General features: G+C 41.3%; 40 protein-coding genes and 1 pseudogene (2 of these 41 cut by a window edge). All 41 read right to left on the minus strand.

All coding sequences use genetic code 11. From position 1 onward, the window contains the following. A protein-coding gene (locus tag VY86_RS15900; protein ID WP_046975686.1) for a YwqJ-related putative deaminase crosses the window boundary here: on the minus strand, nt 1–655 show its 5' portion. The gene continues 287 nt to the left of window position 1, outside the view; only the first 655 of its 942 coding nucleotides appear in the window; its start codon is at nt 653–655; the stop codon falls past the left edge of the window. A 94-nt stretch (nt 656–749) separates the two neighbouring features. Continuing rightward, complete coding sequence (locus VY86_RS15905) at nt 750–1,550, minus strand: cycle-inhibiting factor (RefSeq protein ID WP_071881038.1); 801 nt, start codon at nt 1,548–1,550, stop codon at nt 750–752. A 327-nt stretch (nt 1,551–1,877) separates the two neighbouring features. Beyond that, nucleotides 1,878–2,615 (minus strand): hypothetical protein, encoded by a 738-nt coding sequence (locus tag VY86_RS15910; protein WP_046975687.1) that lies wholly within the window; start codon nt 2,613–2,615, stop codon nt 1,878–1,880. A 263-nt stretch (nt 2,616–2,878) separates the two neighbouring features. After that, on the minus strand, nt 2,879–3,790 hold the full coding sequence (locus VY86_RS15915) for a hypothetical protein (protein ID WP_046975688.1): 912 nt from the start codon (nt 3,788–3,790) through the stop codon (nt 2,879–2,881). 190 nt (nt 3,791–3,980) lie between these two features. Then, nucleotides 3,981–4,991 carry a cytotoxic necrotizing factor Rho-activating domain-containing protein gene (locus VY86_RS15920; protein WP_046975689.1) on the minus strand — a complete coding sequence of 337 codons (1,011 nt, stop codon included), beginning with the start codon at nt 4,989–4,991 and terminating at the stop codon, nt 3,981–3,983. Between the two features lie 229 nt (nt 4,992–5,220). Beyond that, complete coding sequence (locus VY86_RS15925; protein ID WP_046975690.1) at nt 5,221–6,123, minus strand: Pvc16 family protein; 903 nt, start codon at nt 6,121–6,123, stop codon at nt 5,221–5,223. A gap of 24 nt (nt 6,124–6,147) precedes the next feature. After that, nucleotides 6,148–8,229: an ATP-binding protein gene (locus tag VY86_RS15930; protein WP_046975691.1), complete on the minus strand. Its 2,082-nt coding sequence runs from the start codon at nt 8,227–8,229 to the stop codon at nt 6,148–6,150. Nucleotides 8,230–8,238: 9 nt separating this feature from the next. Continuing rightward, nucleotides 8,239–10,143 (minus strand): contractile injection system tape measure protein, encoded by a 1,905-nt coding sequence (locus tag VY86_RS15935; RefSeq protein ID WP_046975692.1) that lies wholly within the window; start codon nt 10,141–10,143, stop codon nt 8,239–8,241. Between the two features lie 81 nt (nt 10,144–10,224). Next, nucleotides 10,225–11,463 carry a hypothetical protein gene (locus tag VY86_RS22665; RefSeq protein WP_052760858.1) on the minus strand — a complete coding sequence of 413 codons (1,239 nt, stop codon included), beginning with the start codon at nt 11,461–11,463 and terminating at the stop codon, nt 10,225–10,227. A 165-nt stretch (nt 11,464–11,628) separates the two neighbouring features. Then, the gene (locus VY86_RS15945; RefSeq protein WP_046975693.1) at nt 11,629–14,514 is read right to left on the minus strand and encodes a hypothetical protein; all 2,886 of its coding nucleotides are present in this window, start codon (nt 14,512–14,514) and stop codon (nt 11,629–11,631) included. Next, nucleotides 14,507–17,209 (minus strand): baseplate J/gp47 family protein, encoded by a 2,703-nt coding sequence (locus VY86_RS15950; RefSeq protein WP_046975694.1) that lies wholly within the window; start codon nt 17,207–17,209, stop codon nt 14,507–14,509. The genes VY86_RS15945 and VY86_RS15950 overlap by 8 nt, the downstream gene beginning before the upstream one ends. A gap of 43 nt (nt 17,210–17,252) precedes the next feature. Next, the gene (locus VY86_RS15955) at nt 17,253–17,669 is read right to left on the minus strand and encodes a hypothetical protein (protein ID WP_046975695.1); all 417 of its coding nucleotides are present in this window, start codon (nt 17,667–17,669) and stop codon (nt 17,253–17,255) included. Next, the gene (locus VY86_RS15960) at nt 17,666–18,112 is read right to left on the minus strand and encodes a GPW/gp25 family protein (RefSeq protein ID WP_046975696.1); all 447 of its coding nucleotides are present in this window, start codon (nt 18,110–18,112) and stop codon (nt 17,666–17,668) included. The genes VY86_RS15955 and VY86_RS15960 overlap by 4 nt, the downstream gene beginning before the upstream one ends. A gap of 12 nt (nt 18,113–18,124) precedes the next feature. Then, nucleotides 18,125–19,726 (minus strand): phage baseplate assembly protein V, encoded by a 1,602-nt coding sequence (locus VY86_RS15965; protein WP_046975697.1) that lies wholly within the window; start codon nt 19,724–19,726, stop codon nt 18,125–18,127. Then, nucleotides 19,723–20,406 carry a CIS tube protein gene (locus VY86_RS15970; protein ID WP_046975698.1) on the minus strand — a complete coding sequence of 228 codons (684 nt, stop codon included), beginning with the start codon at nt 20,404–20,406 and terminating at the stop codon, nt 19,723–19,725. The genes VY86_RS15965 and VY86_RS15970 overlap by 4 nt, the downstream gene beginning before the upstream one ends. Further along, entirely contained in the window at nt 20,393–20,572 is a 180-nt protein-coding gene (locus VY86_RS15975) for a DUF5908 family protein (RefSeq protein ID WP_046975699.1), read from the minus strand. The genes VY86_RS15970 and VY86_RS15975 overlap by 14 nt, the downstream gene beginning before the upstream one ends. Next, a complete protein-coding gene (locus VY86_RS15980; RefSeq protein ID WP_046975700.1) occupies nt 20,569–21,027 on the minus strand; it encodes a phage tail protein in 459 nt (152 codons plus the stop codon). Before VY86_RS15980 ends, VY86_RS15975 begins: the two co-directional genes overlap by 4 nt. A gap of 18 nt (nt 21,028–21,045) precedes the next feature. Continuing rightward, a complete protein-coding gene (locus tag VY86_RS15985) occupies nt 21,046–22,221 on the minus strand; it encodes a phage tail sheath family protein (protein WP_046975701.1) in 1,176 nt (391 codons plus the stop codon). 55 nt (nt 22,222–22,276) lie between these two features. Next, a complete protein-coding gene (locus VY86_RS15990; protein WP_046975702.1) occupies nt 22,277–23,671 on the minus strand; it encodes a phage tail sheath family protein in 1,395 nt (464 codons plus the stop codon). Between the two features lie 11 nt (nt 23,672–23,682). Continuing rightward, on the minus strand, nt 23,683–24,765 hold the full coding sequence (locus tag VY86_RS15995) for a phage tail sheath family protein (RefSeq protein WP_046976920.1): 1,083 nt from the start codon (nt 24,763–24,765) through the stop codon (nt 23,683–23,685). Between the two features lie 174 nt (nt 24,766–24,939). Continuing rightward, the gene (locus VY86_RS16000; RefSeq protein ID WP_046975703.1) at nt 24,940–25,389 is read right to left on the minus strand and encodes a phage tail protein; all 450 of its coding nucleotides are present in this window, start codon (nt 25,387–25,389) and stop codon (nt 24,940–24,942) included. Between the two features lie 764 nt (nt 25,390–26,153). After that, the gene (locus VY86_RS16005) at nt 26,154–27,056 is read right to left on the minus strand and encodes a hypothetical protein (RefSeq protein WP_046975704.1); all 903 of its coding nucleotides are present in this window, start codon (nt 27,054–27,056) and stop codon (nt 26,154–26,156) included. A 665-nt stretch (nt 27,057–27,721) separates the two neighbouring features. Next, on the minus strand, nt 27,722–35,746 hold the full coding sequence (locus VY86_RS16010; RefSeq protein ID WP_046975705.1) for a cytotoxic necrotizing factor Rho-activating domain-containing protein: 8,025 nt from the start codon (nt 35,744–35,746) through the stop codon (nt 27,722–27,724). 416 nt (nt 35,747–36,162) lie between these two features. After that, nucleotides 36,163–36,883 (minus strand): annotated as a pseudogene (locus VY86_RS16015) (Pvc16 family protein); the annotation flags it as partial. A 24-nt stretch (nt 36,884–36,907) separates the two neighbouring features. Further along, nucleotides 36,908–38,980 (minus strand): ATP-binding protein, encoded by a 2,073-nt coding sequence (locus VY86_RS16020; protein ID WP_046975706.1) that lies wholly within the window; start codon nt 38,978–38,980, stop codon nt 36,908–36,910. Nucleotides 38,981–38,989: 9 nt separating this feature from the next. Further along, complete coding sequence (locus tag VY86_RS16025) at nt 38,990–40,639, minus strand: contractile injection system tape measure protein (protein WP_046975707.1); 1,650 nt, start codon at nt 40,637–40,639, stop codon at nt 38,990–38,992. A gap of 52 nt (nt 40,640–40,691) precedes the next feature. Further along, nucleotides 40,692–41,906: a tail fiber protein gene (locus VY86_RS16030; RefSeq protein ID WP_046975708.1), complete on the minus strand. Its 1,215-nt coding sequence runs from the start codon at nt 41,904–41,906 to the stop codon at nt 40,692–40,694. A 143-nt stretch (nt 41,907–42,049) separates the two neighbouring features. Continuing rightward, a complete protein-coding gene (locus VY86_RS16035) occupies nt 42,050–44,989 on the minus strand; it encodes a hypothetical protein (protein WP_046975709.1) in 2,940 nt (979 codons plus the stop codon). After that, nucleotides 44,982–46,838, minus strand: coding sequence for a hypothetical protein (locus VY86_RS16040; RefSeq protein ID WP_046975710.1), 1,857 nt, complete (start codon nt 46,836–46,838; stop codon nt 44,982–44,984). Before VY86_RS16040 ends, VY86_RS16035 begins: the two co-directional genes overlap by 8 nt. 83 nt (nt 46,839–46,921) lie before the next feature. Then, a complete protein-coding gene (locus VY86_RS16045) occupies nt 46,922–47,338 on the minus strand; it encodes a hypothetical protein (protein WP_046975711.1) in 417 nt (138 codons plus the stop codon). Then, on the minus strand, nt 47,335–47,781 hold the full coding sequence (locus VY86_RS16050) for a GPW/gp25 family protein (protein ID WP_046975712.1): 447 nt from the start codon (nt 47,779–47,781) through the stop codon (nt 47,335–47,337). Before VY86_RS16050 ends, VY86_RS16045 begins: the two co-directional genes overlap by 4 nt. 12 nt (nt 47,782–47,793) lie before the next feature. Then, the gene (locus VY86_RS16055) at nt 47,794–49,395 is read right to left on the minus strand and encodes a phage baseplate assembly protein V (RefSeq protein WP_046975713.1); all 1,602 of its coding nucleotides are present in this window, start codon (nt 49,393–49,395) and stop codon (nt 47,794–47,796) included. Continuing rightward, nucleotides 49,392–50,075 carry a CIS tube protein gene (locus VY86_RS16060; protein ID WP_046975714.1) on the minus strand — a complete coding sequence of 228 codons (684 nt, stop codon included), beginning with the start codon at nt 50,073–50,075 and terminating at the stop codon, nt 49,392–49,394. Before VY86_RS16060 ends, VY86_RS16055 begins: the two co-directional genes overlap by 4 nt. After that, entirely contained in the window at nt 50,062–50,241 is a 180-nt protein-coding gene (locus tag VY86_RS16065) for a DUF5908 family protein (RefSeq protein ID WP_046975715.1), read from the minus strand. The genes VY86_RS16060 and VY86_RS16065 overlap by 14 nt, the downstream gene beginning before the upstream one ends. Continuing rightward, on the minus strand, nt 50,238–50,696 hold the full coding sequence (locus tag VY86_RS16070; RefSeq protein ID WP_046975716.1) for a phage tail protein: 459 nt from the start codon (nt 50,694–50,696) through the stop codon (nt 50,238–50,240). Before VY86_RS16070 ends, VY86_RS16065 begins: the two co-directional genes overlap by 4 nt. 18 nt (nt 50,697–50,714) lie before the next feature. Beyond that, nucleotides 50,715–51,923 carry a phage tail sheath C-terminal domain-containing protein gene (locus VY86_RS16075; protein WP_046975717.1) on the minus strand — a complete coding sequence of 403 codons (1,209 nt, stop codon included), beginning with the start codon at nt 51,921–51,923 and terminating at the stop codon, nt 50,715–50,717. 54 nt (nt 51,924–51,977) lie between these two features. After that, nucleotides 51,978–53,360, minus strand: a complete 1,383-nt coding sequence (locus tag VY86_RS16080; RefSeq protein ID WP_046975718.1) for a phage tail sheath family protein — start codon at nt 53,358–53,360, stop codon at nt 51,978–51,980. A gap of 11 nt (nt 53,361–53,371) precedes the next feature. Beyond that, entirely contained in the window at nt 53,372–54,472 is a 1,101-nt protein-coding gene (locus VY86_RS16085; protein WP_046975719.1) for a phage tail sheath family protein, read from the minus strand. Between the two features lie 62 nt (nt 54,473–54,534). Then, nucleotides 54,535–54,984 (minus strand): phage tail protein, encoded by a 450-nt coding sequence (locus VY86_RS16090; protein ID WP_021326045.1) that lies wholly within the window; start codon nt 54,982–54,984, stop codon nt 54,535–54,537. A 566-nt stretch (nt 54,985–55,550) separates the two neighbouring features. Next, nucleotides 55,551–56,525 carry an Rpn family recombination-promoting nuclease/putative transposase gene (locus VY86_RS16095; protein WP_046975720.1) on the minus strand — a complete coding sequence of 325 codons (975 nt, stop codon included), beginning with the start codon at nt 56,523–56,525 and terminating at the stop codon, nt 55,551–55,553. 233 nt (nt 56,526–56,758) lie between these two features. After that, nucleotides 56,759–57,671, minus strand: the 3' portion of a protein-coding gene (locus VY86_RS16100; RefSeq protein WP_046975721.1) for an Rpn family recombination-promoting nuclease/putative transposase. The gene runs 14 nt beyond the window's last position; only the last 913 of its 927 coding nucleotides appear in the window; the start codon falls outside the window, past its right edge — the gene reads right to left on this strand; its stop codon occupies nt 56,759–56,761.

A 57,671-nucleotide genomic window follows, 5' to 3' on the forward strand; every position in this document is an offset into this window, starting at 1 on the left:
CATGCAAACCAGCAATACCAGCCATCGTGGGTAATACACCTGCATTATTAATCATGTGCTCTTTAATTAAGGATTCAGTTATTGGATGTAAAGGATTTCCTGCCTTCTCATACATATCCTTTATCCCTGAAATAAAGGATGTAGAGTCAGTGATTATATAAGATATAGATTCATCTGTTGGTTGAATTTCCGTTTTTTCTTGTCCATTTTTTTTTATTAATTCTTTATGGTGTTTAACCAAGTCAATACCGGGAAATAGTTTTCCTTTAGCTAAATTTCTATCATTATCCTTAAAATTGACAAATTCATCATCGTAATCACTATCATGCACATATCCTGCATGAGCCGCGAAATTATCTAAAGATTTTTTTGAATAAATAAAATTTCCATCAGGAGCACCATTCGCTTTTAAACCAGATACAGAAAAATTACGTTGCTTTGTTGCAGATCTTTGCTGACCAAATTGTCTTGAAGAGTCGAGGATTAATTGTGTCTTTGCACTAAAATCAGATAATTTAGGTGTTTTTTTCTTATAAGCAGACATGACTGCTCTAGAATCAGGAATATCCAGATGTAATGCATCTAATAACGTTTCATTTGAAGTTTTGTTTTCGCAAGATTCGCGTATTTTTTTACAAATATCATTTTTGTACATTTAGAAGTTCTCTATAATGGTTGAACTTGTTACATTTAAAATCATCATTACGATGATTTAACATTTGAATGGAGAGTGGGTTATTCAATTGAAATCAAATGTCAAGTTTGTCTTTTAATATTTCAATGTTTTCAAAGAAATTATTTGTATCATATTCTTTTAGATAAATATCTACATTTTTATCTTTTTTGACCTTATTTAGCTTTACGCAGGAAATATTTTTATTTATCTCAAGCAATTCAGCAATTAATTCCTTTTGTTCACTTTCAGATAATCTATTAAATTCATTACTTAATAATTGACTTAATTTATCAGTATTAATGGGTTCCTTTGTTCTGGAATTTAACCAATCTGCTATTTTAAGTGCAGGTAATACACCATTGCCTAAATCTGATTGATAAATATATCCTACAATATCTTGGTCTGTTGATGGAATATCAATTAGAAACATATGCCCAAATCGATGATCATTAACTAATGCAACATAGCTACTTGAGCTGTTGAGTTGATCAAGTTTTTCGGAAAATTCATCGCCATTTATTTTTTCTTTTTTAAGTTGCTCTACGGGATTAACAGCCTGTTCTCCTTCGGTCATTAATTTAAATATATTTTGTGCAGACAAACCGCAAACGGGTTCGGTAGGATCGTAAGGATTTACTCCGACAATATCTTTATATGCTTCAAGCCCTCCGAATTGAGAAACATTTTCATCAATCATTTTAAGTATAATGTCTAGATCTCTATCGATGATTTTATCTTCCCAATTGTCATGCCAAAGTAGTTTGTTACCCTTAGAATTATTATGTAATTTTATAATATCATCCATTAGTTTTGCAGAGTTTAAATTATAGTTTTCAGGGATTAACTTATCTTCTTGATTGTATTTATGCATCATATTATTTCCTATTGATTATTTGGTAAAGAGTCTACGTAAATAGATAATATATAGGTTAGATTAACAAGGATATTCCAATTTTTCTTAATATTATTAAGAGTGATTTGACGGTTAGGGTTAAAATTATATTCTGCTGCGGGTAGTTAAGAGAGGGGTAGGAAAAGGGCACTGCATAATGTATTTAAGTCAGATAGATAAGTATCCCTACGTTATGAGGGATAGAATTTAATGTTTTGAAATTGTAGAGAGTGCGCCACGAATGGCGCAATATATATTTGGTCCGATATTGTACGGTTATTGTTGGCCACTTCTGCGTCCTTCTTTTAGTTAATTATCAATATAACTTTTTACTGGATTTGTATTGGTATAAAAGCGCAAAGCTTGATCATTACGGCTAAAACAATAGCCTAAAATAACATGATAATCTGGAGAATTAATAATTTCTTCCATCTCCTGATAGGTAGTTTTTCTGACATCTTTGATATGTATTGGTTCACTCCTATCATATTCACCTTTTCTGTCATCTCTGTCTTCGTTAAAAAATAGCTTTTCACGCAAGTCCTTTCTTCTAACTCCATTTGTATTAGCATCCCAATTAAACCCAAAAGCATCACCGTGAGATCCCGTTAGGATTAAAATTGGCTTACCGTCATAATCAGGATTGGACGTAATCATTCTTATCGGGTGATTTAAATCATAAGCTGTTATTGCAGTATCTGAGCCATAAATTTCTTTACCATTAAATAATATAGAATGCCAATTTTTTCCACTGGTATTTCTTCTTTTGAGTTGTTGTTTAGTTAAAATACTTATTTTAGGATCATGCAAATGTTGAAACTCATTAGGTATATTCGGTTGCTTACTAAAAGCGGGACCTCTCATATTGCTACTGCATAAATTATCAGTCTCTGATACAGCCTCAGTTTTTCCAGTCATATGGAATTTAGAATTAAAAAGTGAATCGGTGGGAATTTCTCCTTGATGGTCTGTTTTGGCTGCTTCGTGTTTCATTGGATTTGCTTTTTTACTTGAGTGGCTATCTTTTCTATTGAATATGGAAAACATATTATCACCTAAATTTCTGATAAAGGATATAAATAACATTTCATAATTTTGCTACACATGGCCTTCTTCAACCCATTGTTATATATAGAATTATGAGTAGTATAAGATGTAGCGCTATTTTGGAATCTTATTTATTAGGGGTAAGCAAAATATAAATTAAATTGTCATTGGTATTTTACTTTCATCTAAGAGATGATGAGATCAACTCTAAATATATTAATAAAAGTGGTGATTATATATCTACCCATTTTTCTTTCCTCCTTTTAGATGATAGGAAGTGTGGGGGCCTTATCTCGGGTGAATATAATCTGGTGTTTAAAGTTAAATTTTTCCCTCATTTTATTTAAATGTTCCTGCATAGGATTAATACTTAGGTGAGCATCGCCTATGGAGACAACAAATGTATGATTTTCCTTTTCAGCGGCGTGTTTTGCAATTTTCTCTGCTAACGTTGGATTGATGTATTCATCGCGCCATGTACCCGAAGTAAAACGGAGCATTTCTGGCGCAACGTTTTCCAGTTCCCCTTTACTGCCGGCTTTCGCCATAATTTCATTCAATTCATTACCTAGTTTTTTGAAATTAGGTAAAAAACTCTGGATAGCAGTCATATAGAATTCATAAAATGAAGAAATACCTTTTTCTGTTAACTTCGTTGGTTCACTTATTGATGTCATCGATAGATCAAACATCTCCTTCATGGCATTGGATAACGCTGAATCCTCCCATCCAACAATTTCAGCCCGCCTATTTTTATTCATAAACAGTCCTGGTTTTGCCATAAATTCTTTTGGTATATATTCTGCTTTATTTTCATTTATCTGTTCATCTGTTGCCTCAATATAAAGTTGAAGTGTGCCAGCATCAAAACTACTATTAACATCAGGTATATTTTTTGCGTATTGAAATGGTGGTTTATTATGACCATCACCAGCAATAATAATTTTAGGTTGTTTATTTGATAATATTTCTTTCATTCTTTCTGTAGTCAGTTCCACCTCTTTATCACCTTCATAAGTAAACCATTTTTTATGATGATCGGCAGGTGTGACGGAGTTGGAATTTTTCTCCAGTTCTAATTCCAATGGATTACTATCATGATGAGTTGCGTTATTTGACTGTAATTGGCGTCTTTTTTGCTTTTGCTGTTCTTTTTCGCTATATTTGTGTTCCATATTATCACCCGTTAGGTTGATGTAAGAAATATATTGAAGAGGGTGGATTAACATAATAACTGGTAATATTTTTTATCCTAAATTATGATGCATTGGGTAAGGACTTTTCAGCCTTGCCAAACGTCCTGTCATATATTTTTAAAATTATCAATTGGCGGAAAATAGATTAGATAAGAATAACCTCTGATGGTTATAACAACCGTTTTTTGAGTGAATTGATAACTTTAATGGCATTGCCTTTCTTGTTTGATGGAACAATAGCATCTTCCGACAACACCTTGACGTTCACTTTTCCTTTATCGTTAGCCAGTAGCGCATAGCTGTAGCCAACCCTGCCAAGATAGGGTTCTGTAGGCTTGCTTGCGTCATAGTTAAAAACGCTGACATTTTCTGCTTCTGCTGGATTGTTAATTTCAACTCCTCGTTTTCCCATATAGGTAATAACACTCTGATCATATGTTGCAAAAATATTTATTAAATCGTTGTTATGTTCGCTAACCGTAATGGGTTCGCTGTTCGGCAAAAGGGCCCTATGGCTTTGATTGGTAGCGGTAACGCCTTGCCGACCTGTTTTCCATTCATCATCACCGGGTTTTTGCCCTGTATGATAGGCAAAGAAATAATTACCCTTTACGGCATATACCATGGTACAACCGCTCAACGCGCCGGATGTGACAATGACCGGATATCCGGGCTGAATATCTTTTAAATCAATTCTTATTCCTACGGTTCCCGATGCGCCATTAGCTACATTAATACCGGTAATATTGGGATCCAACGTGTTTTTTCCCCAATGTATTCCTATTGTTCCCGAGCCCGATTCTGAAGATGTCACTTGGTCCCCATGGAATCCTGTAATCACATCATGAAAAGAGTTTTCCTCATTTCTTAAGGAAACCGCATGTGCAAGCTCCTGGTTGCTGTCATAACGATGAGCTGTAACTTTTACGTTGATAGGTGTATTACCGCTACCTACTAATAACCCTTTATTCTCCAGCGGGGAAATATGCCCTTTGTTAATTTTTTTATCCGCAAGAAGTTGTTTTAATCCTTTCATTTGCCTGTCTGGATGGCCTTTTTTATCTTGCTGGAGAGTAAGGGATTCATTTGGTAGTTGGCTGTCCTTATCTGAATCATCTTTTTGCCATCTATTCTTGTTAGTTTTACTGATGTTTTCTTGGTCTTTATATAATATAGGCATAATCGCTCCTTAATATATTAATGAAAATCAGATCCCAAGTTTAGCTTTTAAGTTTTCAATATTTTTAAAGAAATTATTTTTATCATATTCTCTAATTGGCTCTTTTTCTCTGGAATTTAACCAGTTTTATAACATGGAGAGCTGAAATAAACATATTAAAAATTATTAATTTTAATAAATAATTATTTGTTAGGTGAGTGATTGTTTTTATTTTAGTATAAAAATAATTTTAAATCCCAATTAACTTATCAACATTTTCTTTAGAAACAACAATGCCAACACTGTTTATCTTAACAATAGCCGCTTGGCTGTTTTTCCATTTTTCAAGTGTATCTTTTATTTGTGGTAAATACGTTGCACTCGTCATACCGGAAACTTCAACAATAACGCTTTCATCTTCTTGATTTTGATTATTTTCTGTATCAGGCTCGGTTGTCAGATTCACTTTAGCAAGGGCAAGACGTACATCTTCTGTGCCGCCTAATTCCACGCATAATTTATCTATTAAAGCCTGGTTTATTTGTGAATTATCCAGACTGGGTTTTTGGTCCACCGAAGCGGAGATTTTTCTGATTGGTATTATACTGTCTTCAATATTTTGCAATTTCATCGGTACAGTAATGGAATATAATAGAGAGAGGCGAGGGCGATTACCAAGTGCCTGCCAAAAGTTGCCTAAGCTATTTAAATTCTCCTGTTGGGGAATAACCCGGGTATAGGCACCAGGAATGCCGGTTAATTGACGATTATTAATCAATGCATTCATAACGCGGGTCATCACTTGTGCCGCTTGATTATCCGGCTGACTGTCCGGGCTAGAGCTGTCGCTGGACGGTTTATTGGCATCCCAGTAAGTAATTAAATAGTTACAATTGATGTTGAACCATCCCGGTAATAATGTGTTAGTTGCTGGGTTATAACGTCTTGATTCGGCAGATCGTAATTGCAGATCTTCATGTATATCATAAAGAAATATACTGACTGTCGGTTCTGATTGAATAGAGTTAATTTCGGGTAGATCAAAGCGGATATCAATATTCTGACCAGGAATGTTTAAATATTTAATTAGCATGTCATTTAATGCTTTATTAATCTCGATAATCGCATTGTCAGAAGAAATTATAGTTGTCATGTTGACTCCAATTATGCTTAATTTTTAAAATGCTAATCGGCCGGTTTTATTTAATTCAAGTATCACGGCCCGTTCTATATGTTTATTTTCAACTTGTCCAATATTATCATTTGTGGCTAATATGGATGATAATAAAGCTATATTTCTAATGTTTGCTCCGGTTAAATCAGACCGTTTAGCCAGATGTTCAAAATCAATTTCGTCGGATAATATCAGCTGTTCAGGCCAGATTTTCTGCCACATTTTGTTGCGTAATGCTTCATCTGGATAAGTAAAACGGGTAATAAAGGTAAAGCGACGGTTAAACGCGCTGTCCAAATGACTGCGGTTATTGGTGGCTAAAATGACTAATCCCGGATAATTTTCCAGCCGTTGTAATAAATAAGAAACTTCAATATTAGCATGTCTGTCTTGGGCATCTTTGGTTTCACTGCGTTTACCAAATAAAGCATCCGCTTCATCGAAAAATAGCACGCCGGAATCCGCTTCGGCCAGATCGAAAATACGAGAGATATTTTTTTCCGTCTCACCGATATATTTATTTACCACGGTAGAGAGGTCCACTTTAATTAAATCAACCCCAAGATGACCGGCAATCACCTCAGCGGCCATTGTTTTACCGGTACCCGATTCTCCGTAAAATAACGCGCTAATGCCGGTACCGTAGCTGATTTTTTCCTGAAATCCAGCGCTTAGAATTTGGTCACGGTAATGAATGGCCGCAATGATTTCTTTTAACTGTTGCGCCAATGTATCTGAAACCACTAAATCATTAAAATTGCGTTTTGGGGTGATTCGTTGGGCTAATTTACCGAAATTCTGTTGAGCGCGAAAACTTAATGCTTTACGCAGATCTGTTTCTTTTATTTGATCTTCTGGTTGTCGAATCATTTGATATTGATGCGCTTCTTCAAGAATGAGCGGTAATGTTTCCGCGGTAAAGGAGAAACGTTGACAGAGCTGAGTAATATTGATTTCCTGAGCGATATTCTCCGGTAAACTTGCTTTTAGCATTGTTTTTCTCTCTGCTAAAGTTGCTACTGGCATATCAATTTGCACTATTGGTAAATGTTTAAGCCAGACTAATGTATCTCCCGGTTCTGTCAGGCAAATTATTTTTAATTTCGGCTGGTTCAGTAAAACAGATAATTCATGATGTAATCTTCTCTTTTCCTCTGTAAGTAAAGAAAAATTACGGATGAGTAAACAAGCATCGTGTAACCGAATTTCCCGTATTGCGCCCGTAAGTATGGATATTGTGACACTATTTTCTTCGTCGAGCAGATGGGCTAAATCCAGGACTAAGGTATGAATACCATGAGATGCCATAATATTGTTGACCGCTAACTCTCTGGCGCTGTCCTGTTTTCCTCTGAGTATGACTAATGGGTGTATTTCATCGGTGTCATTCAATAATATCTTTTCAAGAGAAGAATAAAGAGTTTGCGGATACCAATTATGTGAGGCTGGAATACGCCAGTTAGCACAGATTATTAATGGCGGTAGGATAACTCGTTGTCCCGATAGAAAGTGCCATACTGCGTTGTGAGTTAAGAATTGTGTCTGTAGCCAAATAGATTCTTCTTGGTTATTGAGCCGTAATAGTTGGTTACTAATTAACGGTGTTTGTGGCAGAAAACTATTTTGCAGTAATTGTCGATCACTTTGACATTGGTTGAATAATTCAATCGCTAAAGCAAAACTGGGCCACTGTTTTTTACTGTTACCATTTAGAGCGGCAAATAACGCATGATAACGGCTGTCAAAATGGGGTAATAAACCTAACAGTAAAACATCACGTTCAAATTCAGTTAGTTCAAAACGTTCGACTAATAATGATAATGCATCAAGGTCAGGGCTTTTCTCGATTTCTGGGTAGCGAATAGGATTATTTACTTTAGTTAGCCAATGAGGAATACCCTGTGGTGATATTAAACACTGTTCTACTTCATCTTCGGTCAGTAAAAAACTTTCCGGTAATAAATCGTACTGGTCTCCCTTTTGATAATAGTATTGCTGTAATAGCAGATCGATACGTTCCAAATGGGGATAAATCCAGTGTAATTCTGTCACGCTACAGGGGTTATTTGTCAGTAGGTAGTCCATATAAACCTTCTAAATATTTTTCCAATTAATCTTTAAAGGGCGATCCAGCCAGGGAAGCTTAGCGATATTTAATGGCCACGGCCAATCGGTTAATAGCACATCAAACGGCTGATGCTCTACCATGATTTTGATTTCCTGTTCATTTATCAGCAATTCACCCGGTCGTTGTAAAAACAACTGACGAGCGTCATTGCGGGTTAACTTTTTCCAGCCGGGAAGTTGGCTAATAATGGCATTTAGCCATTGATCTATTATCAACTGTTTTTCTGGTTCAACAGGCGCTAATTCAATAGGTTTGTTAACCATTAATCCGCACAGAACGTTATTCAATATATTTTGCTCTGTCTGTATTTCTTCGTTTCCCCAAATTAGATAGTTAAGGAAGTTAATTGCGCTAAATTGGGCTTGACGATGAATAAATTTTTGCTCTTCAAGTAAGCCCAGTTGATTAAATAATGCGGGTAGCATCGGCCATAAAATCAATATTCCGGCGTTATTCACCTGATATAAAAGAATTTGTCTGGATAATAAAGTTGATTCAGGAGGTACTTTTCTGATAGTTCGGAATTGGCTACATTTATTATCTTTAACAGATAGATTATTTGATGCTGGTGATATTTTATGGTTTTTTGATATTAATTCTTGATTTGTTGAATGTTGATATTTATGAATATTTTGAATGTCAACGTGAGTAAAGGCTAATTTCTTACTAGATTTATTTTTATCTGCATGGTCTGAAATAAAATGTTCAGGTAAATATTGCTCTTCCTGAATATTGATGCTGTCATGATTGGTAATAATTGATTTTTTACCAAGTATATCTTTATCCGTATGATTTGAAAAATAATGCTCAAGTAAATATTGATCTTCCTGAGTATTAATGTTGTCATGATTAGTAATAATTGATTTCTTACCGAGTATATCTTTATCCGTATGATTAGTGACAATTAATTTTTCACTGAGTATATCTTTATTCATATGATTTGAAATAAAATGCTCAGATAAATATTGATATTCTTTAGCTGATAGATATTTTTTACTGAATCTTGCAACAGTAATAGTTTGCCATAACTGTTTTAACCAATTATTTAATGGAATATTGTGAGTGATAATCTGACGAAATAACCTAATAACAGATGTTGCATTAAGTGTACCATTATCTAATTCAGTGGTGAGATGTGATAGCACTTTCGCATCCAGTTTAGGTATCTCCTGTGTATGATTTAGCTGTATATATTGCAACGCATTGAGTATTAGTTGTCCGGGGGAGGCAGGCTCCCCCAAATATTGTGATCTGTTTATCCTTTCGGATAGTTTGTGGTTAATAGCGCTTAATAAAGTGGGTTGCTTGAGCGCTAATAACCGTTGTAGACTTGGTTCAGATAAACAGCTTTTTGCTAAAAATAAAGCTAATTTATCTTCTATTCCAGCTAATTGATTAACTAATTCTTGGATATTGATGTCAATATTTTGATGATGAGTTTTCATCTCTATTGAATTCAATGCGGAATTCTTTTGATTTAAATAATGAATGAAATCTTCAACATTAATTGAATTTTTGACATATAATAAAGAAGGTTTGTTGGTTATTTTTTGCGATTTTGATTCTATTAGGGGTGTTTTTTTCTCCTGATGATTAATTTGATAATGGCTTAATGCTTTATTTAGTGCAGTATTAAGCTTTACAGGGAATAGTGAATTAAAATTATGTAAACTTATTTCGCCAAGATCCAGAGTTAATGTTTCTAAATAGATATCCTGATTGATGGGATATTGAGTAAAGAATGTATTAAATAATTTATTGATATCAACTTGATTAAGCTGGGAGCCATGTAATACTTTTTTAGCTATCTGTTGATTATTAGCGTCAATAGTAATAATAATTCTGTTTAACAGATTTGGTTCCCAAGGCATATTTAATATCTCATTGTTAATTGATAGATATGGAAATATAAGCAGGTTTATATAGGAATAATATTATCCTGATTAATCGGTCTATTTTTTCATAATATATCTCATATAATGTACATTTGTTGTAAGACCTTTATCTACACCTAATGTATAGATATTAAAAAGTCTTCCATCCCATCCTGAAATTAAATTAAGAGGAGCACTAGTTGTATTTAATCTAGGTGTTCCATTATCCCCATCACACCATGCCCAGCCATTAGGTAAACCACCATCACTATAAAACGGCACAATTGTTCCAGGTGGGATAATTAGGTCTGAGAGTGCTGATGCAATTGATTGTATATCAATGCTTACGCCATCACTGTCTACTTTAATACCACTACCAGGCTTAGCTTTTACAGAGACGCCATTACTATCAACGTGAATACCATTGCTGGCCTTAACATCTAATCCTCCTCCAACTGTTACCCCCCAACCAAGATTCACAGAGATTCCTGTGGGATCAACTCTAATTGTGTTATCTTTGGATTTTACAGAGACACCATTCCAATCAGCAGTAATACCATTGCCGGCCTTAACATCTAATCCATCACCTATTTTTATTCCCCAACCAAGTCTTACAGATATCCCTGTAGATTCGACGTTTATTGTATTATCTTTGGCTTTTACAGCGACACCATTACTATCAACATTAATACCGTTACCTGCTTTAACTTTTACACCTTCGTTAACTATTTCAATCCCGTCATGATTATCCACTTCAAGTTTATCGTTATTAATCCACAACCCCCTGCCGGTATTTACCGCTAATCCACCAGCGTCAGTCAGTAGGCTTTTATCTTTGATTTTTACAGCGACACCACTACCATCAACATTAATGCCATTATTTGCCTTAATTTTTACACCGTCTGAACCCAGGCTTAATCCACTTACACCACTCCAACCATTACCGGTATTACCCCCTGCTAATTTTAAATAAAGACCAGAACCGTCAGTGACTGTAATACCACCGTTCGGCCAACATTTAACAGCTATACCGCTCGAATCAACGGAAATACCGCCGGTAGGGTTAGTTTTCACTGATAATCCATGATTATTATCCAGTTCCAGTCCTGAATTTGGATTGTCCGTCTGATCCGGTGCTTTACCTACTGCCCGGCGACCGATATCAGCAATATCAATCAGGTCTGAATAATCGGTTTGTAGGGGAATACTGCCTTCTTTAAAACGATTTTTTAGTTCATCTGCTGAAGGTCCTATTGATTTAGGATTGGTATTTTCTGTATTGGATTGCGAAGTAGACAGATTATGTTTTTTTTCCATTTTAATGACCTTGTATATAATATTGAATTATTCTGTTTTAAATATCCTGTCAACATTGCCGTATAATGAAATGGCAATCAGGGAGAATATTTTATTTAACTCTGAAATCGATATTATTCAACTAATCTATTTTTGCTATTATGTTTACTCAAATGCAGTATTAATTTAAATTTTTGGTACATATAGTAACTGATTATCTTCTATTACCTTTTCGTTCCATTCAGTTCCAGAGTCGCCAATAACCTCTTTACGCTGCTGTTCGGTGGCAATGCGCATATTACCTGTACCCGTTGCCGTTGAAGGTAGACGTCCTAACGTTAAGGTTTCTAAAATATTATAGGCTTCATCACCCAAGGGAGCGCCATTGTTCTGCCAACGCTTATAAGTACTGGCAAAATTTTTGAAATGTTCTGGTGATAGCCAGTGGAAAATCATGGAAAGATGAGCGGGAAATTCAGCTAAGATCTCTGTTTTTACCCATGCCTCTAGTTTATAGGGATCGACCTTATCATTCTCAATAAGTTGACGATTAATCACTACACTGACTATAAATGAAAAACGATCAGCCAACGCGTATTTTTCATTGGAAAAATACCAACGATAGCGCCATGCATCTTCTGGTTTCGGGAAATCATATTGTTGGCCGGATATTTTTTTAAGTAATATTCGGCCTTGAATACTATCGAACTTCACTACCTGTGCTTTAAGTTCATAACCGGCGGGAGAATCACTGTTAGCTAATATTGTTGTCGGCGGCCTATCGGGGGTAATGACATATTTCAGGGTGATTTCATCATGTTCTTCGATCATGGCAGGGAAGGGACTTTGGGTGCTGGAGGTGATCCAGCGTTCATCTTCTGTTCCCGTTTGATATGTCTCACTGGCATAAACCAGTTGATAATCCATATCTTCCATCCAGACCGGGCTATTACACCAGCGTAAATTATCTTGTTCAAACGCGGTTTTCACACGGTCTAAATTACGCTCTAGATCAGTGCTATTACGGGTGTCAAGCGAGAAGGCGTCTCCTGTAATATCGGTGATCATTTGGCCCCGTAATGTGAATTTTCTGTCGCCCTCAATAATAATCAGATTAATCACTTGACCATGCAATAATTGGCCTGCCGTTCCTTTCTGGGTAATGACTAATTGATGATTTTTAGCATTGGTTTCACTGTTTATTGCCAGATTATCGGGCTTTTGCTCACTATCGAATTTTTTGTCAGGCTTTATCGGTAATAGCTGACGATGTTCAATCAGATAGAAAGGCAAATTAGCCAAGTTGGGGTTGTCTTTAAAACACTCTCCACCTAAGCCAATACGGGCGGCAATCCGTTTTTGCAGCGCTGACACTTTATCAATACGAATATTATTACGCTGGTAGGTCAATTCAGGTTGTTGCGCCAAATAACCGCGCTGAGTAGAGAGAAAATCTAATGAATCCAGAGTGAGTGGTCTGGCCGCGCGATGGGTACCAAAATATTCCAATAAGTCATTCAGGATTGATAATTCTTTTGCATAATTTTGTGGATGGATACCGTTACCATTATTAATAATAATTTGGGAGTCATCATTTAGTTGTTTGATTAAATCAGGCATGATTTCCTGATGGACTTTCTGACCGACAGTATTGGCTTTAAAAGGCCATTGTATACCGTATACCGCATTTCCCCGTTGTTTAAAGGCTAGTAATTTCGGTAAAAGGTCGAGTTCGGCGCAGCCGTTAGCCAGCATCTGTTCAAACGGCAACATAAATTGGTGCAAGTGTACTTGCTGTTGAGTCTCGGCGTAGGTCTGTAATCCATAGCAGGCGGGTAATTTATTGCTGACTGGATAGTAATCCAAAACTTTACGATGTTTGCCCCAGTTTAATAATTCAGCCTGTGTCTCAATCAATGGCTCAGCAATAATTTTGCTCGCTATATCTTGTTTAGAAACAGCGACTTTTACTCCACCTTTGGCGGTAATAATGAGTGGGCTTGACGGTGAGGAAATTAAGCCTAAGGGATCGTTACCCCATAGCCTGGGATAATATCCCTGAGTGATTGTCCAGGACCAATTATCGTCCGCCAGCGGAGAAATGTTTTCATCGTGTTGGCCTAATGCTAATCGGGTAATACTTTGTATCCCTGGGATAGCCAATAAACGATTAGCCAAATGGCTGAGCTTTAATTCTGTCGGCTTGGTGTAATCTTTGGCTGCCGGTAATGCGGGTATCCAGCCGTGATGTAAATAAGGTCCCGCGAATATTTCTTCATTGCTGTAGCCTGATTCTTTCATGGCTTGAGTGGTATAACGTAACGGTGTTGCCAGTACCGTCTGTGCGGTTGTCATATAGACTTTGGCGAAGATGTCAGCAATATCTCTCACATCATCATCCAGCTCAATATTAAGCTGCAACAGGAAATCCGTGGGTTGTAGCCAGATAATTTTACTGACGGATTCCCCTAGATTACGGTTGTTTTTTAAGAAAGCCGTCAGACTTTGCTGCGTCAATGTCTTATTGATCTCAGTTTCCCGACTAGGAAGTAGATAAAGCCAGTAATTGCCTCTCAGCGTTAACTGTTGACTATCTGGCGTCTGAATGAAACTGTATTCACGTTTTTCTTTGTTATACCAGTACTGATAGCGTTCATTTTCAGGTTCACGAACTAGCTGTACATCGTTAAAGAAAAAATAATCTGCATTGTTGTCGTTATTGTTATCGCTACTATGCAAATCCAGTAAGGCGCGGCGATAATCTTCTGCGGTAATCGGGCCACAGGTCAGCATTTGTTGCGGGCCGAATTCCTGTGGAAAAATGCCATCGTCCGGTGTCTGTTCTTGTTTTTCCGGGGTAAGCAGATCACGCAGGGGCAGCGAATGGCGATAGGCCAGATCAGATGCACCGTAACAACAAGCTTCTAATAAGGTAATACCGGGATCATTTTCTGCTGTATTGCTCCAGAGTTGCCCGGACTGTTGCTCAACTACCGTCTTGGCTTGAGTGAGTAAGGTCTCAAAGGCGATATCGTCTTTAACGATGGAAAACAGGGCATCTTGATTATTCACTGTCTGCTCCTTTATTAGCGAAACTCTTTTCTGACCAAACTAAAATCAGTATTTCATTATCAGCGGCCTCTACGCTGTCACCGACTGCGCCTGCGGTTTGGGACGATTTTTTCAACGTTAAATTGGTGACTCGTTCAACTAAAGGTGACTGCTGAATCGTAGCTAATAACGGATAGTAATCGATGCGGTTGCCGGTTGTTACGCCGATAGCGCTATCTTCTGCCCACGGCATATATTTTCGGCTGAGTTCCTGCTGTAACTGATGACGGCCGTAGTCGGGATTAACCCCTGTGACAAACACCAGTTGATAGCTGATCAGCACGTCAACGTAGGTGGGGTTGTCGATTTTGAGGGTGGTCCACGGACTGCTGAGTTGACTTATCCAGTGGACCATTTCCGCCAGTCGGGCCGGGTTCAGGATCGGGCGCAGTGCATCATCGTTGTCTTTGTAACGACTGTCAGGGATTACAATCAGTTGTTGCGTTTCTGGGGCCGGGATTTTGGTTAATTCATTGGCGGAAGGGTATTTGACATCAAATATACTCGTAAAATTCTCTTTCAGTAGCGTGACAATGTTATTCCAACTTAAAGCACGGTTACGATGGGACAACCGAGGTGGAATTCGCGTGAGAAACGCGGGTTCTGTTTCTTTCGGACGCCCATTCCAGGAAGCCCAAGGTTGCGTCACACGGCTAATGGCGGCGGATGTGCTGACTGTCTGCTTAATACTGTCGGCAACCAAGCCATTGATAAAGTGATCATTTTCAATGCTTTCTGGGTTGATTAATGTGGCGGTGGTGGCGTTGTATAGTATGCCTTGCATTCTTGGGTAATCTTGAGGGGCGGTCTGCTGAGTTATCTCTGTTTTCAGCCAGTATCGTCCTGCCGGCATCAAGGCTGCTTGATTTGACGCATCCTGTGGCAATAATGTACTCCATATCCCCCGGTCAAACAGATTATGAGTTTGATCATGAACCAGTTGATTTAATGGCTGCCAGGTGTTTTGTTGATTCAGATAAGACCAAGATAACGTGAGTTCTTGAGTACCGACCAATTGCCAGTATAGGGATAAGGTTTGTCCCGGTAACACGTTGGTGAAGCCCAAATAGAGTGTGTCATTGGCGAATGAAGGGAGTTCTGCGTTTGGGTTTCCCCAACCAAAAGGCGTCAGGGGATAAACGGTGTATTGCTCAGTTTTTACTTTAGCGTTGAATATGATTTGCAACGCACTGATTTGTGGGGTGTAGGGTAAATTTTTACCGGTCGGATCTTGCCAGTATTGGGTGTGCATAAAATCTTGTTCAGTCAATTCTATGCGCACTGACGCAGGCCAGTCATTGGGTGATGGGCTATCAGTAACGGAATAGTCCATTGCCGGTAAGGTAAAACTCAGGCTTTGCCCTTGAGGTGCATCGGTTCCGCCAAATAATGATGGGGTGCCAATGAGCTGCTTTCTTTCCTGAGATGTGACTAAATAGCCTTGGACTTTAAACGCGCTATTATCAGGTTCAGGGCTGTACCCTTTATACCACGCTTTAAAACTCTTGGTGGGCAGGCCAACCCATTGCGGCGTCAGGGTAAGCGTCGCGTTTTCAGAACCGTACCATTCAGGGGCGATCAGATTAAAGCCGGAACCCAACGAGGGAAATTGGCCGAAGGGGAAACTGGTTTTATCTGTTTGTTCAGTTCCGCCATCGGAAGCATAGCGCACACTGCGGTTACCGTTAATCTTGATTTCAACGCCGGTAATTTTGGGCAGTGTGGGTTGCTGAGTTGTGCCTAATGTTAATACTGGCACGTCGAATGTCATGCCATCAAGGTTATCTGGCGGGCTGATAGGATCAGCCGTGGATGATAATCCCAGTTCAATATTCTTTTTGTCGATAAGTTTTACCGACAACGATAACCAGTGATCTTCTGCACTGATTTTAGCGGTGAGATGTTCAGCTTGACCTGCCCAATCGTTTTCCAGCGTCAATGTGATGTGACGTTCTCCAGCGGACATAGCAAATAAAGATGAAGTAATCAGATAACCGGATAGCACCGCCACATCATTGGCTGTTGGGCTAAAAAGTTGAATGCCGTTTTCGGGTAATGCCATGTTATCCGAAAGGCTAAAGGGGATTGCCGATTGCCAGCCATCCTTATCTTTTCGGTACCAACACAGGTCGGTCAGTGCCCCTTGATTCGCCAATAAATCCGCGTCTGACGCATACTGTAACGAATTACCGGCGCTATCTTGCCCGGCATCAAACAGCGTGCCTTGTGCTACCAGAAATTCTGCGTTATCCGTATTCAGGGTAACGCTGATGGCAACGCTATCCGCTTGGGCGTTTTTGGGGTTTAGTCCCAGTAATTCTCGATAATAAAGATCACGGTGTCGCGCTGGGAAAGTGTTTAATAAGCGTTTGGTTGTTTCCAGTAGTTTTAAAAAAGCCAATATAAACGCCTGATGTGGCGGTAAAAGGCCATTGGCTTGATTAACATTTCGGTAAATATCAGCTAATTGCTGAGGATTATTTGCCTGAATAAAGTAAAAACTGTCCCAGAACTGTTTTTTATCTTGATCGAAAGGAATGATGGCGGCGTATTTTTTAAGCCAGTTTAAAATATCCAGCGTACTTCTTTCATCAAGTTTAAAAGCAGTATTTGGCACGATAGCGGAGAGTTTATTATCTAACTCGGCTTGTCCCATATTTATATCACCTGTTATTTAAAAATAAGGTTGAAAAGGTTATTTATCCGACATTGACGATATATTGGCTGGCAATAAAACGACCTTTTCCCATACTCGGCGTTGCCACATCCGGGCCACTCGATGGATTATTTGCCGGTTGTGTCGGGGTAAAACGGGCAGTAAATTGCTGACCGACAATTATCACCGTGGCGGGGCTGCGGCAAAAGTTTGCCTGTTGGCTGGCATCCAATTGAGCAATGGTGACCATTCCCATACCGGGTATTGGGTGGCTCGGAGTAATATATTGCGCTTGAAATTGGACCTTTTTTTCGTCACCCACAATGGCGATCTTTTTGCCTTGGATCTGGGCGTGCCCACTGCCTCTAATGGTTGCCGGTCCCAGAAGGGTGACTTGCCGGTTGCCGAATAACGGTTCAAATAGCAGATTGTCGCCATCCACCACACATTGTTTACTCATAGGTTCACCCACACCTGGCCTTCGCTGACCTCAAGGATGCCATCAATTTGTTGGTTGATTTCGCTGCCTCTCAGGGCGTAAGTCACCTGAACATGCAGGGTATTGGGTAAGTCTGTTCTTTGATTTACCTGAATCATCGTGATTTGCGTGCGCGGTTCATAGCGCAGTACCCGTTCTTCAATTCGAGTTTGGATTTCTGCTATCAGTGCATCATTAATATTGGCAAACAGATAATCATTCAGGCCACAACCGTAATCTTCACGCATAATGCGTTCACCGGGTTCAGTGAGAAAAAGAATTTTCATGCTTTGGCGAACATTCTCTGCACCTGATGCCATTTGGACTCCGGTAGGTATTTCTGGATGCGTATTATCTTTAATAAAAAACTGTGGTGGAAAAGCCCAACCCCGGCCATAAATATCGGCTAATATGTTGTCTGTCATTTTGCTGTCCTATTATTGTGTTAAGTTAATTTTCGCACCTTTAATATCGACGCCGGACTTTCCAGTGGCTGACAGGGATTTTTCAGCCTGTAGGTTAATTTCCTGGGCTTTGGTGATAATATTCTTCGCTGAATTTATCGTAATATCTTTATCCTGTTGCAGTGATAACGCATGTTTTCCGCTATTAAGGGCGGCGATTTTATCTTGATGATTGAACACTAATGCTTGCTGATTATCCCCTTGTTTAATGACCAGGGTTTTTATTGGATTTTTTTCACTGGGTTCTATTGGTGTTTTATTTTTCGGGTTGTGCATAGCGCCTAATATCACCGGGAAGCGGGGATCGCATTCAAAGAAACCGATAATCACCTCATCCCCCGGTTCCGGGTAGAAACAGAACCCGCTTTCATGACTGGCATAAGGTTTACCCAGTCGGGCAAAAAGCACGCTGTTGGTTAAGTTTAACGCCGGTATCCTGACCGGAATTCTGTCCAGTGACTGCTTGTCTTGTTGGTATTTTTCCACAATCCCCACGTGCAGCTCTTTAACCTGTGGGACCGCCGGTTCTGTCTCCGGCAACAGGCCCAGAGTTAACCGGGTGCGCCAGCCTTGTCGCTGATTGATGGTCTGACTGACGCCGGTGATAACGCTTTTACCATCCATTGCCTGACCAAAGCCGCTTAACATCAGAACATCCCCCGGTTGATAGCGGCTATTCCCTGCAACTTCAACATTGCCGGAGACGTTATGACTGCGTAGGTTATTCATCATGCCTTGAGCAAGGTATTTGGCTTGTTCATTATCTTGCGGATAGCTAAAAACCCATTGCCATGTCTGATCAGTTAAGGTTGCCAGACTGTCTGGCGCGAGTTGACCACTGCCAAGCCGACTGTTTTTTGCCTGAGTGGCTTGAGACAGTTTTTGTTGTGCGATATCCCAGGATTGTATGCTCACCGTTTTGGGGCTGTGCCGGTTATCCCATTGCAGATCTGCCTCAAACAGCACAGTGTCTTGATCGCTGGCACGTTGTTTAATGGTGTGCACGGTTGATTGATTAAGTGATTCTGGCGTCGTCAGCGTGACCGTCTCGTTACCGGGTAATAACCAGATATTGGTAGCGGCCAGCCGGTTTTTTAAGAATTTCCAGTCATGGCAGCGAAACTGGACCATCTGCTCATGTTCAGTTTTAAGCTGAGGTGCCTGTTTTATCGTGACCGGTATACCCGCCTGACTGAATAGTTTTCTGATAATGGCTTCGTCACTTTGTTGGCTGAATAGCTGTGAATGGAAATGGTCAGTGAGTTTTTGCAGTGGATGTTTCGCTGTTAGGGTAACCAGACTGTCCTGACCTTTGAACTTAAGCGCCTGCCGAACAATGATCCCCTTAAACAACACGGTTTTTTGCAGTTGCACGATCAGTTCTTGATTGGGCCGACAGCTTGTGAGTTCAGCTTGCGCTTTAGCGGCAAAAATCGCGTTGGCGTCACCGGCTACGCTAAGCGTGATATTGGCTGTGGGGATACCGTTGATTTGGTGGTTTACGGTCAGACTAATGACAGAAAATTGGCTGAGGGTTTTTCCCGCTATTTTAACCTCTATCGCCGGTATCTTCATGCGTCCCCCTGTGCCTGTAGCGTTTGCCCCGGGGTGAAATCATCAAGATTATCCAGATTGTTTTGCCAGGCGAGGGTGAGGTAATCAATGCCGCCAGCCAGAGAAGCCCCGGCGCCTAAGGCGATTAACGGCAGAGAGAGCATATCGGTCACGCTGACTGCGGTGATCGGCGGTGATTTTAACTGCTGTTCCGTGGCTTGAATAACAAAGCTTTCGTCTGCGATCAGCGATAAAGTCGCGCTGGCTCGCAGCGGGGTGGCGTCCCGATCAAACAGGGTGTAATTGATGGTGAGATCACTGGCCCGGCAAGCGAAATAACCTTTGTTTTCCCAACGCATTTTGCCCCATTTGATTTTGAGGAAGTGGGGCACGTTGGTGCTGGCATCCACCGTACACAGGGCTTTCAGGGTTGCGAGTTGGGTTTCTACCGGGATAGTGTTGCCCGGCATAGTGGCGTCAAATAGCAGGACTAACGTCAAACCGGCGGGTTGTGATAGCACATAGCGGCTGCTTTGGCTGGTATTGTTAACGCTTGCATCCTGTTGGTAGCGGGTTTGATAATCGAGCTGAATCCCATCAGGGTTATACATCGCCTGTAAGCTGCCTACGGAGATTTTCCCCTCCCGGTCTTTAAAGGCGGTCAGGGTGAGTTTGGACAGGCTGCGTTCAATTAAGCTCATGATAGCCTCCTGTTTCACGCAACGCCTCTAACACTTCCCGTTTGACTATCTCGATCAGGCGGGCGTTATCCAGCGTCTCTTGGGCTAATGTCTGTGATGTGATGGGATTACTCTCGGAATCAGTCACTTTAGCTCGAATAATCAGCTCCTTAATTTCGACGGTCATATTTTCACTCCTAACCAGCGCATATCTTGATAACGCAACTCAAGTGAATTCACCAAAACGGCGTTGCTATTGGCGTCAAAGTCGCCGGTGGACCAGCGCACCGGTAGCGCGTTGCTTAATGTCCAACTTGCCACGGGTAATGAATTTTCATTCAGTAACATAATCACGACATCGGCATAGACCGCTTTTTCGCCACGCAGGACACGATCAAACACCAGTGTGAGGGGTGTCACTGTCATCACGCCACGCTCTAACATCAGACTGCCATGTTGGATTTTTTCGGCCAGCCAGGTATTTCTGGCGTTTTCCCCGCCCTGGCTGTGTTGGCTAGTTTGCAACTCACGGCTCAGGCCCGATATCCGTTGAAAGGCGATATCCAGCGGGCTGGGAATGTTGTTAAAAAGAAAACTGGCGATAAAACGGTGCGACACTGCCGGGGTGTAGAGGTTGTTCATATTTTGCCTCTGTTTAACTTAGCGGGTGATACCGATATAGGTATCGAATGTCAGGTTTAGCTCAATAAATTCTGCTGGAATTAAGACCGCAAGGCTGATTTTTATGATCATTTTTCCGGCCTGTATATCGGCTTCACTCATTGATTCACCCACACCCAATAACACCTTGAACGCTTGATCTTCTTGAGTTCCTCGTAGCCCGCCGTTTAACCATAACTGGCGCAGCCAGTTATGGGCTTGCCCTTTAAACTTCATCCAGGTGATGGCGTTATTGGGTTCAAAAACGAAAGCCCGGCCGAGTTGAGTCATATGGGCTTCGATATAAGAAACCAGACGACGGATCTGGATATAACGCCAGAGGGAACCGGGGGTATTGTCCAAGGTTCGGCATCCCCAGATCCTGATGCCTTTGCCGGGAAAGCTGCGGATCAGATTCAACGAGGCACCATCCGGGTTAAAGAATGCATTCGCTTCAATATAAGAGCGTACCGGGCTAATCACTTTGGCTAACGCGATGTTGGCCGGCGCGGTCCATACGCCTTGTTGATTATCGTTACGCTGGATGACGGCAGCCACTGCGGCGGTCGGTGAAAGTACGATAGGATTTTGCGCATTATCCTGATAGGCGCTTTTTAGTTGCGGCCAGTATACGGCACCCCATTGTCGATCAGCGGAAGAAAACTGTTTTAAACACTCTGCGGCTAATGTTGGATTGTCCGGGGCATCCAATAACCCCATGATACCGCGTCGGCTCTTGCAAAGATTGAGCACCGATTGCCAAAATTGTAACCAAAGATCTCTTTGAGTATAGGAAATATCTGTCTGATTAAAGCGGATAACATCCGGGGTGATAATCAGGGTAATGTCGTTTTCTGCGGAAATCGTTTGTGTTAGCCACGCTTGTTGCAGAGCGGTGATCAATGACGGAAAATCGCTCAATTGTTTCTCGGTACCCAGTGACAGCACATAAGCTTGTTGACCGCCGTTTTCAAAGAAATGGCGCACGGAATAGTACATTAATCCTGACTCAGGAAATGACTGGGCAAAATCGGCCAGACTGTTAAGTTTGATAGCCGTTTTATTGACCAGCGACGAGGTATAACCAATAAAAACCGGTATACCGATAAACGTGTCATCTTGCTTTGGGGATATCAGGTTTTCTGTGACGGTGACGCTCGGCTGTGTTATCTCCATTTATTGTCTCCTTAGCGACTGAATAGACGCGGTGTTTAACCGCGTCTCAGTACGATTACTGGGCTACATGTTGTGAAAACTGAAGGATAATAAATTCAGCCGGACGTACCGCGGCCATGCCCACTTTGACAATCATTTTCCCTTGTTTAATGTCGTCGTCAGACATGGTGATACCTTGACCAATCTGAACAAAATAGGCTTCTTGGGGCTTATTTCCCGCTAATGCCCCTTGTTGCCATAAGGAATAGAGATAGTTGTCAATGGCTGACTTCACTCGTTCCCAGGTGGGTTGACTATTGGGTTCAAAGACGGCGGATTGCATGGCTTGTTTGATATCCCGCTCTGCGCTGTTAAAGAGACGCCGTACCGGAATGTAGCGCCAGTTGTCATCATTTTGCAGAGTACGTGCGCCCCATACTACAAATCCCCGATGGTTGAAGTAGCGGATGGCATTGATGCCCTGTTGATTCATGGTGCCTTGTTCATCGTCATTGAGTCGTTCAGTGACATCACTAATTCCGCTTAACACGACATTCGCCGGGGCTTTCCAGACACCACGGCTGGCGTCAGTGGCGCAGTAGACGCCAGCCATAACTGCGCTGGCAGGAATAGTATTGCCGTTGGTGGCTATTTTGTCCTGTATTGCTTTAGCTGCTTGCTGGTAGACAGTGAGGTTTTTCTGTTTAAGTTGCGCCAGATTTTTGATTGCATCGGGTTTTGTTTCTGCATCTTCATAACCTGAAACTGCAATTAGGCTATCTTCCACAGGAATAAGTTGTGAGACTTTCACCGCCGGATAGTAAGTTGCGGTTTGCGATTGCACATTAACGCCCGGTATGCTGGCTTTAGTTTGGCTGTCAGCGATAAGGAAATAGCCGGCATTCAATAATGCGGGTGTTAAGCTGTTGTATATTGCGCTCTGGTAAGCAGAATCCTGTTCAGGGCAGACGATTAAAGTAATCTCCAGAGCTTGCTCAATTAATTCGGGGATTAATGCCGAAGTGGCAGTATCTTGGGGATTCGCAACCGGCAGGATATAACAAGGTCCACCGCCATTTTGAAAATAAAGTTTTACCGCATCACTACTTGTTGTGTAGGTACCGACAGCTACAGTGTAATTGTAACCGGAGCTTGTATCACCCGCGTTAAGAGCGATATTGGTTGTAGCAACAACTGTTGTATCGCCCGCAACTTTCCCGGAAGGCGGAGTGGGAGGCGGTGGCGTTGGTTTGGTCGATGTGATGGCGATTGACGTAATACAACCGACATTAAACAGATTGGTAAAATCCAGCCAGCTACTAACACGTATCGCTTTTGGTGTTGCGCTGGTTTTTTTAGGCTGGAAGCGGCCAATAAAAACAGGTATTGCGGTGTTCCCGTGGCTGATAGAGAGCGATAGTGACGCATCTTCTTCAATATAAACGCCGGGATAGGTCGGTGTTGTTGGCATGTTGCCTCCGATTATTGTGCGATATTCTGTGTGAACTGCAAGATAATGAATTCGGCTGGGCGAACAGCGGCCATGCCGATTTTGACGATCATTTTGCCCTGCTTGATATCGTCATCAGTCATGGTGACGCCTTTACCGATTTGAACAAAATAAGCCTGTTCAGCTTTGCTGCCCATCAATCCACCTTGCTGCCAGAGGGAATGGAGATAGTTATCAATCGCCCGGCGCACCGCTTCCCAGGTTGGTTGGCTGTTAGGCTCAAATACCGCGAAACTCATGGCATTTTTAATGTCCCGTTCCGCACTGTTAAACAGGCGGCGAACCGGGATATAACGCCAGTTATCGCTGTCCTCAAGGGTTCTGGCTCCCCAGACCAGCGTACCGCTCTTAGGAAAGGTACGGATCATATTCAGCGCCTTACCTTGGTTATATTTTCCTTGCAGGTCGTCAGTCATCGGATATTTAGGTTGTAATCCGCCTTGAACAGGAACATTGGCGGGAGCTTGCCAGACGCCCCGACTGTTATCGACACTGGCATAAATACCGGCCATGACGGCACTCGGTGGAATATCAACCAAGGCTCTTTTTTCTCCCCATTCAGCGGTCAGCCAGGGGTAGTAAACCGCGCCATATTGGGTTGCTGAATAAGATTTAACAACATCGTCTGGTTGTAGACTTGAAGTTATTTGAGTTGTTGGGCCATCAAAAATGGCGAATAATCCTTTGCCTAATTGACAAAGTATCCCGACGGCGGTGGTGATCTCTTCTCCGGCGGCAACCAATAGCGTGACATCATCAAGTACCGGAACTTGCTTTTCTAAATCTTGCGTTTTGACGAGATAAGCATATCCACCGCCGTTAATAAAATAGGCGCGCAGTGCGATATCCAGTTTATCGGAAGGATTAAATTGTCCACCTTTTAGTGTCAAATACTCCAGCCAGTTACTGACGCGAATATAGGGCTTAGCTGATATTAATGCATTATTATTTGCGACGGCAAAAACAGGCACTGCCGTTGCACCCGCACGAACTGAGAGTGCGGGTGAAGCGTCCTCTTCAATATAAACGCCGGGATAAGTTGGGGTGATTGGCATATTGCCTCCAAGTTCTTGTGCGATATTTTGCGCAAACAGTAGGATGATGAATTCGGTTGAACTAATGGGCCATGCCAATGTTGATCATCATGTGTTAGCGCATGGATAATTGGCGATGTCAGGCGATTATTTTCTTTAATATAAACACCGGGATAGATCGTTATTGTCGATCTATTAAGGTGCTTGAATGGTGACCCGATCCGCGACCAGTGCGATTTCTTGAACGGCAATATCATTGCTGGTGGCATCAAAAGAAGGGGAGGTGAATGACGTTGGGAAGGCATTTGTCACATTCCAGGTCATTAGAATCTCGGTGCCGGCTTCGTTGGTCAGGCTAATGGCGATATCTTTTTTCTCAACTTGATTAAGTTGAATAGAATTAATCCAGTCAAAAAGCTTAGTGTCGCCAGGGAATACCCCTTTACGCAGGGTGATATTGATTGATTGGCGTTGGCCCGGCATTTTGTAGTAATTACCGGTGCCATCTTTATATTCAATGACTTCATGAGAAATATCTAGCCCGGAAACGTTGTTAAAGGGGATTTGTTCGTCACCAATCGAGACAACAAACCGGTAAGTAGGAATGGGATAGTCAACCGCGATTTGTTCTGGAGTTGTAGCCATGGTTTTTTCCTTTATTATTTACATTTGAAATATAAGCAAAGTATTTATTGCTTTGTTTTATTAACTTTGGGCTATAGGTATAGCTACCGCAACAACCTGATTTGCATAGGTTATTATTCGTATATAAAAATTTATTCAATGATTATTTAAATCACCTTTGATAAAACAAAATAATTATAGGGAATGAATTCTCATGAGGAATATCAATTAATAATAATGGTGATTGTTAATTAATATCGTGGTTGGTGATAGTTTTAGATAGTAATAGTTTTATGCGCCAATATTTCATATTGTTTCTATAAACAGGGGAGTAAATTACATTTGTGATATTTAATTGTGAATAATATTGTGTATTTATGGAGTATTTTATTGTCATGGTGGAATAGTTTTGCTGATAAACTAATAATCAGGAAAAAATTAATCACTCTAATGATTATTAATGGAATAGGTTAAAATGATTATTGGAGTACAAGGGAATGAGCTTTATTCTACTATTGAAGATGGGATGGCGCTAAGAAGAGGGTATTTCTGGTTGGATAAATATAGCTATAATATTGCTCGCTAAAAGAGGATTAGGAAAGGGAGAATATATGAATCAGATATATCAAGATGTTCGGATTACATAATTGATTTCAGATGCTATTGTTTAATCCAGTGGATTGTTTGTGGTAGTCATGGGTAGAGAAAATAAAAGAGAGTGCGCCACAGGTGGCGCAAAAAAAATATTATACGAAATACGACATATAAAGACGGGTTAATCTCTTTTATTCCTTTGGACCAGGCATTTTATGCCAGGTGTTTGTGCCTTTCTTTTTGTATGAAGTGATATAATTCAGGGGAATCGGGGTAATAAATGTCAGCTCTTCTGTACGCGCGGGCATCATTGCGACGAATTCTGATTGTTGAAGAGTCTGGTGGCTCATCAGAAATGCGGGATAATTAATTCCTCTTTTATCTTGCCTGATTTCCTGACCAATAGTTTCTCTACTCATCTCCTGCGGTCTTAGTCCAGGAATTTCCATCTTGTACAGGTAGGCAGCGTGTCCCCCATATCCACCACAATCTGTATTTATTCCTGTGGATACATAGTTCTGATTTGGACTCCTGACATGTCCTACCATATGCGCTGATGGTCCATCACTAATAAATGCATCCGTCAATGCATTCTTAATCTCGGTAACATGCTTTTTTGACCATGGATAAAATCCACCTGCGGCTACGATTTTTTCAGGATCCCGATTATCTCCTCTAAAAATAATGACATTTTTTTGATCTGTCAGTTCTAATTCATGTTTGCCAACGGATAAAGTTGAAGATGTTATGTCATTAAAACTTGATGTTAATAATGTCTCTGAATCTACAGTGGAAGACGTTGATCGATTAGCTGCTGATGTTGAACTTTCCGCAGTTGTAATAACTGGCAGTTTTTTTCCCTGTAATGATTTTGGCTTTGGTTTTGGTTCTGGTTTATTAGTATTTACAGAAGAGCTGCTTAATGAAGAGGGCATCGCAAATTGGGAAGAGGATTTTGGGGTGTCGGATAATCCTTTTGCATTCAATGCCTTTATACGTTCACTTATTGTCAATGTACGGTTAGTCGGAGCCAAATTATCAGTTTGTGATGAGCTTTCTTTTTGTTTTTCATCTTTGTTAGATTCGTTTTCCATATTATCACCTATTTGTTTTGAATAAGAATGACATTTGTGAATAGATAATTATATTAATAGCCTATATTTAATTCAATAGTCTTACTCTATAGCACGATACTGTATATTTTTATTTTTTATTTAACTGTCTGTATTTAATGAGTGAATCACAGAGTAGATATTTTAATTGAAATGTATTTTCAGACATGTCTTATTTTTTTAATAAACATTTTGTCACAATAACAATCTGATTAATCAGAAAAATAAGAAAATAAATGGATTTTAGAGGTAACTTATTGTTGGTAATGGTAACAGAGGCGGCAGAATTGCTGGCGGGATTATTTTTACTGGTAACAGAATGATAATAAGCTCGTTAAACGGATTAACGAGCTTATTAAAGATATAGAAAACACACCACTCGATTCCGTGGTGTTGGTAAATCTGAGTTAATACAGATTAATTATTCATTAGCCGTCGGTCGTCATAAAACGAATATTAAAAGGTGCTAATAAATCAAACAATTTAAAGCTGAAAAACGTTTTTAGTGAGGTCAATGCCGGTCACTTTGATCGTATTCATGCAATGTTCCCCCGAAATTCAGTGCACTGAGTAAAAAATGGGTTATTGTTTCTTTGAGTTTCACTCATGAAATTCAGCCTCTAATTAGCGTCATCGATTTGACCATATCAATAATTCACATGGTGGCTTACATCAGATGTTTCGTTTAGTAATGCAGTAAGTCTTCGATTAACCTGTTCAAGCTCCAATGGGTTGTGGTTTCTATCTCTAAGTAATCTCGCTCTTTTTATAAAAAGTTTGTCATATTCGGTCCTTTTAAACGTGTCATACCAATTCGGTGAAGTAATAAATGTTTTCCCCTCCATAGACCCTGGTACCAATGCTCTCGGAAGCGCATGGTAAGTGTTGGCCGCAGTACGGGCATTTTTAAAATCAGAATAATAAATCAGCTTTCTTGTGGTTGCCCCCCTATATTTTTTCGCCCAGTCCTCCGCAGAAAGGATTAATGGCTCATTAAGGTCAGACATACCTTTATTCTCAAATTGATGAGCAGAAACATCAAACACATAATCCTTTCCTCCTTTCTTTCCAACAACCACAAAATGATTCATTGGAATTTGCTCCGTTGCATTATTCCAGATATACATGCCACGATACCGAATATCGAAAAACCCCTTTTCTTTCATAAAGTCAGCTATAGGATTCATCAATACCTGACATTTTCCTTTAGGATCTTGTATCTTGGCGGCAATACCCGTTTTTTGATATAACTCGTCCAAATATTCACTCGCAGGTATATCCGGCGCAAGGTTATAAGTAATCTTTTCTGCGTGTCTAGACATTACATTTGACACTTGCTCCTTGCTGTTCCCTGCTGTAACTATGTTCTTGTTAGTAACAAGATTTTCCTCTTTTCTAGCAAGGGAAGTTAATTTTTTATCTTTAAGAGCGATACTAATGTCTTCTGAATAAGTTGAAACACTGACCTTCCCATTTTTACGAGTAAGAATGGCATAGGCCAGACCCAGACGAGGATCAGAACCTTTAGCGGCATTATAGTCAAAAACATTTACGTTTTCAGAATAAGGAGTTGATATGTGGGTATCGACTGATAATGATGTATTTTTCCCTGACAATGATATAGGTTTCTTTTTCCCGAAATAATTTATCGTGGCCTTGTCATAAGTTGAGAAAATTTTTATTAGATCATTATTATTATCAAGAGATAAATCTGAAATGGGCTTACCTTTCAATGACATATGAGTCTGATAAATACTATTCACTCCATCACGGCTGGTTAGCCATGAATTATCTCCAGGATTCTGGCCGGCATGATAAGCATAAAAATAGTCGTCATCCACAGCATAAATCATCGTACAACCACTTAACTCGCCAGCTGATACAATGACTGGTTTTCCTTCCTGCAATTGATTTAAGGAAATCTTTATTCCGACAGCACCAGAAGCACCATTGCTTACTTCAATAAAATCCACGCTGTCATCAAGCTTATCTTTGACACCCCATTTTCCTATTGTATTGCCTGACAGCTTCGAAGAAAGGTTACTGCCTTTTGAAACAGATATAACGCCTTCCATTTCTCCTCCTTCACCAATGCTATCCATACTGAAGATTCTTCCGGATTTATGGTTGCTAACTTTATCTACCCGAAGATATTCAAAAGATGTGTCAATTTTTGTATTTTTTTCGGTTCCCAGATAACCTCTTGTTCTAAAAACCGAAGTGTCTCCTGCAGATAATTTGCTTTCAAGTGAGGCTGAATTTTTCCGAAATATATCGCGAAGGTCATTAAGCCCACCACCTTTCAAACCTACATCACTGTGGATTTCCCAGAGTCCGTCCTTATTAGAATCAGCATGATTATTCACATCTATATCTATGTCTGTGTTTTTTTTCACAACTGGAACATTATCCACTTTAGCACCAAGCGAACCTGTACTGGGTTCGCTCATGATTTTCATCTTATTATTAAAGATATCTTTCGCGTCTTGACCAACGGGATCTACTTCTTTTCCATAAATATAAAGATCAGGGCCTTTGTTTTCGATTTTAGTTATCTCTATAGGGGTCTCTGGAAGTAATAACACCTCCGCCTCTGTGTCGGCAAATTGTGACAGACTTTTATCCATCAGCGATCGACCTCTTTTTACCTCCAGAGTCATAAGATAGCGCATTTCATCCTTGCCTGTGTTGGCTTTCCTTAAAAATTCCATCGCTGCAGCACTATCAGCCGAAGTTGATAGAAATGCCGGATCAAATATTACCCCACCGACTTTCATTTCTTTATAGACATCTTTCTTTATTGCTCCTCCACGATAAACTGTGCCTGAATATTCGGGGAGCATGCGTAATGAAGAAACAACTTCATCTATAGACTCACGAATATTCTTAGTCATCTTACCGGCTCTAAGCTTCTCATTGTAAAGTCTGTATCTACCACCAGTATAACGTGCAATGGCCTCTTCATTTTTCTTAGGCAAACGGCTATATTCATCTATATGTTCTTTCATCCAGTTATTTAAATCGGTACGAGTACCACCTTTAAGCCCAATATCTGAATTAAATTCCCATGAGTTCTTTTTTGCAAGTTTAACAGGAAGCGAATAACTAAATTGCCCTGGATTAGCTGGGTTAATAATCCTCCATGTATGATTGCTCTCATCCCAGCGTACCTGATAAAAAGCACCTTCCTGCTTTATATAGTATTTCGGTTCCGATAATTTCTGTGAATTCTCTGAACCAAGTTTGTATATGCCTTTTTCAGGTGTAATGTAATTCAGATCGCTGTTTTTAACACTCCATGATTGTGGGAAAGTTCGATGGTCACCATTTAATAACCTTTTAAATTCGCCCTCTTCTTTTTTTACTCCCCAACGACCACCAGAGTTACTGATAGGTGTTTTTCGATCACCATTAATTAATACCCAGCCTTGATTACTTTGATTTCTTTCAACTTGATAGAATTCCCCTTTCGCATCTTTAATATAACTTTTTCCTGCATCATTTTTCCATATTCCATTATTAGAAAGTTTCAAATTTGCTTTTTCATTTGAAGTCATTAATACTTTACTTGAAATGCCCTCTAATGATGTTAAATTCAAGTCATTTTTTATCCCCTTATAAAGCCCTTTAAGACTGGATCTTATCGGCACTGGTTCAATAGCATCATAAAATGCTTTTGTGATTAATAATGAATTCTTGTAACTTGCAGATAGCAATTCTGGCGCAACTTGCTTAGCGACATATTTAAATAACTGAAGTCCCCGCAATCCATTAGCAACACCTGCTTTTAATGCACTTCGTCCTAAATTAATGACTTCAGATGCTGATTTACCGACAGTACTCGCGGTTTTAAATATTGGAATAATGCTTACGATATCAAGAAGAATTTCACCGCTATCAATAATATATTCAGAGTCTGTGCTTGCATTATATATTGTATTATAAAAAGGAATGAATCCTCTTATTATTTTCCAGGTTTTACTGGTTTCATCCATCGATTGATGTAAATCTTCTATATAGGCAGCTAGTGCAACCGCCATTCCTTGAGCCAGCGTATTAGCTACTGTTGATGACGCATTAATCTCAATTTTCGCAGCTTTAGAATCTTGTGCTACAGTAAAATAGTCGTGTGAGATTTTACTGATTGGATTCTTACTCCAATCAGAACCATAGAGTGGTTTAATAATTTCATAATATACCATATTATCCGGATACACATGATATAAACCTTCATATAGCTGATATCTTGGATCGACTTCAGCAATTTTTTTAGAATTGACTAATCCTTTATTGGATAAATTTATATTAATAAAATTACCTTCCTGTTCCTCGAGAATAATGGATTTAATATTTCCCAACAGATTAGAGGATAAAAGGTATCTCCCTGATGATAATTTCATCAGAACAATTCTTCCAGGAATATATTGAGGGGGCTTTTCAGTAACATTTTTAGTACTCCTATATTCCCCTAGTGATTTACCAAAGACAGCAAAAGTCTGTATTGATTTTGGTGCTTGTGTGAATTCTTCAACTGTTATGTTGCTACTTGTTATAATAGAACCAGCTAATATACTTGCATCATATTGATTATATTTATCTCGATAATCATAAAACTGTTGATTGAATTTTGAACGATCCTCTGCATCACCACTTTTCTTAAAGTCAGAAATCGTAAAATAGCCTTTAGGTTTATTTTTACTGATCACTTTAGTAAAGGGATTGTCTCTTTCTTTAGAGAAAAGAAATTTGTTATATATTCGAGTTAAACTAAGATTATCAAATTTTTTACCTATAGCAAGTTGATAAATAACTGCGGTCAGTTCTTCTTCAGAAGCTGGGCCTAAAAATAGCTTACTATCCTCTGTAATTTCTTGCGCTAAATTACTGGCAAAGATAATATCTTCATAGTTATTTTTAACTACATGGTTTTTAATTTTAGTGATGATATTTTCATTGTTAATTAAATGCAGATATTTAATTAATGACTTTATCTCCAGTGAAGAGAATTTCAATAATTCGTCACCCTCCTTAACCAACAAAAAATTCTCAATACTTTTATTTGATATTTCTTTTAATTTGTTTTTTGATTTTATCATCGAATCATTAATACCTTCAGATGAAAACTCCTCTGTGGAAATAATTTCATCAGAAGGTAATTTAATAGTACTTGGTTTATTTTCTTTTTCTTCATCATATATTGCTTTTTTTATTTTTACATAACTATTTCTATTGATGTAAAAATGTTTTTTAAAGTCGTAATATTTCGCTTTTATTTTACTGGCAGCATCATCAAAGTCGTTATTTTCATCACTAATGCTGTACAAGGAATTTAATAAAACAGATATATTATTAAAACTTAATTTATTAATGTTCCTGTGAATAAATCTTTTCAAATTTAAGAAAATGGCTTTCCTGGTATCGTCATCTGTAATATTTGGCTCAATTTTTTTCAGGTAATGATATCTTTCTCTAATTATCTCAGGGAAGTTTTTAATATTCTGTTCTGTAAGAATGTTGCTACTGCTACCTGTGTCCGAATGTGGTGAACGATTTAAAGCAGCATTTAAAACAAATCCAGAAAGTTCTTTTTTATCTGTTTCGTCAAATGGTTCAATGTCGTCATTTTCATTACGATTAAAATCTTTCTTTATTGTTGAAAAATATTTTTTATTTTCTTCACTATGCTCGTCATTATCAGTGAGCATTTGAGCCGATGCATCCCGTTTACGCCTGATTTTAGGCTGCTGTGCCGCATTATTGTCTTGTATATCAAGGAGTTCAGGTATAGTGAGTTGTGAATTATTAGTAAAATCGGAGATAGGTTCTGGTGTAGATTGCACTGTTTCAGCTGGAGATACACTCGTTTCTTGAGGAACAATCTCAACATTAACATCGGAGCTTTTATCTTCTATCTCTTTATTTATACGCGATGCCAGTCTGTCGGCCTGCTTGTCTAATGCATTTTGGATAGCCTGTTTAATCGAATGCTCTGTATACTTCCTCGCGGCAAAGTTAATACTGGCATCCACCGCGACCCAAGGTAACTCTATTACCATATCAACCAAGATTTTTTTAGTGACCTTGTTAAGATCACCATCATATATCCGTTTGCCCGTAATAGCGGCAGCAATACCATATCCGACTGATGGTGAAATGGATAATGCAAACCGAATGGTTGCTTTAGAAATTTCTTGATTAATATATTTATTTTCGATTTTTGTTGCCCGGCTTTGCCCCAATTTTACGCCACGTCTTATCGCCTGTACTCCTCGAGTAACCCGGTATGTGGTTCTTCCCGCTCTGGCTGCCACACGAAGCGGCAGGGACGTCGTGTTTACGAGTAGTTTAAAGCCCCCTCTTAGGGCGGCAGAAATGGCACCACTGACGATTTTCTGTTCAGCCCATAGCCTGATATCGTCAGGGATACTCCGTGAACTTGCCAAAATTTCTTCTGGTGTCGGTGGATAAACAAGTGTATTTTCAGCGGCATGGTTTAATGCCAGTGTTAACCTTTTCAGAAATCCTTCTGCTTCAGGATCTGATTCTTTGGCGAAATGGGTTCTGTTTTCTTCCACAATCTCCATCAGAGTACGCTCAAATAATTCTGCTGCGACTGTTCTGTCCTCTGGGCGCTTTTCTTGCAGATAACTCTGCTTTAAATCCTCCGCCCATTCGCTCATTCCACGCGCCAGCATACCGCCACGGGAGAAATTATCTAACGACGTTCCCGTAATCTCCACAACGCCGGCTTTGACCTTGCCCTTAAGCTCGCTTAAATCCCGTAGCCATTTTGCCACTTTTTCTTGCAGTTCCTTGCTGCCGCTGTGCCCATGCTCAGCTAGGCGCACAGCTGCGCTATCGAGTTCACGTGCAACTTCTGCAAACTGCCCGACAGCCTCCGCCAATATTTCATCAAAATGCTGTCTATCCCTCCGTCTATCCTGCCGCTCCTTTCTTAATTCCTCACCCAGCTGGAAATATAAATCCTGCGCCCATTTCTCCTGTGCCAACCGGGTTATCGGTGCTATCAATTCCTGTAATTTGTCCCTGGATTGCTGCCCGATTGCTTGCCACCGCGCCGCTTCCTGTTCCAGCTGTTGATTAAGCAGCTCACTGAGCTCTGGCAACTCATCACGATAGGCTATACGTTGGGTCACACTGCTGTGCTGCTCCACCGCCTCCTGCAACATCCAGGATAATGACGGTAACAGCTTTATCCGCCGCTCAGCCTGCTGGATTTCATCCAGAAGCAGTAACGCCGTACCTTTGACTGCCCCGTTGACACTTTCAGAATAAGATGACTCCTTAAGTTTGTATCTCATCCTTGAGGCTGTTTTACTGGCCTTGTTTCCCGTCATCCAGGCCACGTGAGCGGATGTTTCTTTTATCTTCTGGCCGGTTTTTTTGATGCTTTTCAATAATCCACCACTTCCGTCATGGTAGGGTTGGTTGAATTCTTCTTCTGAAGGCTGAACCCTCGTCTTCAACTGCCCGAGTGCTACAGAAACCGCACCCAACGCATCTGAAACGGGGAGCATGGCACGGGCTATTTTGATATGGGCAGGCTCATCATTCGTTTCCTTTATGAAAGCACCAATCAGAGGATTTCCCTGCGAAATATTACGATTCATCTCCCCGTCAACCACACGGATATGTCTGGTATACTGATTATAATTCCGGGTCCAATGCCCGAGTTGTTCTGCATTCCCCAGCCTTGCCGGATTAATATCCGCCTGTGCCAACAGGGTATTCATCGCATATTCTCGGGCATCTCTGGCACCTGCTAATATTCCGGCAGATGTTGTTTCCAAATATCCCGTAAGCCTTTGTCGTGTGATCCGGTTCTCCGCAAGCAGCGACTTCTTCAGTTGTTCAAATTTGAAGTGTTCTGCCGTAAACCGATTTGCCTCAGAAAATAATAACCCCTCAGCCCGTTGTCTTCTCTGCTCCCTGCTGAGCTGAGAGAAACCATTATCGCTGCCCAGCAGGTGTTTATCCCCGGTCTCACTGAGTCTGCGCATTGTTTCCGCAACCAGTCTCTCCCTCTGCTCCCGGGCTATCCGGTCAACCTCCTGGTCCCATGTCACCTTGCTTACCTTCCCGGCAGCATTTAGGGCTTCCAGCGCATCGCTCAGGTTTCTGATAACCGAGTTTGACTGCTGTATCATGTCTTGGTTTTCCGGCGGGAGAGGATTTTGTTTCAGCGTGTTCAGCAGTTTCCGTGCGGTAGAATACAGGTCTTTCAGGGCGGATTGTTGTGTCTGTGGTACCTCTTGAAGCATACCCTCTAATTCTTTTATGCCCTTTTGATCAAGTCCGGTGATGTTATAACCCTTATGGCGATATTCCATAAACTCCGGAAGTTTTTTTATAAAATTTTCATTAATTCTTTTCTTCAGATTAGCGCGGTCATCTTCCGTCCCGGAAAAAGGCTGGGAGAGCGTGTGCCTGTCTGTATCAATTAACGCCTGTAAGTCTTCTTTTGAAATGTCCAGATATATATTTAAGTCTTCACCCGGCAAAGACTCAAAATCACTCACACCCGGTCGTTCAGGATTTTCATCAATATCATCTGATAACTCTATCTGATTATTTTGTTCTTCAAGATACCTTTCATCTGAAAATGTGTTTTTTTTCTCTATGTTTTTTTCTTTGTCATAAGAATAAGGCATAATGGCACCCTGTGAATATAAAATGTTCGGATTTTAATGTCGTTCCAGGAGGTAATACCTGGAGGGTGGAAAGCATTTAAATATATATTTCACACCACTGATATATATAACTGTGAATTATCTTTTGATCATCTGTCTATTTCTGTTTGGCTTTTATATATAGGCATAACCATTCCTCTATATATTCTAGATTGATGAGCATTCAATAAAAATAAAACATTAATCTTAGCATTTAATTTTTCAAAATTTTCATGAAAATCATTAATGTCATACGCTATTAAATAAATATCAACCTCTTTATTCCTCTTGATTTTATCTAATTAAATATTAGATATTTTCTTATTTACATCAATAAGTTCAACAATGAATTATTGTTGTTTATTCTCTGATAGCATATTGAATTCATTCATTCATTAATTGTCTGTAGCGAGTTTAGTTATCAGATTAACTTTAGCAAGGGCAAGATGGGCATCTTCTGTGCCACCTAAATTGGTATATAATTTATCTATCAGAGCCTGAATTTATTTGTGAATTGTCCAGATTGGTTTTTTGCTCCACAGAAGCGGAAGTTTTGCTGACTGGTATGACATTGTGTTCAATATTTTTCAGTTTCATTGGTACGGTGATGGAATATAATAAAGAGAGACGTGGACGATTGCCAAGTGCTTGCCAAAAGTTACCCAGGCTATTTAAATTTTCCTGTTGTGGAATAACTCGGGTATATGCACCGGGAATGCCGGTTAATTGACGATTATTTATCAAGGCATTTAGAACCCGTGTCATGACTTGTGCGGCTTGATTATTGGGCTGACTGTCCGGGCTGGCGCTGTCGCTCGATGGCTTATTCGCATCCCAGTAAGTAATTAAATAGTTACAATTGATATTGACCCAGCCCGGTAGTAATGTGTTATTTGCAGGGTTATAACGTCTTGGTTCAGCAGAGCGTAATTGTAAATCTTCATGTATATCGTAAAGAAATAGGCTCACGGTTGGTTCCGACTGAATGGAATTGATTTCTGGCAGATCAAAACGGATATCAATTTTATTCCCATTAGTATTTAAATACTGGGATAAAATAGTATTTAATGCTTGATTAATTTCAATAATAGCATTGTCAGAAGCAATTATCGTTGTCATGTTAACTCCAATTTTATGAAATAGTTAAAATATCAGCCGGCCAGTTTTATTTAATTCAAGTATAACTGCCCGATCTATATGTTTATTTTCGATCTGTTCACTGTGATCATGTTTCGCTAACATGGATGCTAATAAAGCAATATTTCTGATATTAGCGCCAGTTAAATCAGCCCGTTTAGCCAGATGTTCAAGATCAAGCTCATCAGATAATTTCAATTGTTCAGGCCAGATTGTTTGCCACATCTTTTTACGTAACATTTCATCGGGATAAGTAAAGCGAGTAATAAAGGTAAAACGACGATTAAATGCGCTGTCTAAATGACTGCGATTATTGGTGGCTAGAATCACTAGTCCCGGATAATTTTCCAGTCTTTGCAATAGGTAAGAAACTTCAATATTGGCATGTCTGTCTTGAGCATCTTTGGTTTCGCTACGCTTGCCAAATAGGGCATCGGCTTCATCGAAAAATAACACGCCGGAATCCGCTTCAGCCAGATCAAAAATACGCGAGATATTTTTTTCTGTTTCGCCAATATATTTATTCACAACGGTGGAGAGATCTACTTTAATCAGATCAACGCCAAGATGTCCGGCAATTACTTCGGCGGCCATGGTTTTGCCAGTCCCAGATTCTCCGTAGAATAGTGCGCTAATACCCGTTCCATAACCTATTTTTTCCTGAAAGCCGGTAGCCAGAATCTGGTCACGGTAATGAATGGCGGCAATAATTTCTCTTAATTGTTGCGCTAATACGTCTGAAATGACTAAATCATTAAAGTTACGTTTAGGTGTTATTCGCTGAGCTAATTTACCGAAATTTTGTTGAGCACGGAAGTTGAGTGCTTTGCGTAGATCGGTTTCTTCCAATTGACCTTCTGGTTGTCGGAGTATTTGGTATTGATTCGCTTCTTGAAGGATTTGTGGTAATGTTTCTGCGGTAAATGAAAAACGTTGACATAATTGTGTCACATTTATTTTATGGATTATCTTATCCGGTAAACTTTCTTTTAGCATTATTTCTTTATCTGTCAACGTGAGTGATGGCATATTAATTTGCACCATTGGCAGATGTTTAATCCATATTAATGCATCACCTGGTTCTACCAGAAATATTACCCTTATTTTGGGTTGGTTAAATAATGTAGATAGTTCACTATGTAATGTTTTCTTTTCATCTTTGAGCAAAGAAAAGTTGCGAATTAATAAACAGGCATCATGTAGACGGGCTTCCCGTGATACGTCTATCAACAAGTTAGGGTTATTTTCCTTCGGCAGTTTAGCTAAGTCTAGAGTTAAGGTATTGATGCCATGAAATGCCATAATATTGCTTACCGCTAATTCTCTGGCGCTATCTTGTTTTCCTCTGAGTATTATTATTGGGCGTACTTCATCGGTTTCATTTAATAATACCTTTTCAAGTGAATGATAAAGGGTTTGAGGATACCAAGTCTGTGAGGCAGGAGAATGCCAATAAGCACAAGTTGTCAGTGGCGGTAAAATAACCCGTTGGCCTGATAAAAAATGCCAGATAGCGCTGTGAGTTAAAAACAAGGTTTGTAACCAAATAGATTTTTCGGGGTTATTAAGCCGTAATAGTTGATGACTGATTAACGGTGTTTGCGGTAGAAGGCTATTTTGTCGTAATTGCCGATCACTTTGGTATTGGCTAAATAATTCAATTGCTAAAGCAAAGCTAGGCCATTGTTTTTTACTATTACCGTTCAGAGCAGCAAATAACGCATAATAATGGCTATTGAAATGTGGTAATAAACCTAATAATAAAACGTCGCGCTCAAATTCAGTCAGTTCAAAACGTTCGATTAAGAGTGATAATGCATCAAAGGATGGGTTTTCTTCGATTTCAGGGGGGGGAACAATATTATCCATTTTAGGTAGCCAATGAGGAATACCTGATGGTGTTACTAGACGTTGTTTGACTTCATCTTCGGTAAGTAAAAAACTTTCCTGCAATGAATCATACCAATCTATCTTTTGGTAATAATAATGTTGTAATTGCAAATCGATACGTTCCAGATGGGGATAAATCCAACGTAATTCTGCCACCATGTGGTGATTATTTTTAAGTAAGGAGTTCATATAAACCTGTTAAATATTTTGCCAGTCGATTAATAAAGAGCGATCCAGCCAGGGAAGTCTGGCGATATTTAATGGCCACGGCCATTCAGTCAGTAATGCATCAAATGGTTGTTGTTGGATGGTGATTTTGATTTCTTGCTCATCTGCCAATAATTCACCCGGTCGTTGTAAAAACAGTTGCCGAACATCATTGCGGCTTAATTTTTTCCAGCCGGGAAGTTGGACAGTAACCGCATCTAGCCATTGATCTGCTATCAATTGTTTTTCTGGCTCGATAGGGATTGATTCAATATCGTTATCGGCTATTAGCCCACACAGAATGTAATTCAATAATTTTCTTTCCGTTGGCCTTCCCTCGGTTCCCCAAATTAGGTGGTCAAGTAAATCAACAGCATTAAACTGGGCTTGACGATGGATAAATTTCTGTTTCTCAAGTAGACCAAGCTGGTTAAATAGTGCGGGTAGCATTGGCCAGAGAATTAATATTCCGGCATTTTTTACCTGATATGGAATAGATTGTTCAGGCAATAAAGCTCGCCAAGAGTGTGGCTTGTTAATAGTTTGATGTTGGTTATGGTTATTGCCTGTAATAAGGGTGTTATCTGTTATTGATAATATTTTCTGATCTTCGGTAATGACCTGCTGATTTGCCAAGTGTTGGTATGCCTGAATGTTTGAAATATCAACGGGAGTCATGATTGATTGTTTATCAGATATATTCTTATCCGTGTGGTTTGGCATAAAGCATTCCAATAGATATTGGTATTCTTCAGCCGGCAGGTACTTTTTGCAAAGCCGTGAAACAGAAACGGTTTGCCAGAGTTGTTTTAGCCAACTATTTAATGGACTATTGTCGGTCATAGCCTGGTGGAGTAATGTAATAACAGGTGCAGCATTAAGTACGCCATTATTGAGTTCAGTGGTAATACGCGAGATGATTTTCGCATTGGGTTTAGGTATTTCCTGAGTATTATGCTGCTGTATATATTCCAGTGCATTAAGTATCAATTGTCCGGAGGAGACAAGCTCCTCCTGATGTTGTGGTTTGTTTATTTTTTCGGATAATCTGCGATTAATGGCGCTCAATAAAGCAGGTTGTTTGATAGCCAAAAGTCGTTGTATACCGTGTTCAGATAGGCAGCTTTTTGCCAGTAGCAATATCCATTTGCTCTCTATCTGTGTTAATTGGTGAATAAGTTTATTAATATTAATGTCTTTATTGTGCTTTATAGCCTCCATTGTATTAGGTTGGGCATTTTGTTGATATAAAGAGTGAATGAAATTCTCCGTATCAATTAAATTATTATCGCAGAATGTGGAATAGTTATCGGTAAATTTATTAAATGTTGGTTTACTCAGTGGAGTTTCTTTCTGATGGTTGTTTATCTGATATTGGCTTAGTGCTTTATTTAGCTCAACCTTGAGGCGAGCAGGGAATAATGAGTTAAAGTCATGAAAATTTATTTCACCAAGGTCCAGAGTTAATTTCTCTAAAGAGATATTCTGATGAGTGTTATATTCATCAAAGTATGAGTTGAGTAATTTATTTATACTAGCCTGATTAAGCAGGGAGCCATGCAATACTTTTTTAGCTACCTGTTGATTATTAGCTGAAATAGTAATGGTAATCCGATTTAACAGATTTGGCTCCGAAGTCATATAGGTATTTCCTAAATAATAGACAATTTAAATCTGTCTGCGTAGAATGAAATTAGAGTTTCATAATAAAGGCTAATAAGTAATAAGGCGGAATTACATCAACGCTATGATTATGTGAAGGGGATGAGGCTGTTGCGTGGTGATTATGTCCTTGTCCCCCGCCTGTGTTTGATGTACAGGCATAAAGACTCTGCCCGTCTGAATGTTTTCTCCATATTGAGCTGTTATAAGTATTATCTATTTGATATTGGGTTTGGGTATCACTAAATCCAATATATTTCATTCCAGTACCCCAACAATAAGGCATACCTCCGATATGTTTATGACTAGGTATTTGTGCTTCTGTTAATGTTGTATTTTGTACATTAACACTGACAGAAACTGTGGTTGGTTTAGTATCTCTGAAAAAGTTTTTTGCAGAACTGCCGCCGCTGGCTTTATTACTGCTTTTCCCTGTATCAGAAATGGTTTCACCACACATGACAAAACGACTTCTTAAATCTGGAACTGTAACTCCATTATAAGTTTTTCCATCACAAAATGCCCAACCTGTAGGAGCACTACTACCAGAAAACATCACAATCATTCCTTTGGGGAGTACTTTGTTGGGATCAATACTGACACCGTTATTGTCCACTTTTATGCCATCACCGGCTTTGACTGAAACGCCATTGCTATCAACGTTAATACCATTACTGGCCTTAACATCTAATCCATCACCTATTTTTATCCCCCAACCAAGCCTGACAGATATCCCTGTGGATTCGACATTGATCGTTTTATCTTTAGCCTTTACAGAAACACCATCGCTATTAACATTAATCCCATTACTTGCTTTAACCTTTACACCTTCGTTAACTATTTCAATACCGTGATGATCATCGACTTCAAGTTTGTCGTTGTTAATTCTCAATCCTCTGCCGGCATTGACTGCTAATCCGCTATTATCAGCCAACAGGCTTTTATTCTTAATTTTTACACTTAATCCATCTTTATCTGTCTTTAAGCCGCTGTTGTCATTAAGTTTTACCGCTAGTGCACCATCATTATCCAGTTTCAGCGCTGAATTTGGGTTATCCGTCTGACTGGGCGCTTTACCAACAGCCCGACGGCCCATATCAGCAATATTAATCAGGTCGGCAAAATCAGTCTGTAATGGAATACTGCCTTCTTTAAAACGCTTTTTTAAATCATCTGCTGATGGGCCATTTGATTTGATATTTTCCATATTGGATTTTGCATTAGATAGATTAGATTTTTTTTCCATTTTTATCATCCTATGTTATATGGTATTAAATGATTGAGATTTAAATATCTTGTAGATGTTTCTGTATAATTAAACAGGAAAGGATATTTAATCTTAAAATAAGTCTTTTGTAATGCTATATTAATTTTTTCATATTGGATAAATTAATTTCTATTTTTGCTATTATTCTTATTAATAATTTCATTAAGTTTAGCTATTCCTCCGGCATAAGGCACATATAATAATTGATTACTTTTTATGACTTCTTCATTCCATTGATCGCCCGATTCACCAATGACCTCAATACGCTGTTGTTCGGTGGCAATTCGCATACTGCCAATACCAATTGTATCAGAGGGCAGGCGCCCCAGAGTTAAGGTCTCTAAAATATGGTATGCCTCATCCCCTAACGGCGCATCATTGTTTTGCCAGCGTTTATAGGTATTGGCAAAATTTTCAAAATGTTTCGGTGATAACCAGTGAATAATCATCGAAATATGCGCAGGAAATTCAGCGAGAATCTCCGTTTTTACCCAAGATTCCAGTTTGTAAGGGTCAACTTTGTTGCTCTCAATTAACAGGCGATTCACTACCACACTGACGACAAATGAGAAACGATCGGCCAGGGCATATTTTTCACTGGAGAAATACCAGCGATAGCGCCATGCTTTCGTCTCGGGTGGAAAATTATCCCGTGAGTCTTGGGTGCGTTTAATTAATATTTTGCCTTGAATGCGATCAAATTTGACTACGTGTGCTTTGAGTTCATATTCGGATTTCTGTTCAGCACGAACGGCCCGAGCTGATATTTTTTTAGCTGGCCCAGAGGGGGTAATCACATATTTCAGTGTGATTTCGTCACCTACTTCGATCATGGCAGGGAAGGGGCTCTGGGTGCTGGAGGTAATCCAACGTTCATCTTCAGCATCGCTTTGATATGTGGTATCGGCATAAACCAATTGATAATCCATATCTTCCAGCCACACTGGGCTGTTTTGCCAGGACAGTTTGTTTTGCTCAAATGCCTTCAGTATTCTTTCCAGATTGTGTTCTAGATCCGAGCTGTTACGTGTGCTAAGGGAGAATGTCTCTCCTGACACCTCGGTGATCATTTGGCCGCGTAGTAATGTGAATTCTCTGCCATCTTCAATGATAATCAGGTTAATTACCTGCCCTTGTAATAAGCGGCCTGCTGTACCTTTTTGAGTGATTTTTAACTGATCATCTTCAACCACCAGAGAATCAGGCTTTTGCTTAGTATCGAATTGGATATCGGGTTTTACCGGTAGTAATTGACGATGTTCAATTAAATAGAAAGGCAAATTAGCCAGATCAGGGGTATCACTGAAACATTCCCCACCTAAACCCAACCGGGCAGCAATCCGTTTTTGCAGTGCCGACACTTTATCAATCCGAATATTATTACGTTGATAAGTGAGTTCAGGCTGTTGAGCCAGATAACCGCGTTGGGTGTTCAGAAAATCTAGTGCGTTTAGTGTTAATGGCCTGGCTGCGCAATGAGTACCAAAATAGCCTAATAGGTAATCCAGAATTGTCAGCTCCTTGTCATAGTTTTTATCTTTATTATTGCTTTTATCATAATGGATTTGAGAATCATTATTGAGCTTTTCTATTAAATTAGCTTCTATGTTTTGATGGGCTTGTTGGCTGACAGTATCGGCTTTAAAAGGCCATTGAGCACCGTATACTGTTTCTCCCCGTTGTTTAAAGGCCAGTAATTTCGGTAATAGGGCGAGTTCGGCACAGCCGTTAGCCAGCATTTGTTCAAAAGGCAGCATAAATTGGTGTAATTGTACTTGCTGTGGCGTAGGTTTGCTGGTTTGCAATCCATAGCAAGCCGGCAATTTATTGCTCACCGGATAGTAATCCAGAACTTTACGATATTTACCCCAATGCAGTAATTCAGGTTGTGTATTAATCAGTGGTTCTGTAATAAGCTGTTTCTCTACATCTTGTTTGGAAACGCCAATTTTAACGCCCCCTTTGGCAATAATGGTAAGCGGGCTGTTTGCTGAGGTAATTAATGCCAGTGGATCGTTACCCCATAATCTGGGGTAATATCCTTGAGCGATTTTCCAAGACCAATTATCGTCCGACAATGGAGTAATAGTTTTGTCGTGATGAGCTAATGCCAGCCGGGTTATACTTTGAATGCCTTTAATCGCTAATAATCGGTTAACCAGATGGCTGAGATTTAATACCGTAGCGCCGGTGTAATTTTTGGTTTGAGGTAATGTCGGTATCCAGCCGTGATGTAAATAAGGGCCGGCGAATATCTTTTCATTACTATAGCCCAGATCTTTCATGGCTTGAGTGGTATAGCGGACGGGCTTTTCTTGCACCATTTGTTCCGTCGTCATATAAACTTGGGCGAAGATGTCAGCAAAATTGATGATGTTCTCATCAAGCTCAATATCAATCTGCAAGGGAAAATTAATAGGTTGTAGCCAGATAATTTTGCTAACGGATTCCCCCAGATTACGGTTATTTTTTAGGAAATCGTTGAGCTTTTCCTGAGCCAGTTTGTTATTGGCCTGAGTTTCTTGACCGGGCAGTAAATAAAGCCAGTAATTTCCTCTCAGAGCTAATTGGCTATCTGATCCAGAATTTTTAAAGCTATATTCACGTTTTTCTGTGTTATACCAATACTGATAACGTTTATCTTCGGGTTCACGAATTAATTGGACATCATTAAAGAAAAAATAACCTTCACTTGCTTCATTAATTGTTATTGTGTCGCTGCTATGTAAATCCAATAAAGCCCGGCGATAATCTTCTGCGGTGATGGGGCCACAGGTCAGTGTTTGTTGTGGGCCGAATTCCTGGGGGAAAATACCGTTGCCGGGTATCTGTTCCGTGGGGTTAGGTGTAAGAAGATCTTTCAGGGGTAATGAATGACGGTAAGCCAGATCGGACGCACCATAACAACAGGCTTCCAATAAGGTGATACCGGGATCATTTTCACTGGTATTGCTCCAGCATTGGCCGGATTGCTGCTCAATAACCGTTTTGGCCTGAGTGAGTAAGGCATCAAAGGTAATATCGTCTTTGACGATGGGAAACAGGGCGTCCTGATTATTCATTGTTAACTCCTTGGCTTGAGTCTGACCAGACTAAAATCAGCACTTCATCATCGGCGGCCCCGATACTGTTACCTACGGCAGGGGTGGATGGGCCATCTTTAGTTGCGCTGATATTGCTCACCGGCGGAATAACTTTTTCCAAAGTTAAATCCGTGACCCGTTCAACCAGAGGGGATTGTTGGATGGTGGCGAATAACTGGTAATAATCAATGTGGTTACCTGTCGTCACGCCGATAGCGCTATTTTCTCCCCACGGCATATATTTTCGGCTGAGTTCCTGCTGTAGCTGATGATGACCATAGGCGGGGTTAATACCTGAAATAAATTTCACTTGATAATTGACATTGACGTTAATGTATTTTGGGTTATTGATCTTAATGGTTGTCCAGGGGCTGCTTAATTGGCTTACCCACTCGGCTATCTCTGTCAGCCGGGCCGGATTCAACTCTGGGCGCAGCGCATCATCGTTATCTTTGTAGCGACTGTCGGCGATCACAATCAGTTGTTGTTCTTTCGGCGCCGGGATTTTAGTTAATTCACTGGCAGAAGGGTATTTGACGTCAAATAAGCTGACAAACTGCTCTTTTAGTAAGGTGACAATGTTTCCCCAGCTCAATACCCGGTTACGGTGAGACAACCGGGCCGGGATCCGCGTCAGGAAGGTTTGTGCTGTTTCTTTTGGGTGACCATCCCAAGATACCCAGGGTTGCGTCACACCACTGATGGCAACGGATGCGTTGACCGGCTGTTTAATGCTTTCTGCGGCTAATCCGTTGATAAAGTGATCCTGTTCAATGGTTTCTACGTTGATTAACTTGGCGGTGGTGGCGTTATACAGGATGCCTTTAATTTGTGGGTAATCCCGGGCTTCAACCTTATTGGTTATCTCGGCTTTCAGCCAGTACCGTCCTGTTGGCATCAAGGCTGCCTGATTTGACGCATCCAGTGGCAATAGTGTGCGCCAGATCCCCCGATCAAACAGGTTACGGGTTTGGTCGTGGATCAGTTGATTGATTGGCTGCCAGATATTTTTCTGATTTAGATAAGACCAAGATAAATTAAGTGCTTTAACGCCTTCTGACTGCCAGAATAAAGATAAAGTTTGTCCCGGTAGTACATTGGTAAAGCCTAAGTAGAATGTGTCATGGGTTAATGACGATATATTTGCTTCACCCCAATTCAGATGGTCAGATTGAACCTCAAGATCATGGGATGTTTCGCTAAAAAGTTGAATACCGTTTTTGGGGAATTCAATGTTGTCTGAGTCACTGAATAGTATTGCTGATTTCCAGACATTGCCAACTTTCCGATACCAACGCAGATCGGTTAACTTTCCCTGATTCGCCAGTAAATCCGTATCAGATGCATAGTGTAACGGATTACCGGTATTGTCTTGCCCGGCATCAAACAGCGTTCCCTGGGCTACCAGAAATTCTGGGTTGTCGGTATTCAGAGTAATACCGATAGCAACTTTATCCGCTTGGGCACTTTTAGGTTTCAGCCCCAATAATTCCCGATAATAAAGATCACGATGTCGTGCCGGGAATGTATTTAATAATCGGTTGGTTGTTTCTAGTAGCTTTAAAAAAGCCAATACAAAAGCTTGATGTGCCGGTAAAGATCCATCCGTTTGATTAATGTTTTGGTAAATATCCGCTAATTGCTGCGGATGATTTTCCTGAATAAAATAGAAACTGTCCCAGAACTGATTTTTGTCTTGATCGAAAGGGATGTTTTCAGCGTAGGCTTTAAGCCAGTTTAAAATATCCAGCGTACTTCTTTCATCAAGTTTAAATGCAGTATCCGGCACAATAGCAGAGAGTTTATTATCTAACTCGGCCTGTCCCATATTTATACCACCTGTTATGCGAATATTCCTGATAGATTTTCAGGAAAGCGTTGTTATTTAAAAATAAGATTGAAGGGGATTATTTACCCGGCACTGACAACATATTGACTGGCAATAAAACGGCCTTTGCCCATACTTGGCGTTGTTACATCCGGGCCACTTGATGGATTATTGGCTGGCTGTGTCGGGGTAAAACGGGCGATAAATTGCTGGCCGACAACAATCACCGTGGCAGGGCTGCGGCAAAAATTCGCCTGCTGGCTGGCATCCAACTGAGCAATGGTGACCATTCCCATGCCGGGTACCGGGTGGCTGAGGGTAGTATATTGCGCCTGGAGTTGGACCTTTTTTTCATCGCCGATAATCGCGATCTTTTTGCCCTGAATTTGGGCGTGTCCGCTGCCCCGGATGGTTGCCGGTCCCAGAATAGTGACCTGCCGGTTGTCGAATAACGGTTCGAACAGCAAATTGTCGCCATCAACGACCAGTTGTTTGCTCATAGGTTCACCTGTAACTGGCCCTCGCTAACTTCAAGGATACCTTCAAGTTGCTGGCTGATTTCGCTGCCTCTCAGGGCGTAACTGACCTGAATATGCAAGGTATTAGGTAAGTCTATTCTCTGGTTCACTTGAATCTCGGTAATATTTGCGCGCGGTTCATAGCGCAGTACCCGCTCTTCAATCCGGGTTTGAATCTCTGCCATCAATTCGTCACTGATATTGGCAAACAGATAATCATTCAGGCCACAGCCGTAATTTTCACGCATAATCCGTTCGCCGGGTTCGGTGAGAAAAAGGATTTTCATATTCTGGCGAACATTCTCTGCGCCTTCCGCGATGGTAATGCCGGTGGGTATTTCAGGATGAGAATCATCTTTTATCGAAAACTGTGGCGGAAATGCCCAGCCCCGGCCATAAATATCAGCTAATATTTTGTCTGTCATCGTACTGCCTTATTATTGTGTTAAGTTAATTTTCGCACCTTTAATATCGACCCCGGATTTTCCCGTGGCTGACAGGGATTTTTCGGCCTGTAGGTTAATTTCCTGGGCATTAATAATGAGATTCTGAGTGGAATTAAGCGTGATATCTTTATCCTGTTGCAGCGACAATGTGTTTTTTCCGCTATTGAGTGTGAGCGTTTTATCTTTATGGTCGAAGATTAATTCCTGTTGGTTATCTTTTTGTTTGATGACCAAGGTTTTCGTTTGATTTTTTTCACTGGGTTCTATCGGTGCTTTATTTTTCGGGTTGTGCATGGAGCCTAATATCACCGGGAAACGGGGATCGCATTCAAAGAAGCCGATAATTACCTCATCCCCCGGTTCAGGGTAGAAGCAGAATCCGCTTTCGTGGCTGGCATAAGGTTTACCCAAGCGGGCAAAAAGTACACCGTTGGTTAAGCTTAAAGCGGGGATCCTGACCGGAATACGCCCCAGCGACTGGTTATCTTTTTGGTATTTTTCCACGATACCGACATGCAGCTCTTTAACCTGTGGTACAACCTGCTCGGTTTCCGGCAACAGGCCCAGGGTTAGCTGGGTGCGCCAGCCTTGCCGCTGATTAATTGTCTGACTCACGCCGGTGATAATTCCCTGACCATCCATTCCTTGACCAAAGCCGCTTAATGCCAGGATATGGCCCGGTTGGTAACGATCACTGCCTTCAACTTCAAAATTGCCGGAGACGTTATGATTTCGCCGGTTATTCAGGATGCCCTGAGCAAGATGTTTGGCCTGTCCGTTATCCAGCGGATAGCTGAAAACCCATTGCCACTCCTGACCGGTCAGTGGTTGCAGATTATCTGCGGCGAATTGACCACGGCCAAGGCCACTGCTTTTTGCCTGATTTGCCTGCGATAATTTTTGTTGGGCGATATCCCAGGATTGCACACTCACTGTTTTCGGGCTGCGCTGGTTATCCCATTGTAGATTGGCCTCAAATAGCACCACATCCTGAGCGTTGGCACGCGGGTGGATCCTATGCACGGTTGACTGATTCAGCGATTCAGGGGTGATCAGCGTCACGGTGTCATTGCCGGGCAACAGCCAGGTATTGGTGGCGGCCAGTCGGCTTTTTAGGAAGGTCCAGTCATGACAGCGGAACTGTACCATTTGCTCATGCACCGTTTTGAGCTGAGGTGCTTGTTTTATCGTTACCGGTACACCTGCTTGGTTGAATAGCTTTTTGATAATTGCTTCATCACTCTGTTTGCTGAAGAGTTGTGAGTGGAAGTTGTGGGTTAATTTTTGCAACGAATGTTTGGCTGTCAGGGTGATGATGCTGTCCTGACCTTTAAGCCCAAGCGCTTGCCGAACGATTATCCCCTTAAACAACACGGTTTTTTGCATCTGCACGATAAGTTCATGATTCGGGCGGCAACTTGCCAGTTCAGCCTGAGCTTTAGCGTCAAAAATATGGCTGGCATCACCGGCGATCCCCAGAGTGATGTTAATTGAGGGAATGCCATTGATATGATGGTTTACTGTCAGGCTGATAACAGTCAGTTGATTGAGCGCTTTGCCGCCTATCTTGATGGTTATCGCAGGTATTTTCATACATCCCCCTTGGCTTGCAGCGTTTGTCCGGGGGTGAAATCGTCAAGATTATCCAGTCCGTTTTGCCAGGCCAGAGAGAGATAATCAATACCGCCTGCCAGAGAAGCGCCGGCGCCTAAGGCGATCAACGGTAGGGAGAGCATATCGGTTACGCTGACCGCGGTGACCGGCGGCGATTTTAATTGCTGCTCGGTGGCCTGAATAACGAAGCTTTCGTCCGCTACCAGAGATAAAGTGGCGCTGGCTCGCAGTGGGGTGGCATCCCGGTCAAACAGGGTGTAATCAATGCTGAGGCCGCTGGCCCGGCCGGCGAAATAGCCTTTGTTTTCCCAGCGCATTTTGCCCCATTTGAGTTTCAGAAAGTGGGGTACTTTGGTGCTGGCATCCACCGCACACAGGGCTTTTAACGTCGCCAGCTGTTTTTCTACCGGCGTGTTGTTGCCGGGCATCGTGGCATCAAATAGCAGGATTAATGACAGGCCAGCGGGTTGGGATAACACATAACGGCTGCTCTGGCTGGCGCTGTTAACGCTTTCATCCTGGTGATAACGGGTTTGATAATCAAGCTGGATGGCATCGGGGTTGTACATTGCCTGTAAACTGCCCACAGTGGTTTTTCCTTCCCGGTCTTTGAAAGCGGTGAGGGTAAGTCTGGACAGATTACGTTCAATTAAACTCATAATGGCCTCCTGTTTCACGCAATGCGTCCAAGACTTCCCGTTTCACCTTTTCAATCAGACGGGCGTTATCCAGCGTTTCCTGAGCTAATGTCCGTGGAGAGACCGGGTTATTCGTTGCATCGGTGACTTTGGCCTGAATAATCAGTTCCTTAATTTCGACAGTCATACTTTCACTCCTAACCAGCGCATATCTTGATAACGTAATTCCAGGGAGTTCACCAAAACGGTGTTGCTATTGGCATCAAAGTCGCCGGTGGACCAGTGAACCGGCAGGGCGTTACTTAACGTCCAGCTTGCCACGGGGATTGAATTTTCATTCAGCAGCATAATGACGACATCGGCATAAACCGCTTTTTCACCGCGCAGGACGCGATCAAACACCAAAGTGAGTGGCGTCACCGTCATCACACCGCGCTCCAGCACCAGACTGCCGTGCTGGATCTTCTCAGCCAGCCAGGTATTTCTGGCGTTTTCCCCGCCCTGGCTGAGTTGGGTGGTTTGCAGCTCACGGCTGAGGCCTGATATCCGTTGAAAGGCAATGTCGAGCGGACTGGGGATATTATTAAAAAGAAAACTGGCGATAAAACGGTGTGACACCGACGGGGTGTATAAATTGTTCATATTTTGCCCCTGCTTAATTTAACGGGTGATTCCGGAGCGGGTATCAAATGTCAGGCTCAACTCGATAAATTCCGCTGGAATTAACACTGATAGCCTGATTTTCATGATCATTTTCCCGGCTTGCAGATCGGCTTCGCTCATTGATTCATCAATGCCCAGTAATATTTCAAATGCTTGATCTTCCTGTGTGCCTCGCAGTCCGCCTTTTAACCATAACTGACGCAACCAGTTATAAGCCTGACCTTTAAACTTCATCCAGGTGATGGCGTTATTGGGTTCAAAAACAAAAGCGCGGCCCAGTTGGGTCATATGGGCTTCGATATAGGAAATCAGACGGCGGGTTTGAATATAGCGCCAGGGAGAGCCGGGTGTGTTGTCCAGGGTGCGGCATCCCCAGATTTTAATCCCTTTGCCGGGAAAGCTGCGAACCAGATTCAACGAAGTGCCATTGGGATTAAAGAGGGCATCAGCTTCAATATAAGCGCGTACCGGGCTGATCACTTTGGCTAACGCGACATTAGCGGGTGCATTCCAGACGGCCATTTGGTTATCGTTACGCTGGATGACGGCAGCAACTGCCGCGGTAGGTGAAAGCACGACAGTATTTTGCGCGTTATCCTGATAGGCGCTGTTTAGCCGTGGCCAGTATACGGCGCCCCATTGTCGGTCACTTGAAGAAAACTGCGCTAAACATTTCCCGGCCAATTCAGGATTATCCGGGGCATCCAGCAATCCCATCATGCCGCGCCGGCTCTTGCAAAGATCGAGTACCGATTGCCAGGACTCCAGCCAGAATTGAATTTTGTCGTGTTGAACAATGTCTGAATTGGGAGCATCCATCTGATTAAGGTAGACAAGATCAGGGACGACAATCAGCGTGATTGCACTCTCTGCGGTAATCGCTTGTTTAACCCAATCCTGCTGCAATGTGGTGGTCAACGATTGAAAATCGTTTAGTGGTTTATCCGTTCCCAGTGGCAATACATAGGCTTGCTGACCACCATTTTCAAAGAAGTGACGCACTGAATAGTACATCAATCCTGATCCCTCAAATGACAAGGTAAAATCGGCCAGACTGGTGAGCTTGACGGCGGTTTTATCGCTGACACGGCTATTTTTTGCAGGTTGGGGATAACCAATAAAAACCGGTACACCGATAAATGCATTATCCTGTTTCTGGGATATCAGGTTCTCCGTTATTGTGACGCCAGGCTGTTTTATGTCCATTATCGTCTCCTCAACGACTGAATAGACGCGGTATTCAACCGCGTCTCAGTACGGTTACTGTGCTACATTTTGCGAAAACTGAAGGATAATAAATTCCGCCGGACGTACCGCCGCCATCCCCACTTTGACAATCATTTTCCCTTGTTTAATGTCAGTGTCGGATAGGGTGATACCCTGACCAATCTGAACAAAATAGGCTTCTTGCGGGCTATTACCGGCCAGCGCGCCTTGTTGCCAGAGCTGATGGAGATAGTTGTCAATGGCTGACCGAACTCGTTCCCAAGTAGGTTGGCTATTGGGTTCAAAGACAGCAAATCGCATTGCCTGCTTGATATCCCGTTCTGCGCTATTAAATAAACGCCGAACCGGAATGTAGCGCCAGTTGTCATCATCTTGCAGGGTACGCGTACCCCAGACGACAAAACCTTTGTTGGTGAAATAGCGGATAGCATTGATACCTTTTTGGTTCATGGTACCTTGCTCATCTTCAGTGAGCCGTTCGGTTACATCACTAATGCCGCTGAGAACAACATTCGCCGGCGCTTTCCAGACGCCACGGCTGGCATCAGTGGCGCAATACACGCCCGCCATGACTGCGCTGGCAGGAATAATGTTGCTTATGTTCTGTATTGCATCAATAGCCTGTTGATAGACACCTGGATTCTTCTCTTTGAGTTGCGCCAGATTTTTAACTTCGCTTGATGCCGCATCCTCGTAATCTGAAACTGCGATCAGACTATCTTCTGCTTGAATAAGTTGTGAGACTTTAACTGCTGGATAATAAGTTGCGGTTTGTGATGGTTCGCTAACATTGAGCGCGGTTGTTTTATCCTGATTGTCAGCGATAAGAAAATATCCGGCCTTGAGTAAAGGGGTCAGGTTGCCATATATCGTACTCTGATAAGCAGGATCCTGTTCAGGGCAGACGATTAAGGTAATTTCTAAAGCCTGCTCAATTAACTCAGGGATTAATGCCAAAGTGTTGCTATCGCTGGTATCAGCAATTGGCAGGATATAACAAGGACCGCCGCCATTTTGGAAATAAAGTTTTAAAGCATCACTGCTTGTTGTGTAAGTACCGACAGTGACCTTATAGGTGTAACCGGGTTCTTTATCTTCCGCATGGGGAGCGGCTTTTGTATCGCTTTTGGCCCCTTGATTGTCTTTGACTGATACATCGCCGTCGACGGTTTTCGGTTTTTCAGGAGGAGTAGGTTTAGTTGATGTGATGGTGATTGACGTAACACAACCCACATTGAACAGATGAGTGAAATCCAGCCAGCTACTAACGCGAGTCACTTGTGGGGTGGTGCTGGTTTTTTTGGGTGAGAAACGGCCAATAAAAACGGGAATAGCTGTGTTTCCATGACTGACAGAAAGCGCCAGTGATGCATCTTCTTCAATATAGACGCCAGGATAAGTTGGTGTTGTTGGCATATTGCCTCCAATTATTGAGCGATATTCTGAGTGAACTGCAAGATAATAAACTCGGCTGGGCGAACAGCGGCCAGACCCACTTTGACGATCATTTTGCCCTGCTTGATATCATCATCGGTCATGGTGACGCCTTTACCGATTTGAACAAAGTAAGCTTGTTCGGCTTTGTTGCCCATCAAGCCGCCTTGCTGCCAGAGGCCATAGAGATAGTTATCGATAGCTCGTTGCACGGCTTTCCAGGTGGGTTGACTGTTTGGCTCAAAGACCGCGAAATTCATGGCGTTTTTAATATCCCGTTCTGCGCTGTTAAACAGACGACGGACCGGGATATAACGCCAGTTATCTGTGTCTTCAAGGGTTCTGGCTCCCCAGACCAGCGTGCCGCTTTTAGGAAAGGTACGGATCATATTCAGCGCCTTACCTTGGTTATATTGTGCTTGCAGATCATCGGTTACCGGGTATTTAGGTTGTAATCCTCCTTGAATCGCCACATTAGCCGGTGCTTGCCAGACACCCCGGCTATTATCGACACTGGCATAAATCCCGGCCATCACTGCGCTGGGTGGAATATCAACGAGGGCTTTCTTTTCTCCCCATTCAGCGGTCAGGTAAGGGTAATAAACTGCGCCATAAGGAGTAAGGGAATAAGACTTGAGGAGTTCGTCTGGTTTTTGCTCCGAAGTGATTTGATCTTTTGGACCATCAAAAATGGCGAATAATCCTTTGCCTGATTTACACAGTTTTCCTGTCACCTCATTGATATCTTCTCCGGCGGCAACCAGCAATGTGACATCGTCGAGTTTTGGAACTTGTTTTTCTAAATCTGTGGTTTTGACCAGATAGCAATATCCACCGCCGTTAATAAAATAAGCGCGCAGTGAGATATCAAGCGTATTATCAGGATCAAATTGTCCATCTTTTAGTGTCAGATATTCCAACCAGCTATTAATTCGGGTAGAAGCATCATTTGGTAAAAATGAATTTTTATCTTTATCGCCGTTGACGGCAACGGCAACAGCAAAAACAGGCACGGCTGTTGCACCGGAGCGGACAGAGAGTGACGGTGAGGCATCTTCTTCAATATAAACGCCGGGATATGAATATGTTGGCATGTTGCCTCCAATTATTGTGCAATATTTTGAGTAAACAGCTTTATAACGTGAGCCTTAAAGACTTAAGACGCTTGAATAGTTACTCGATCGGCTGTCAGGCTAATTTCCTGAACGGCAACTTCATTGCTGGTGGCATCAAAAGCAGGAGAGGTTAAAGAGGTTGGGAAAGCATTTGCCACGTTCCAGGTCATTAAAATTTCAGTACCGGCTTCGTTAGTCAGGCTGATTGAAATATCTTTTTTCTCAACCTGATTAAGCTGGATGGAATTAAGCCAGTCGAACAGTTTTGTATCGCCGGAGAAGACACCTTTACGCAGCGTAATATTGATCGCCTGACGTTGGCCCGGCATCTTATAGTAATTACCGGTGCCGTCCTTATATTCGATGACATCATAATTAATATCGAGCCCTGAAACGCTGTTAAAAGGGATTTTTTCATCACCAATTGAGACAACAAACCGGTAAACAGGGATCGGATAGTCAACAGCGATTTGTTCTGGAGTTGTAGCCATAATTTTTTCCTTGATTAGTTATTTACGTTTAAAAGATAAACAGAGCGCTATCGCCTTGTTTTTGCTAGCACTGAGCTATGGGTATAGCTACCGCAGCAACCTTACTTATGGAGGTTATTATTCATACTGAAAATTTTTTATAGATGATTATTTAGGTCATCATTAATAAAGCGATATGATTATAATTAATGAATCTTTAAGGGGAATATTAATTATTAATTGGTGATAATTATTAATTGGTATGGCAGGGGTTACCCATTTTAGGTATTAACGCAGTTTTATTTGGTTTTGGGGATAGGAAAATTATGAATGGATAATTATTTTCTATTTTATCGATCAATTGATGATAAAAAATCGATAGGTAAGTATGATTATACAAATCGCTATAGGAGAAGTAAGCTTGGTGGTATAAGAGGAAAAGTATCTCTTCCGGTCACATAGTTTGCTATGCTCCTGGGGATTCATTCCCTTGCCGTCGCGATGCATCTTGAAATCCATAGGGTATAAATAAGAACAAAAATGCCGATTTTGAATATCGGCATTTTACTGTAAAAGCGAAGATTAATTTAATGCTTTAACGCTTCAATTTTATCTCGGCTCAGTCCGGTACTGGTGACAATAATGTCCAAACTCACGCCATGCCGTAATAAGGCCCGAGCCGTTTCCACTTTACTTTTCTCTCGGCCTAGTTCAATACCTTCCTCTCGGCCTAGTTCAATACCTTCCTCTCGGCCTAGTTCAATACCTTCCTCTCGGCCTTGTTCAATGCCTCGCTCAAGCCCTTTTTGTTCAAGCTGTTCTGCAATAGTCATCAACATCGTTTCATGCTCCGGAGATTGTTCAATCAGTTGATGGACAAATTGGGAGAGATCCAGCGTATGTCCATTCAGTAAAATATAGCGTAATACCACATTGCGCTGCTCGGTTGTATTATACCCTGCATTCAAGAGTTCCACCAATTGGGGGACCCATTCCAGCATATCCCGGCGGCGAATATGTTTTTGCACCAGTTCCATCAGGGCAACCCCTTTATGCGTCAGGATCTCTTCATCGCTGAGCACACTGACGTCCACCAACGGAAACGCCTGACGGTATAAGCGGGCAGCCTGTTTAGGGAGCGTAAAACAATCCAGCCACCGGTTTGTGTAAGGATACGGCCGAACCTCACCATGATAAAACAGCAGAGGCGCCACCAAAGGGAGTTCAGTATGGCCTTTTTTCAGGTGGGCCGCCATGGCTGACATGGCATAATACATCAACCGCCAGGCCATCAACGGGTCAGGGGTGGATTGATGTTCAATCAGACAATAGATATAGCCCTGTCCCCGCGCCGTTTCAACCGAGTAGAGCACATCACTGTGCAGTTGACGTAAATGCCGATCCACAAAACTGCCGGGCTCCAGTTTCAATGTGGCTAAATCACACAACAACTGGATCTCTTCGGGCAGATAAAGGGATAAAAACTCCCTGGCCGTTTCGGGTTGCGTTAAAAAATGCTTGAATAACGCGTCATGGTGAGGCCGTTTTTCTTTCTTTGCCACAATCTGTTTCTCTGTCTTATCAGGTAGTCATTACTACTCATTGTCTATCCCCGTCATCTTTCAAGTTGCCTCTTTAGTTGGCTGCATTCACTCACCCCAGTCACAGAGTTATCTATGCTCCCGGGGATTCGTGCTCTTGCCGTCGCGATGCATCTTGAAATCCATAGGGTATAAATAAGAACAAAAATGCCGATTTTGAATATCGGCATTTTACTGTAAAAGCGAAGATTAATTTAATGCTTTAACGCTTCAATTTTATCCCGGCTCAGTCCGGTACTGGTGACAATAATGTCCAAACTCACGCCATGCCGTAATAAGGCCCGAGCCGTTTCCACTTTACTTTTCTCTCGGCCTAGTTCAATACCTTCCTCTCGGCCTTGTTCAATGCCTCGCTCAAGCCCTTTTTGTTCAAGCTGTTCTGCAATAGTCATCAACATCGTTTCATGCTCCGGAGATTGTTCAATCAGTTGATGGACAAATTGGGAGAGATCCAGCGTATGTCCATTCAGTAAAATATAGCGTAATACCACATTGCGCTGCTCGGTTGTATTATACCCTGCATTCAAGAGTTCCACCAATTGGGGGACCCATTCCAGCATATCCCGGCGGCGAATATGTTTTTGCACCAGTTCCATCAGGGCAACCCCTTTATGCGTCAGGATCTCTTCATCGCTGAGCACACTGACGTCCACCAATGGAAACGCCTGACGGTATAAGCGGGCAGCCTGTTCAGGGAGCGTAAAACAATCCAGCCACCGGTTTGTGTAAGGATACGGCCGAACCTCACCATGATAAAACAGCAGAGGTGCCACCAAAGGGAGTTCGGTATGGCCTTTTTTCAGGTGGGCCGCCATGGCTGACATGGCATAATACATCAACCGCCAGGCCATCAACGGGTCAGGGGTGGATTGATGTTCAATCAGACAATAGATATAGCCCTGTCCCCGCGCCGTTTCAACCGAGTAGAGCACATCACTGTGCAGTTGACGTAAATGCCGATCCACAAAACTGCCGGGCTCCAGTTTCAATGTGGCTAAATCACACAACAACTGGATCTCTTCGGGCAGATAAAGGGATAGAAATTCTCTGGCCGTTTCGGGCTGCGTTAAAAAATGCTTGAATAACGCGTCATGGTGAGGCCGTTTT

Source organism: Photorhabdus thracensis (genome assembly GCF_001010285.1).
In the GTDB taxonomy this organism is placed as follows: Bacteria; Pseudomonadota; Gammaproteobacteria; order Enterobacterales; family Enterobacteriaceae; genus Photorhabdus; species Photorhabdus temperata.

Coding starts and splice junctions, on each gene's coding strand:
- VY86_RS16080 (WP_046975718.1), bottom strand. CDS start 53,360: ATGCCAACAACACCAACTTATCCTGGCGTCTATATTGAAGAAGATGCA.
- VY86_RS15965 (WP_046975697.1), bottom strand. CDS start 19,726: ATGAAGATACCGGCGATAGAGGTTAAAATAGCGGGAAAAACCCTCAGC.
- VY86_RS16005 (WP_046975704.1), bottom strand. CDS start 27,056: ATGGAAAACGAATCTAACAAAGATGAAAAACAAAAAGAAAGCTCATCA.
- VY86_RS16065 (WP_046975715.1), bottom strand. CDS start 50,241: ATGACTGTCGAAATTAAGGAACTGATTATTCAGGCCAAAGTCACCGAT.
- VY86_RS16020 (WP_046975706.1), bottom strand. CDS start 38,980: ATGAACTCCTTACTTAAAAATAATCACCACATGGTGGCAGAATTACGT.
- VY86_RS15985 (WP_046975701.1), bottom strand. CDS start 22,221: ATGGAGATAACACAGCCGAGCGTCACCGTCACAGAAAACCTGATATCC.
- VY86_RS16070 (WP_046975716.1), bottom strand. CDS start 50,696: ATGAACAATTTATACACCCCGTCGGTGTCACACCGTTTTATCGCCAGT.
- VY86_RS16055 (WP_046975713.1), bottom strand. CDS start 49,395: ATGAAAATACCTGCGATAACCATCAAGATAGGCGGCAAAGCGCTCAAT.
- VY86_RS22665 (WP_052760858.1), bottom strand. CDS start 11,463: ATGGAAAAAAAACATAATCTGTCTACTTCGCAATCCAATACAGAAAAT.
- VY86_RS15910 (WP_046975687.1), bottom strand. CDS start 2,615: ATGTTTTCCATATTCAATAGAAAAGATAGCCACTCAAGTAAAAAAGCA.
- VY86_RS15980 (WP_046975700.1), bottom strand. CDS start 21,027: ATGAACAACCTCTACACCCCGGCAGTGTCGCACCGTTTTATCGCCAGT.
- VY86_RS16010 (WP_046975705.1), bottom strand. CDS start 35,746: ATGCCTTATTCTTATGACAAAGAAAAAAACATAGAGAAAAAAAACACA.
- VY86_RS15955 (WP_046975695.1), bottom strand. CDS start 17,669: ATGAGTAAACAATGTGTGGTGGATGGCGACAATCTGCTATTTGAACCG.
- VY86_RS16000 (WP_046975703.1), bottom strand. CDS start 25,389: ATGGCTACAACTCCAGAACAAATCGCGGTTGACTATCCCATTCCTACT.
- VY86_RS15960 (WP_046975696.1), bottom strand. CDS start 18,112: ATGACAGACAACATATTAGCCGATATTTATGGCCGGGGTTGGGCTTTT.
- VY86_RS16050 (WP_046975712.1), bottom strand. CDS start 47,781: ATGACAGACAAAATATTAGCTGATATTTATGGCCGGGGCTGGGCATTT.
- VY86_RS15915 (WP_046975688.1), bottom strand. CDS start 3,790: ATGGAACACAAATATAGCGAAAAAGAACAGCAAAAGCAAAAAAGACGC.
- VY86_RS16040 (WP_046975710.1), bottom strand. CDS start 46,838: ATGGGACAGGCCGAGTTAGATAATAAACTCTCTGCTATTGTGCCGGAT.
- VY86_RS15975 (WP_046975699.1), bottom strand. CDS start 20,572: ATGACCGTCGAAATTAAGGAGCTGATTATTCGAGCTAAAGTGACTGAT.
- VY86_RS15920 (WP_046975689.1), bottom strand. CDS start 4,991: ATGCCTATATTATATAAAGACCAAGAAAACATCAGTAAAACTAACAAG.
- VY86_RS16025 (WP_046975707.1), bottom strand. CDS start 40,639: ATGACTTCGGAGCCAAATCTGTTAAATCGGATTACCATTACTATTTCA.
- VY86_RS16075 (WP_046975717.1), bottom strand. CDS start 51,923: ATGGACATAAAACAGCCTGGCGTCACAATAACGGAGAACCTGATATCC.
- VY86_RS16030 (WP_046975708.1), bottom strand. CDS start 41,906: ATGGAAAAAAAATCTAATCTATCTAATGCAAAATCCAATATGGAAAAT.
- VY86_RS16090 (WP_021326045.1), bottom strand. CDS start 54,984: ATGGCTACAACTCCAGAACAAATCGCTGTTGACTATCCGATCCCTGTT.
- VY86_RS15995 (WP_046976920.1), bottom strand. CDS start 24,765: ATGCCAATCACCCCAACTTATCCCGGCGTTTATATTGAAGAGGACGCT.
- VY86_RS15990 (WP_046975702.1), bottom strand. CDS start 23,671: ATGCCAACAACACCGACCTATCCCGGCGTTTATATTGAAGAAGATGCG.
- VY86_RS15925 (WP_046975690.1), bottom strand. CDS start 6,123: ATGACAACTATAATTTCTTCTGACAATGCGATTATCGAGATTAATAAA.
- VY86_RS15970 (WP_046975698.1), bottom strand. CDS start 20,406: ATGAGCTTAATTGAACGCAGCCTGTCCAAACTCACCCTGACCGCCTTT.
- VY86_RS15930 (WP_046975691.1), bottom strand. CDS start 8,229: ATGGACTACCTACTGACAAATAACCCCTGTAGCGTGACAGAATTACAC.
- VY86_RS16035 (WP_046975709.1), bottom strand. CDS start 44,989: ATGAATAATCAGGACGCCCTGTTTCCCATCGTCAAAGACGATATTACC.
- VY86_RS16060 (WP_046975714.1), bottom strand. CDS start 50,075: ATGAGTTTAATTGAACGTAATCTGTCCAGACTTACCCTCACCGCTTTC.
- VY86_RS15935 (WP_046975692.1), bottom strand. CDS start 10,143: ATGCCTTGGGAACCAAATCTGTTAAACAGAATTATTATTACTATTGAC.
- VY86_RS15905 (WP_071881038.1), bottom strand. CDS start 1,550: ATGATGCATAAATACAATCAAGAAGATAAGTTAATCCCTGAAAACTAT.
- VY86_RS16085 (WP_046975719.1), bottom strand. CDS start 54,472: ATGCCAACATATTCATATCCCGGCGTTTATATTGAAGAAGATGCCTCA.
- VY86_RS15950 (WP_046975694.1), bottom strand. CDS start 17,209: ATGGGACAAGCCGAGTTAGATAATAAACTCTCCGCTATCGTGCCAAAT.
- VY86_RS16045 (WP_046975711.1), bottom strand. CDS start 47,338: ATGAGCAAACAACTGGTCGTTGATGGCGACAATTTGCTGTTCGAACCG.